This is a genomic window from Promicromonospora kroppenstedtii, assembly GCF_044389675.1.
GTDB classification, from domain to species: domain Bacteria; phylum Actinomycetota; class Actinomycetes; order Actinomycetales; family Cellulomonadaceae; genus Promicromonospora; species Promicromonospora kroppenstedtii.
The window spans coordinates 1-57,267 of the sequence record NZ_JBIRYI010000018.1; the positions used below are offsets into that span (position 1 = coordinate 1).

Here is a 57,267-nt window from a genome sequence, read left to right on the forward strand (position 1 = left end):
CCGGTGTAGGCGGCCGGGGCGTCCAGGGTCGCGGTCAGGTTCAGCTCGACCTCGGCCAGGTACTGCTCCAGCTCCGCGTCCACGATCGGGGACTTACGGTCGTTCACCAGCGCGACCTTCGAAGCGTCCACGTCCACCGCCCACACCTCGTGGTGCTGTGCGAGCAGCACCGCGTTCGACAACCCGACATACCCCGTACCGACAACAGCGATCTTCACGACGATGCTCCTGACAGGAAGACTTGGACGACGCGCCCATGGTAGGCGCGCGGCGGGCTCGCGCTCATCGGCCCCAGGTCCGAGCACCCGCGCTTCGCCCAGTGACGCACGCCACACCCGCGCGCGAGCGCCTGCGAGGTTAGGCTTGCCTCACCATGCCTGAGAACACCGCCGCATCCCCCGCAAGGCCCCGCAAGGGCGTCCGCACCACGGCGACCGTGACCGCGGTCCGGCAGCTCACGCCGCACATGATCCGGGTGTCGATCGGCGGTGAGGCGCTGGCCGGCACCGACCCCACGCCGTTCCCCGACCGCTACGTGAAGCTGGTCATGGCGGAGCCCACCGAACCCGAGGGCCGCCCGGTGCTGCGCACCTACACGATCCGCGCGGTGACCGAGGCCGGCTGGGACATCGACGTCGTCACGCACGGCGACGTGGGCCACGGCGGCCCCTGGGCGCAGCGGGTCCAGCCGGGCGACGAGGTCTCCTTCGTGGGCCCGGGCGGCGACTACACGCCGTCCCCGGACGCCCCGTGGCACCTCCTGGCAGGTGACGAGTCCGCCCTCCCGGCCATCGCGGCCGCGTGCGAGGCCATGCCCGACGGCGCCGTGGCTCACGTCTTCGTCGAGGTCTCCGACGCGTCGGAGGAGCAGCCGATCATCAGCGCCGCGAACCTCCACGTCACCTGGGTCCACCGGTCCGCCGGCGCGAACCTGGTCGACGTCGTGCAGGCGGCCGAGCTGCCCGGCGGCGTCCCGCACACGTTCCTGCACGGTGAGGCCGGCTGCGTGCGCGACCTGCGCCGCTGGGCCCGCGCGGCGCTGGGCGTCCCGCGCGAGCTGCTCTCGGCCTCGGGCTACTGGCGCCGCGGCCGCGACGACGAGCACTGGCGCGCGGAGAAGCCCGAGTGGCGCGCCGCCGTGGAGCAGGACGACCTGGTGCTCAGCGCGCACTGAGCCCGCGGCACCAGAGCGCACCACCGCCTACAGCGCGTCGAGCACCGCGAACCAGCGGTCCGCCGTCGCGCCGTCGTACGGCGCCTCCCCGGCGGTCACCGCGGCGAGCAGGGCGTCGGCGTCCGCCCGTACCTGCGCCACGACCTCCGGTGGGTACCCGTACCGGACGGTGTGCTCGGCGAACTCGTCCTCGTCGTCGATGAAGAAGTCACCCTGTTCGTGCGCCCGCTCGCTGCCGGGCCGCAGCGCCAGCACGTCGAGGTCCATGTCGACGGCGGAGACCTCGAACGCCGGACGGCGGCGCCCCCCGCCAGCGGGCACGGCGCGCCACTCGGGCACCGTGGCGAGGTCGATGTAGAGCAGCACGTCCCGCGGGTTGTCGCGGTAGAGGTCGGCGACCCACCCGCCGTCGCCGAAGAGGACGACCCCGGGGTGGCGCGTGCGGTAGTCCCGCCCTGGCCGGCTGAACCGGGTGCCGGTCGGGTAGCCGAGCCAGGTGCCGTGCTCGTCCCGGCCGAGGTACGCGGCGTCGAACCGCCAGTGCGGGGTGCCGTCCCACTTGCGCATCCGGCAGCCCACGAGGGTCCCCGGCGCGGTCGGCTGCGACGGCGATACGCCCTGGTCAGCAGGTTGTTGCGCAGACATGTCCGGGAGCCTACCCAGTCGTCGTCGGGCCGTAACCGAAGGGCACTACGCTCTGGCCACCGTCGGCGCCCGCACGTGCCGGGACGACGGTTCCACCGCACAACCGTCGACCCCACGAGGAGTCTTCATGTCCCCTGCAAGCCGCCGTCTCGCCGCGTCCGGTGAGACTGCGCACCAGATCCCGGCCGCCGACGAGATGATCACCGAGGCGCTGCTCGCCGCCACGGCCGAGACTCTGCACAACCCGCACCCGGACAGGCCGGACCCGTTACCGGACGCCCGGCCCCTGCCGGCTCCGGACCAGGAGTCCTGGGCCCTGGCCAAGGAGCCCAACCGGCTGCCGCGCGAGGTGTGGTCCGCCCCGGACCGCGCCGCGGACCGCCCGTTCCAGGAGCGCCCCGAGCCGCCGTCGGGCGATGCGGTGGTCACCGCCGCCCTGCGCCGCGGCCTGCCCGTCGACGAGGCCGTCACCACCTCGATCCGCAGGGCCCGCACCCTGGACACCAGCCAGTGGCGCTCGCTCTGCCACTCGCTCATGGCCTATCCCGAGACCCGGCGCGCCGGCGTCGCCGGCGCGGCCCTGATCGCGCAGCGCGTAGGCCTGCGCGAGCTCGCGTGGGACCTCCTGCGCCAGCTCGGGCCCGACGACGCCGCCCGGCTCGCCCCCGCGGAGTACCTGCGGGCCGGCATCGCCATGGCCGACCCCGACGTCGCCCGCACCGCGGCCACCTGGGTGCGCCACGGGTTCGTGTCCGACGCGGCGGCGCTGCTCGACCTCGCCCGCCTGCTGTTCATCGCCGACGAGTTCGCGCTGGCGGCCGAGGCCCTCGACGCCGCCCGTCACGCCACCGGGCTGACCGAGCAGGTCCAGGCGTCCGTGGACCACCTCGCGCCCTGGATCGAGAAGGCACTGCGGCCCGCCACGCCCGCGAAGGTGCCGACGGGGCACGTGTCGTTCGCCGTGCTCGACTACAAGGCGCCCGACGAGAACGTCTCCTCCAGCAACATCGGCGACACGGTGCAGACCATCGCGAGCCTGGGCCACCTGCTGCGCCACGAGGGTGTGCGCCTGCACGGCGACGACGCCGTCACCGAGCCCGTGCGGCGCCTCGCCGCCCGGGTGCGGCCCGAGCACGTGGTGCCCGGGCCGGGCGCCGACGTCGACCTGACCCTGGTGCAGCGCGACATGTCCCGGCTCGACGCCGTGCCGGAGAACACGTGGATGCTCGCGTTCGGCTGGTACATGCACAGCCAGTTCGACCTGCGGTTCGACTTCCCGTTCCACGAGAACCTGCAGCCGCTGTTCGTCTCGTTCCACATCAACAAGCACGCCATCCTGACGCCCACCGCGATCGACTACCTCCGGGCCCACGGGCCGATCGGCTGCCGCGACTGGACCACCGTGCACCTGCTGCTCAACGCGGGGGTCCCGGCGTTCTTCAGCGGCTGCCTCACCACCACCATCGACACCGTCTTCCCCGCGGGCCACACACCCGCGCCCGCCGGCGCCCCGGTCGTGTACGTGGACACGCCTGTACCCGAGCACGACGCCGGCGCCGAGCTGGTCACGCACCTGCACCCCTCGGTGCGTAGCAACCCGTTCGCCCGGAACGTGTACGACGCCGTGGACCTGCTCGACTCCTACCGCGACCGGTACTCGCGCGTGGTCACCTCGCGCCTGCACGCCTTCCTGCCGTCCTGGTCCATCGGCGCGAACGTCGACTTCCGCCCCCGGAACGACGCCGACATCCGGTTCGCCGGCCTGCTCGACGCCGACGAGGCCGCCCGGCTGGCGATGCGGGAGAGGATCCGCGACCTCGTGGCGCCCGCCATGGGCCGGGTGCTCGCCGGCGCGTCCCACGACGAGGTCTACGCGACCTGGGCCGCCACCGTGGCGCCCGAGGTGGAGCGGGCGCTGGTGGTGCACGCCGCGCCGGTCGCCGCGCCGTCGGGCACCTGCGACGTGGCCGGCATCGTGGCCGGCGTGCGCGCCACGCGCACGGTGGTGGAGGCGACGGCGCCGCGGTCCGCGGCGGGTGAGCTCAACGTGGCCGTGGCCCTGGACGGCAACCTGCGCGCCCAGATGGAGGTGGTGGTCGCCGGGGTGGTGCGGCACACCGCCCGGCCCGTGCGGTTCGTCGCGCTCACCCGCGACCACTCCACGACGGACCATGAGCGACTCGCCACCCTGTTCCCCGAGGTCACGTTCGAGTGGTACGCCTGCGACGGGATCGACTACGGGGCCGTGCTCGGCATGCTCAAGCACATCACGGTCGCCACGATGGACCGGCTGCTGCTGCCCGAGCTGCTGCCGCACCTGGACCGCGTGCTCTACCACGACCTGGACGCGCTGACCGTGACGGACCTGGCGGAGCTGTACGACACCGACCTGGGCGGGGCGCCGCTGGCGGCCCGTCCGTCGATCTCGTACAACTACCGGCACGGCGTGGGCAACGTCATCCGGGCCACGCGGCTGCTCAAACACGACCCGGCCGCCGCGCGCGACCTGGTACGCGCCATGATGCAGCGGCATCGGCACGGCTACCAGGGCTTCAACGCCGGGATCCTGCTGCTCGACCTGGCGGTGCTGCGGGCCGACGGCTTCACCGCCGAGTTCGTGCCGTACGCCGAGCGGTACGGCCTCAACGACCAGGACGTGCTCAACGCGTACGCCGGGTCGCGGTACCGCGTCCTGGACGCGCGATGGAACGCGTGGCCCACGCAGGAGCTCGTGTCCGAGCCGGCCCTGATCCACTGGGCGGGCCCGGTGAAGCCGTGGCACGAGGACCGGTACGTCTTGCTCAAGGAGCACTGGCAGGCCGCGGAGGCCTGGCTCTCGACCCGCCGCGGCTGAGGCGCGGCGGGTCGTCGGTCGGGCTTGTCGAGACCTGGTCCCGACAAGCCCGACCAGCGAGGTGCGTCAGTAGGTGTCGGTCGACGCCGGGGCCGGCGCGTCCTGGTCGAAGCCCGCCAGGACCGAGGCCGTGCCCGACAGCCCCAGGCGGGTGGCGCCCGCCTCGATCATCGCGAGTGCCGTCTCCAGGTCCCGGATGCCGCCGGACGCCTTGACCCCGAGGCTGCCCCCGCCCAGCGCGCCGACGGTGCGGGCCATGAGCGAGACCGCGTGCACGGAGGCGCCGCCGGCCGGGTGGAAGCCCGTGGACGTCTTCACGAAGTCGGCGCCGGCGGCCTCGGCGGCCTTGCAGGCGCCGACGATCTGCTCGTCCGTGAGCGCGGCGGACTCGATGATCACCTTGAGCACGCGGCCGGGCTGGACGGCGCCGCGGACGGCGGCGATGTCGGCCTCGACGACGTCGAACCGGCCGGCACGAGCGGTGCCGACGTCGATCACCATGTCGACCTCGTCGGCGTCGTCGGCGACGGCGCGGGCGGCCTCGAACGCCTTGACGTCGCTCATGTGCTTGCCCGACGGGAACCCGCAGACCGTGGCGACGGCGAGCCGTCCGGCGGCGACCTCCACCGCGAGCGAGACGAACGAGGGCGAGACGCACACCGAGTAGACGCCGAGCTCGGCGCCCTCCTCGACGAGGGCCGCGACGTCCGCGGCCGTGGCCTCCGGCTTGAGCAGGGTGTGGTCCACGAACGCGGCGAGAGCCGCCTTGTCACGCGGCACGAGGACGTGCGGCGCGGGGGTCGATGCGGTCATACGAGGGCACCTTCAACTTTCTGGAATCCGGGGAGGATGACCTGGTCCACGAGGTCGCGGCGCTCGTCGTGGTGGATGAACGCGCCCCAGGCGGCGGTGACGGTCACGTCCGCCAGGTCGTCGATGGTCCAGCCGGCCTCGTCGACGAGGAGCTTCATCTCGTGCGTCATCGAGGTGCGGGACATGAGGCGGTTGTCCGTGTTGAGCGTGACGGCGAAGTCGAGCTCCTTGAGCCGCGTGATCGGGTGCGCCGCGATCGAGCCGGCGACGCCCGTCTGGAGGTTGGAGACGGGGCACAGCTCGAGCGGGAGCTGGTGGTCGCGCACCCAGTGCGCCAGCCGTCCCAGCTCCGCGGCCCGGTCGCCGTCGGTGGTGAACGCGATGTCGTCGATGATCCGCGCGCCGTGGCCCAGGCGGTCGGCCTGCCCGAGGTGCACGGCCTGCCCGATGGAGTCGAGGCCGGCGGCCTCGCCGGCGTGGATGGTCACGGGCACGTCGTGCTCGGCGAGGAACCGCCAGATGCCGAGGTGCCGCGACGGCAGGAAGCCGTCCTCCGGACCGGCGATGTCGAACCCGACGACGCCGCGGTCGCGGTAGGTGACGGCGAGGTCGGCGACCTCCTGCCAGCGGTCCGCCTGCCGCATGGCGCCGACGATCTGGCCCACCCGGATGATGTGGCCCTCGGCCGCGGCGGCGGCGATGCCGTCGTCGATCCCGGCCTGGACGGCCTCGACCGCCGCACCGAGCGACAGGCCACCGGCCAGGTGCTGCTCCGGTGCCCAGCGCTGCTCGGCGTAGACGACGCCGTCGGCGGCCAGGTCGAGCACCGCCTCGCGGGCGACGCGGGCCAGGTTGTCGGCCGTCTGCATGACGGCGATCGTGTGCTCGAAGGTCTCGATGTACCGCACGAGCGAGCCGGAGTCGGCCGCGTCGCGGAACCAGGCGGCCAGCGAGTCGGCGTCGCCGGCGGGCAGCTCGTGCCCGGCGGCGTCGGCGAGCTCGAGGACGGTCTGCGGTCGCAGGCCGCCGTCGAGGTGGTCGTGGAGCAGTACCTTGGGCAGGGCGCGGAGGAGCGCCTCGCCGGGGCGGGCCCCGGGGTCTTGCGTGGTCATGCTGACAACCTACCGTCCCGTCAGTGGGCTTCCATCGTCGCCCCGGTGCCGCCGGTCTGCCACCGCCCCATGCGCTCGGGCAGCACCACCCAGGCCACGTGGGGCCAGCCACCGAGCCCGGCGGTCAGCGCCTTGCGCACGCGCGCGGCGGTGCGGTCGTCCGAGGTCTGCTGCACCTCACCGTCCGCGGCCGGGAAGGACGGCGGGTCGAGCAGCGCGGAGACCGGCACGGTGTGCAGGCCCGCGCCGGACGGCTCGTAGAGGACGGCGTTGCCCTCGTCACCCTCGCCGTCGGCCAGGGTGAGCAGCACCACGTGGCGCGGGACGGCCGTCTCCCAGCCGCCCGCGACGTCACCGCCGGTGTACAGGGGCACCGGGATCCCCGCCCGTGCGGCGGCGACCGCCGCCTCCAGCAGGGCCCGGGAACCGCCGACGCGGTGGGTGTAGCGCACCCCGCCGTAGCTCGCGAACCGCGCGGCGCCCCAGGGGGGCGTGCCGTAGGTGCGCGGCCAGCCCGCCACGACCAGGCCGTGCCGGTTCGTGGCTGCCTGGATCGCGTGCTGGAGCCGCACGAACCGGGCCGCGGGGTCGTCGGCCGCGAGCCGCAGGGCCGCCCGGGGGTCCCCGGCCAGCCCGAGCATCGCCAGCACGGCCGACCCGCACGTGGTCTCGTCGACCTGCACCGCCGCGGCGGTGCCGCCGTCGAGCGAGGGCAGGTTCAGCCGCCGCGGGAAGCCGACCGTGCCGGTGCCACGCTCACGCGCCAGCGGGTCCAGCACGGACCGCGCGGCGCGCGACGTCGCCGACTCCAGCCGGCGCGCGACGTCGTCCGGGATCACCGGGCGCTCGAAGCGGCCCGGCGGCGGCACGTCAGGAACGGGCCCGGCGAATGCACGCATCGCACCGAGCAGGGACGAAAGGCGCAATGTCGACTGCACGTTCGTCAGGCTAAGCCGACGTCAGGCGACTCGCCGGTCCGCCACGCTGAAGAACGGTGCCAGCCCGCTTCCGGTGGGTGAAAACTACCTCCCACCTCACACGATGCGGTCCAGCACCACCGATCCCTCGGCCGCCAGAGCGGCTCCGACGAGGGCGCCCGCGCCGAGATCCATGCTCGCGAGCGCACCGGCGGCGCCCGAGAGCGCCCCGCCCAGCACACCGTCGCCCGCGGGGTCCACCGACCAGCCGCCGTCGAGGGCAGCGCGGGCGCGCGCGAACCGTTCGGGGGTGTCGGTGTGCAGCGTCATCAGCGGCTGCCCGGCCGTGACCTGCTCGCCCGGCTTCACGTGGATCTCGATGCCGGCCGCCGCCTGGACCGCGTCCTCCTTGCGGGCCCGGCCGGCACCCAGCCGCCGGACGGCGACGCCCACGGCGTACGCGTCGAGCGAGGTGAGCACACCGGACTCGGTGGCCACGACCGTCTCGGTCTCCTTGGCGACCGGCAGCGGCGCGTCGACGTCGCCGCCCTGCGCGGCGATCATGGCCCGCCACCTGTCCATGGCGCGGCCGTCGGACAGCGCGGCCCGCACGTCGTCCTCCGAGCGTGGCCGGTCCGCCGCCGCGAGCATCTCCACGGCGAGCGCGACGGTCAGGTCGACGACGTCGGCCGGGCCGCCGCCGGCCAGCACCTCCAGCGACTCGCGCACCTCCAGGGCGTTGCCCGCGGTGCGGCCCAGCGGCACGGACATGTCCGTGACGAGGGCGACGGTGCGCACCCCGGCGTCGGTCCCGAGGTCGACCATGGTACGGGCGAGCTCGCGCGCGTCGTCCAGGGTCTTCATGAAAGCGCCCGAGCCGACCTTGACGTCGAGCACCAGCGCGCCCGTGCCCTCGGCGATCTTCTTGGACATGATCGAGCTCGCGATGAGCGGGATCGCCTCGACGGTGCCGGTGACGTCGCGCAGCGCGTACAGCTTGCGGTCGGCGGGGGCCAGCCCGGAGCCCGCCGCGCAGATGACGGCGCCCACGTCCTCGAGCTGCGCCATCATCTCGGCGTTGCTCAGCGCGGCGCGCCAGCCCGGGATGGCCTCCAGCTTGTCGAGGGTGCCGCCCGTGTGGCCCAGGCCGCGGCCCGAGAGCTGCGGCACGGCGACGTCGAACACGGCGACCAGCGGCGCGAGCGGCAGCGTGATCTTGTCGCCCACGCCGCCGGTGGAGTGCTTGTCCGCCGTCGGCCGCGAGAGCGCGGAGAACGACATGCGCTCGCCGGTCCGGATCATCGCGGCGGTCCACCGGGAGATCTCCTGGCGGGTCATCCCGTTGAGCAGGATCGCCATGGTCATCGCGGACATCTGCTCGTCGGCCACGACGCCACGGGTGTAGGCGTCCACCAGCCAGTCGACCTGCTCGTCGGTGAGCGACTCGCTGTCGCGCTTGACCCGGATCAGGTCCACCGCGTCGAAGGGTTCGGTCATCGTGCTGCCTCCCGCACATGGTCCAGGTCGCCCGGCCCGAAGGCCTGGGGCAGTACTTCCGTCATCGGCTGGATGCCCAGCGGGGTGTCGACCAGCAGCTCGGCGCCGCCGTGCTCCCACAGGAGCTGGCGGCACCGGCCGCAGGGCATGATCGTCTCGCCGAGCGAGTTCACGCAGGTGAACGCCGCCAGCCGGCCGCCGCCCGACATGATCAGGGCGCTGACCAGCGAGCACTCGGCGCACAGGGTGACCCCGTACGCCGCGTTCTCGATGTTGGCGCCCGTGAGCAGGCGGCCGTCGGCGGCGAAGGCCGCCGCGCCCACCTTGAAGTCGGAGTACGGCGCGTAGGCGTGCTCGACGGCCTCACGGGCCGCGGCCCGCAGGCCGTCCCAGTCCACGGCGGTCTCGGGGCGTGCGGGATCAACGGAGTTCACGTCCACCATCCTCACCCCTTGATGTACGGCTCGCCGGACGCGGCCGGCGGGCGCGAGCGCCCCACCAGGCCGGCCACCGCGAGCAGGGTGACCACGTACGGGACCATGAGCATGAACTGGCTCGGCACCGGGGAACCGACCACGGAGAGCACGTTCTGCAGGTTCGACGCGAAGCCGAACAGCAGGCCCGCGAACGCGGCGCGCACGGGGTCCCACTTGCCGAAGATGACGGCCGCGAGGGCGATGTAGCCCGCGCCGCCGGTCATGTTCTCACCGAACTGGCTGAGCTGGACGGTGGTGTAGAACGCGCCGCCCAGGCCCGCGACGGCACCGGCGACGAGCACCGCGTTGTACCGGGTGCGGACGACGTCGATACCGACGGTGTCCGCGGCCTTCGGGTGCTCGCCCACGGCCCGCAGGCGCAGGCCCCAGCGGGTGCGGTTCAGGGTGTACCAGACGGTCGGCACGGCGATGAACATCAGGTAGATGAGCAGCGGCTGGTCGAACAGGACCGGGCCGAGCACCGGGATGTCCGACAGCACCGGGATCGGGATCGACTGGAACCGCGTGGTCGAGTTCAGCGTCTCGGCGCCGGGCACGAGCACCTGCGAGTACAGGAAGCTGGTCAGCCCGACGACGAGCACGTTGAGCACCACACCGACGATCACCTGGTTCACGTGGTACGTGATCGCGAACACCCCGAGCACGAGCGCCACCAGGGCACCGGCGGCCACGGCCGCGACCAGGCCGGCCACCGCGCTGTTGGTGATCGACGAGACGATCGCCGCCGTGAACGCGGCGCCGAGCAGCTGCGCCTCGATCGCGATGTTCACCACGCCCGCGCGCTCACCGATCACGCCGCCCAGGGCGCCGTAGACGAACGGCACGGACCACAGCACGGCGCCGCCGAGCAGGCCCACGATCGACAGGTCGCGAGGACTGCCCGCGCCGGCCCAGGCCAGGAAGCCGAGCAGGCCGGCCAGGGAGAAGAGCACGACGAGCCAGAGCAACGTACGGCGCCCGCGCGCGGTGAGCACGAAGGCCGCGGCCGTCACGGCGAGCATGACCGCGCCGCACACCCAGGCGAACGCCGTCGCGGGCAGCACGATGACGGGGATCTGGAAGAAGTCGGCACGCTGCGACAGCAGGAACCGGGTGTCACCCGCGTGCGGAACCGCGACGAGCAGCAACGCGTACAGCAGGGTCACGGCGAGCAGCACGCCGGCCGTCTTCCAGGACACGACCGTGACGGTCCGTGTCGTCTCCGACAGCGGCGCGTCGAGCTGGGTGGTGGGGTCGGCGCTCACGCGGCTGCCTCCTTCTGGTTCCGGGCCGCCTTGGGCTTCTTCGGTGCCCGACGCCGGTTGGGGTCCGGCAGCCGGAAGATCGCCCGCACCAGCGGCGGCGCGGCGATGAACAGCACGATGAGCGACTGCACCACGAGCACGATGTCGCTCGGGACGCCCTCCGCTGCCTGCATGGTGGTGCCGCCCGCCTTGAACGCGCCGAACAGGATGCCGGCCGCGAGCACGCCCCACGGGTTGGACCCGCCGAGCAGCGCGACGGTGATGGCGTCGAACCCGATGCCGGCGTCGATGTCGGAGCTGAAGCCCGTGGTGACGGCGCCCAGCACCTGCGAGGCGCCGGCCAGGCCGACGAGGCCACCGGCCACCAGCATCACGTTCACGGTGGCACGCCCGGTGTCGATGCCCGCCACGCGCGCGGCGCGAGGGTTCTCCCCCACGGCGCGGAACGCGAAGCCGGTCGACGAGCGGTTGAGCAGCCACCACACGCCGACCACGGCCAGCACCGCCAGGACGAAGCCCCAGGTCAGGTTGAACCGGTCACCGAGGAGGTTCGGCAGCTGGGCGGACTCGGCCGTCGGCGGCGTCTTGGGGTTGGACGAGCCGGGCGCCTGCAGCAGCCCCGGCGTCGCCAGGAAGTAGGAGATCAGGTAGTACGCGACGTAGTTGAGCATGATCGTGACGATCACCTCGTGCGCCCCGGTGCGGGCCTTGAGCACGCCCGCGATCCCGGCCCACACCGCGCCCGCCGCGATACCGGCGACGACGGCCAGCAGCAGGTGCAGCGGGAACGGCACCCCGCTGACGCCGAAGCCCACCCAGCCGGCCGCGGCGGCGGCCACGAGCATCTGCCCCTGGCCACCGATGTTGAACAGGCCGGCCCGGAACGCCAGCGCCACGCCGAGGCCCGCCGCGATGAGCGGGGTCGCATAGCTGAGGGTCTCCGTGAGCGGCCGGATCGCGGTGACGAAGTCCGGTGCCTGCACGTTGACCACGGAGCCGCGGAACAGCGCGGAGTACGCGCCGCCGATCGCCTGGCCGAGCGCGACGAAGGTGTCGCCGGGCCGTGCGAAGAAGTACCCCGAGGCCGCCTTCACCTCCTCGTCGGTGAAGGCGATCATGACGGAGCCCGCCAGGACGGCGAGCAGGACGGCGCCGACGGACACGGTCCACGGGCTCGTCATCGTCTGCTGCAGCGCCTTGGCCAGCCGGCTCTCCGTGTCCGGCATGTCCTCGCCGGCCGGGCTGCCCAGCACGCGGGCCCGCTCCTGCTCCAGCTCCTCGGCGGTGCCGGGGTCGAGGCCCGGCTCCTGCTCGGGGTTCGACCCCGGGCTCGACTCGGGCGCGCTCACGCGACCTCTCCCTTCGCGTCCTGCGGCGAGATCCCCGCCATCATCAGGCCCAGCACGTCACGCGGGGTGTCCGCGGGCACGATGCCCACGACCTTTCCGCGGTACATCACCATGATGCGGTCGGCCAGGGCCACCGCCTCGTCCAGCTCGGTGGAGACCACCACGACCGGGATGCCGGCGTCCCGGGTCTCGACGATCCGCTTGTGGATGAACTCGATGGAGCCCACGTCCACGCCACGCGTCGGCTGCGCCGCGACGAACAGGCGCAGGTCGCGCGACAGCTCGCGGGCGAGCACCACCTTCTGCTGGTTGCCGCCCGACAGGCGACCCACCGGCGTGGTGATGGACTGCGTGCGGACGTCGAACTCCGCGACCTTCTCGTCGGCGAACCGGTCACGGTGCGCCAGCTGCAGCGCGCCCGCCTTCACGAACGGCGGGCCGTCGGTGCGGTCGAGCATGAGGTTCTCGGCGATGGTGAACTCGCCGATCAGCCCGTCGAGCGTACGGTCCTCGGGCACGAAGCCCACGCCCTGGTCGAGGATCCGGCGCACCGAGCGGCCCACCAGCTCCTTGCCGTCCAGCGCGATGCTTCCCGAGACGTCGCCCTGCAGGCCGATCAGGGCCTCGGTGAGCTCGGTCTGGCCGTTGCCCTGGACACCGGCGACCACGAGCACCTCGCCGCCGCGCACCTCGAAGCTGACGTCGTCGACCACGACGGTGCCGGACTCGCTGGTGACCACCAGGTCGGTCACCTTCAGCCCGTTGTCCCGCAGCGTGGGCGCGTCCTTCTGCACGGTCAGCTCGACGGCACGGCCCACCATGAGGGAGGCGAGCTCGGCGTCGGACGCCGTGGGGTCGGCCTCGCCGACGACCTTGCCGTGCCGGATCACGGTGATCCGGTCGGCGACGGCGCGGACCTCGCGCAGCTTGTGGGTGATGAACACGATCGCGGAGCCCTCGTCGCGCAGCTGGCGCATGATCGCCATCAGCTCGTCGGTCTCCTGCGGGGTGAGCACCGCCGTCGGCTCGTCGAAGACCAGCACGTCGGCGTTCCGCGAGAGCGCCTTGATGATCTCGACGCGCTGCTGGACGCCGACGGGCAGGTCCTCGACCAGCGCGTCGGGGTCCACGTGGAAGCCGAACCGCGCGGAGATCTCCTTCACCTGGGCGCGGGCCGCCTCCAGGTCGAGGCGCCCGCCGCCGCGGGTCTGCTCGTGGCCGAGCATGACGTTCTCCGCCACGGTGAAGACGGGCACCAGCATGAAGTGCTGGTGCACCATGCCGATGCCTGCGGCCATGGCGTCGCCCGGTCCGGCGAAGTTCTGGACCACGTCGTCCAGGAGGATCTCGCCCTCGTCCGCCTCGTACAGGCCGTACAGCACGTTCATCAGGGTGGACTTGCCAGCCCCGTTCTCGCCCAGGAGCGAGTGGATCTCGCCTGGCTGGACGACCAGGTCGATGTGGTCGTTCGCGACGAGCGCGCCGAAGCGCTTGGTGATGCCGCGCAGCTCGAGCCGCATAGGAATCCTTCCCGAAAGGGGTCCTGCTCATGACAGGTCCCGGGGCGCACGGCGCGTGCCGTGCCCCCCGGGACCATCTTGCGTCAAGTCCTGGCCGTCGACCGGTCAGCCGTGGGCCGACCGGTCGAGCCGACGTCACTTGGCGAGGTAGGACTCCACCGTGACGTCGCCCGCGATGACCGACTCCTTGAGGGCCTGGACCTCTTCCCACAGGGCCGGGTCCACCTTGTCCTCGAAGTTGTGCAGCGGGGCGAGGTCAACGCCCCCGTTCTCGAGGGTACCCACGTACGGGGTCGGGTCGAACTCGCCGTTGCCCGAGGCGACGACGGCCTCCTGCGTGGAGACGTCCATCCCCTTGAGGATGGAGGTGAGGACCAGGTCCTGGGTGGTCGGGTCCGACTCGTAGAAGTCGGCGTCCACACCGATCAGGGCCACGTCCTCGCCGGAGTCGGCGATGGCGTCCATGGCGGACTGGTAGATCGGGCCACCGACGGGCAGGATCACGTCGACGCCCTGGTCCAGGACGTTCTGCGCGGTCTGCTTGGCGGCCGGGTCGGCGGCGAAGCCGCCCGTGAACGAGCCCTTCTTGCCGTCCCAGCCGACGAGCTCGACGTTCTCGCCCTTGGTCTCGTTGTAGTAGTCGACGCCCTGCTTGAAGCCGTCCATGAAGATCGTCACGGTCGGGAAGTCCATACCACCGAAGGTGCCGACCTTGCCGGCCTCCGAGTAGCCGGCGGCGAGGTAGCCGGCGAGGAACGCGGCCTGGGCCGTGTCGTACAGCAGCGGCTTGATGTTCTCCGCGTCGGCCTTGCCGTCGAAGTCGGCGTCCGCCGCGTCGTCGACCAGGATGTAGTCGATGTCGGGGTTGGCCGTGGCCGACTCGACGGTCGTCGCGGACAGCGCGAACCCGACGGTCACGATGGCGTTGCAGCCCTCGGCCACGAGGGACTCGACGTTGCCCTTGTAGTCGCTCTCGGACGTCGACTGGACGTCGACGAGCTCGGTGCCGAGCTCCTCGGCCGCAGCCGTGGCGCCCTCGAAGCTGAGCTGGTTGAAGCTCTTGTCGTCGAACCCGCCGGCGTCCGACACGATGCAGGGCTTGAAGTCACTGGCGGCGTTGCTCTCGCCACCAGTGGACTCCTCCGGGGCAGCGCCGCACGCCGAGAGCGCGAGCGCCGTTGCTCCCGCAATGGCGGTGAGCCAGACAGCCTTCTTCACTGGTGCTCCTTCGATGATCCAGAGGGCGATGTCCCAGACGGATCCGGGGCCCTATACCGCACCGAGGGTAGCCAGCGCATCTGGCATTTCGCGTTTCGAGACGGTAACCGGAGTAAGTCGTTACCGAAGCGTCATCGACAGCAACAGTTCTCGATCAGCGGGCCGCGAACTGGGCGAGTGTCCTGACGCCCACGCCGATCGCCCGCTCGTCCACGACCAGGTCGCCCTGGTGCAGGTCATAGGTGCGGCCGCCGGGCGTGCGCACGCCGAGCCGCGCCATGGTGCCCGGAACCTTGCGCAGGTACCACGCGAAGTCCTCGCCACCCATGGACTGCTCGGTGAGCTGCACGGCGTCGGGGCCGACCGCGTCGCGGATCGCTGCCTCCAGGTCCCCGGTCGCCTCGGTCTCGTTCTCGACGGGCGGCACGCCGTGCGTCACGGTCACCGAGATGTCCACCTGGTACGGAGCGACGACCTGCTCGACCGCCTCGCGCACCAGCTCGCCGGCCTTCTCCCACGCGCGCACGTCGAGGCAGCGCAGCGTGCCCTTGAGGATGCCGCTGGACGGGATGGCGTTCGGGGTGGAACCGGCCTGCACCGCGCCCCAGGTGAGGTTCACGCCCGAGCGGGGGTCCAGGCGGCGCCCCAGGACGGCGGGCGTCTGCGTGATGACCTGGCCGAGCGCGAACACGACGTCGCCGGTGAGGTGCGGGCGCGAGGTGTGCCCGCCGGGCGACGAGATGGTCACCATGACCGAGTCGCTCGCGGAGGTGATGGGGCCGATGCGGGTGCCCACGTGGCCGACGTCGAACTTCGGGTCGCAGTGCAGCGCGGCCATGCGGTCCACGCCGTCGAGCTCGGACGTCTTGTTGATGATGTCCTCCGCGCCGCCCGGGAAGACCTCCTCGGCGGGCTGGAAGAAGAGCCGGACGCCGCGGCGCAGCCGCCCCTCCTCCTGCAGTCGCGCCAGCACCAGTCCGGCGCCGAGCACCACGGTGGTGTGCACGTCGTGGCCGCAGGCGTGCGCGACGCCGGGGCGGGTCGAGGAGAACTCCACCCCGCTCGTCTCGTGCAGCGGCAGGGCGTCGAGGTCGGCGCGCAGGCCCACGCGGCCCTCGCCGTCGGGCCCGTGGTCGGGGCCGATGTCGCAGACCAGGCCGGTCCCCGTCGGCAGCGGCCGCGGGTCCAGCCCGGCGGCGCGCAGGCGGTCGACCAGCAGCGCGGTGGTGCGGATCTCCTGGCGGGAGAGCTCCGGGTGCCGGTGCACGTCCCGGCGGAACGCGACCAGCTCGGCGTCGAACCCGTCCGCGAGCTCGCTCACGCGGGCCGCCAGCGCCGCGACGACATCCGTCGCGTTCCCCCCGGGCACGTCCCCGACCGGCATCTGATCGTGCGAAACGATCTGATCGAAATCGGCGAGACTGACGGGCTGCTGGGTCGGGTTCACGCCTCTCACGGTAGCGCTGTCCGCCTCGCGAGACACGACAGCGCGGCATCCGTCCCACGATACGGACAACTCTGAGACATCGGGGAAAGATCTCGGGTATCAGAGGAGATCTTCCCTGCCCCGTTCGCGTACCGCGGCCACCACCTCCTTGACCTGCTGCGCGCGGGCGCGCGTCGTCACGAGGAGCGCGTCGGGAGTGTCCACGACGACGACGTCGTCCAGCCCCAGCACCGTCACGAGCCGGCCGGACGCCGGCACCACCACGGAGCCGGCGCTCTCGATACGCAGCACGTCGCCCGGGTCGCCGAGCACCTTGGCGCCGCGGTCGTCGTCGGACGGCAGGAGCACGGCGAGCGAGTTGTAGTCGCCGACGTCGTCCCACCCGAAGGTGCCGGGTACGACGGCGACGCCGCCGGCCTCGGCGACCGGCTCGGCCACCGCGTGGTCGATCGCGATCTTCTCCAGGCCCGGCCAGACCTCCGCGAGCACCGCGGCACGGCGCGGGGTGTCCCACGCGTCGGCCACGGTGCGCAGGCCGTCGTGCAGCGCGGGCCGCTGCTCGGCGAGGTGCCCGAGCAGCACGGACGTCCGCGAGACGAACATGCCCGCATTCCAGCGGTACTCGCCCGAGGCGAGGTAGGCGCGCGCGGTCGCGGCCTCCGGCTTCTCCGTGAACCCGCGCACGTGCAGCGTGTGCGGCGCGTCGTCGACCCCGAGCGGCTCGCCCGACCGCACGTACCCGAAGGCGGTCGACGGGCGCGAGGCGGCGATGCCCACGGTCGTCACGTAGCCGGCGCGCGCGGCGGCCACGGCCTCGCGGACCGCGGCCTCGAACGCCCGCGTCCCGTGGATCACGTGGTCCGCCGCGAACGACCCGACCACCACGTCGCCGTGCCGCTTCTCCAGGACGGCGGCCGCCAGCCCGATCGCCGCCATGGACTCGCGCGGCGACGGCTCGGCGAGCACGGCGTCGTCGGACAGGCCCGGGAGCTGGGCGCGGCAGGCGGCCACGTGCTGCTCGCCGGTGACCAGGACGACACCGTCCGGACCCGCGAGCGGGCGCAGCCGGCGCTCGGTGGCCTGGAGCAGGGACTGGCCGGATCCGACGAGGTCGTGCAGGAACTTGGGCTCCCCGCCCCGCGAGAGCGGCCACAGCCGCGTGCCGGACCCGCCGGCTGGTACCACTGCGAAGAAGTCGTCGATCGGGGACGATAGGGCGGCGGCCGAAGTCATGTCCCGCAGGATGTCAGCCGGACCGTGTTCCCGCAGCCAAAACTCGCCATAATCCGGGCGAACCCTGGCTGAACTCAGGGGCCGGTCCGGGCGGCAACGCACGAGCAACCTGACGGGTGCCCGAAGCCACGACATCTCCCCTGTGGGATCAGTCACAAATGCCGTGTCTTGATGCCCACGAGGGCTGCCGGGCGGCGATCGAGGCGACCAGTTGTCATTACAGTGGGGACCAGCCACCCCCCAGCCGGACAGCCATAGGAGGCTACCGAAGTGCCCACCGCACCAGCAGGCACGTTGTACCGCGGCCGTGAAGGCATGTGGTCGTGGGTCGCGCACCGCGTGACCGGCGTGCTGATCTTCTTCTTCTTGCTCGTGCACGTGCTCGACACAGCCCTGGTGCGCGTGTCCCCCGAGGCGTACAACGCAGCGATCGGCACGTACCAGACCCCGATCATGGGGCTCGGCGAGGCCGGGCTCGTGGCAGCGATCGTCTTCCACGCCTTCAACGGCATCCGCATCCTGCTGGTGGACTTCTGGGCCAAGGGCCCGAAGTACCAGAAGGTGATGCTGTGGGTCGTCGTCGGTCTGTTCGTCGTGACGATGGCGGGCTTCCTGCCGCGGCACCTCATCAACGTCTTCACCGGGGGTCACTGATGGCACACGGAACCGCCGCGGTGGCGAAGGTCGACTCCCCGCGCTCGCCGTACGCACGCCGCAAGACGACGCGCGGCAACTACGAGCTGTACTCCTGGGTCTTCATGCGGGCCTCGGGCGTGGTGCTCCTGGTCCTCATCTTCGGCCACCTCTTCGTGAACCTGATGATCGGCGAGGGCGTGCACGCCATCGACTTCGCCTTCGTGGGCGGCAAGTGGTCCAACCCGATGTGGCAGGTCTGGGACCTGCTGATGCTGTGGCTCGCCATGATCCACGGCACCAACGGGGTGCGCACCATCATCAACGACTACGCCACCAAGGACCTCACCCGCGGCATCCTGAAGGGCCTGCTCTTCCTGGCGTTCACCGTCGTGGTCGTGCTGGGCACCCTGGTCATCTTCACGTTCGACGCGTGCCCGCCGGACGCTCCCGCGGAGCTGCTCGCCTCCTTCTGCACGGCCTGAGCAGCACGCGCCGCAGCACCGGCACCACCCCCAGCCCCACACTCCGAACCTCATAGCAGGAGGCATCGAGCCCGATGCAGACCCATCAGTACGACGTCGTGATCGTCGGCGCCGGCGGCGCAGGTATGCGAGCCGCCCTGGAGTCGTCGAAGGAGGCCCGCACCGCGGTGATCTCCAAGCTGTACCCCACCCGCTCCCACACCGGTGCCGCCCAGGGCGGCATGGCCGCGGCCCTCGCCAACGTCGAGGACGACAACTGGGAATGGCACACCTTCGACACCGTCAAGGGCGGCGACTACCTCGTCGACCAGGACGCGGCCGAGATCCTCGCGAAGGAAGCCATCGAGTCGGTCCTCGACCTGGAGCGGATGGGCCTCCCGTTCAACCGCACCCCCGAGGGCAAGATCGACCAGCGCCGGTTCGGCGGGCACACCCGGGACCACGGCCAGTCCGCCGTGCGCCGCGCGTGCTACGCCGCCGACCGCACCGGTCACATGATCCTCCAGACGCTCTACCAGAACTGCGTGAAGCAGGACGTCGAGTTCTTCAACGAGTTCTACGTGCTGGACCTCATCACCGACCACGACCTCACCACCGAGGAGATCGCGGACGGCGAGGAGGTCAACGCCACCGGCGTCGTCGCCTACGACCTGGCCACCGGCGAGATCCACGTGTTCCAGGCCAAGGCGATCATCTTCGCCACCGGCGGCGCGGGGAAGATCTTCAAGACCACCTCGAACGCCCACACCCTCACGGGTGACGGCATGGCGCTGGCGTACCGCCGCGGCCTGCCGCTGGAGGACATGGAGTTCTTCCAGTTCCACCCGACAGGCCTGGCCGGCCTGGGCATCCTCCTGTCGGAGGCGGCCCGCGGTGAGGGCGGCATCCTGCGCAACTCCGAGGGCGAGCGCTTCATGGAGCGCTACGCCCCCACCATCAAGGACCTCGCGCCGCGTGACATCGTGGCCCGGTCGATGGCGAACGAGGTCCGCGAGGGCCGGGGCGCCGGTCCGAACAAGGACTACGTGCTGCTCGACCTGACGCACCTGGAGCCGGCGCACATCGACGCCAAGCTCCCGGACATCACCGAGTTCGCGCGCACCTACCTCGGCATCGAGCCCTACACCGAGCCGGTCCCCGTGTACCCCACCGCGCACTACGCCATGGGCGGCGTGCCGACCAACATCAAGGGCGAGGTGCTCCGCGACGGCGTCAACGTCGTTAAGGGCCTCTACGCCGCCGGTGAGGTCGCCTGCGTGTCGGTGCACGGCTCCAACCGCCTGGGTACCAACTCGCTGCTGGACATCAACGTGTTCGGCAAGCGGTCCGGCCGCGCCGCCGCGGAGTACGCCAAGACGGCGTCGTTCCACGAGCTGCCCGAGGACCCGACCGTCCGCGTGGTCGAGCAGCTCGACGAGATGCGCAACCGGCCCGACGGCGAGCGCATCGCGGACATCCGCAAGGCGCTGCAGGACACCATGGACCTCAACGCCCAGGTGTTCCGCACGGGCGACTCGCTGAACGCGGCCCTGGCCGACATCCGCGAGCTGCAGAAGCGCTACCGCAACGCGTCCGTCCAGGACAAGGGGAAGCTCTTCAACACGGACCTCCTGGAGGCCATCGAGCTGGGCTTCCTGCTCGACATCGCCGAGGTCACCGTGGTCGCCGCGATCAACCGCAAGGAGTCGCGCGGCGGTCACTACCGCGAGGACTTCCCCAACCGCGACGACGCCAACTACATGCTGCACACCATGGCCTACCGGCGCCCCACCGCGGCGTCCGACCAGGCCGAGGGTCACGTGGAGGGCTACTTCGACCACGTCGAGGAGTTCGACGGCTACAAGGTCGTCCTGGGCTCCAAGCCCGTTGTCCAGACCCGGTACGAGCCGATGGAGCGTAAGTACTGATGACTGCCACACTCGAAGCCGCCGCACCGTCCCCCGCGGGCGAGATCCCGTCGTTCACGGTCACGCTGCGGATCCGGCGGTTCAACCCCGAGGTGTCCGAGGAGGCCACCTGGGAGGACTTCACCGTCGAGGCGCACGGCACCGACCGCATCCTCGACGCCCTGCACAAGATCAAGTGGGACGAGGACGGCTCGCTCACGTTCCGTCGGTCCTGCGCGCACGGCGTGTGCGGCTCGGACGCGATGCGGATCAACGGCCGCAACCGCCTGGCCTGCAAGACGCTCCTGAAGGACGTCAACCCCGACAAGCCGATCACGGTCGAGCCCATCAAGGGCCTGCCCGTCGTGAAGGACCTCGTGGTCGACATGGAGCCGTTCTTCGCCTCCTACCGCGAGATCATGCCGTTCCTCATCACGTCGGGGAACGAGCCCTCCAAGGAGCGCTACCAGTCCCCCGAGGACCGCGCGAAGTTCGACGACACCACCAAGTGCATCCTGTGCGCCGCGTGCACGTCGTCCTGCCCGGTGTTCTGGACGGACGGCCAGTACTTCGGCCCGGCCGCGATCGTGAACGCACACCGCTTCATCTTCGACAGCCGGGACGAGGGTGGCTCGCAGCGCCTCGAGATCCTCAACGACAAGGAGGGCGTGTGGCGCTGCCGCACGACCTTCAACTGCACCGAGGCCTGCCCCCGCGGCATCGAGGTCACGAAGGCCATCCAGGAGGTCAAGCGCGCCATGATCACGCGCGCGTTCTGATCCTCTCGGGAAGGACGGGGCGGCATGGGACCTGCGGGTCCTATGCCGCCCCGTCCTCGTTCTCAGGGTCCTGCGCGGCTTGCGGGGCCGGCGGGTCGGCCATCCAGGCGCAGGCCATGAGCAGCACCCGGGCCAGCAGGTTGACCAGCACCAGGATGGTCACCACCACCGCGAACGACGCCAGCAGGGCGTTACGGGTGGCGGCGTTCGAGATCACCTCGGTACCGAGGTAGCGCAGCCCGCCGGCGACGACGCCCACCGCGAGCGAGCCGTACATGAGCTCCCGCCAGTCGGTCCGCACACCGCCCACGTACCGCACGACGGCGGCCACGACGACCGCGTCCAGCGCCAGGGTCACCAGGGCGCCGCCCGCGCGCACCGCGAAGGACACCGCGCCGCCGTCCAGCCCGAGACTCTCCAGGGTCCAGGGCACGGCCGCCGAGACCGCCACGCTGGCGGCCGCGGTGACCAGCACGCCGACGCCGAGCAGCACGAAGCCCAGGAGCTGCCGCAGGCGGTCGGTGACGGGGTTGCCGTGGCCGTTCGTCTCCCCGAACATGGCCCGCACCGACGTGCGCAGGGCGCCCATGAAGTTCGTGGCGGACCACAGCAGCACCAGCGTCGCGACGGCCGAGGTCCAGCTCAGGCCGGTGGAGATCACGAGGTCGGCCGGCGACAGCACACCGCCGTGGCCGGTGTCGACCAGTCCCGGCAGCCACGTGTCGATCTGGTCCAGCACCGCGACGCGCAGGTCGGCGTCGCCGCCGAGCACCCGCACGAACACGGTGTAGCCGATCGCGAGGGCCGCGAACAGCGAGAACAGCGCGGCGTAGGCCATGCCGCCGCTGAGCACGGCGCCGTTCGCCGTGTTGAACCTGGACAGTGCCCGGCCGGGCCGGGTCGCCTCCCAGCGCGCCCAGAGCGCCTGTCCCCGCTCGATCAACCGCTTCACCCGGGAAGAGTAGACGGCGACCGGCGGGCCGGTCCCGTGCGGCGCGCGGGTGGGCCGTGCGGGGCCGTGGGGTGCGGGCAGGCCGGGTGGCGCGTCCGGGTCAGACCCGGCCGAGCTGGAAGGCCGCCTGAGGCCGCCAGATCCCGTCGTCTCCGTGCTCGTACTGGTAGAACCGGTCGACGTCGAACTCCGCGAAGTAGTCCGACATGGCCTCGAAGGCCTTGTCGAGGTCGGCGTCCGGGACCTCGTGCGCGATGGTGACGTGCGGGTGGTAGTTGAACCGCAGGTCGCCGTCGAGGATCCCGGAGCGCACGCTCGCCTCGAGCTGCTCGCACTCCGCGATCCCCTGCGCCAGGGCCACGAACACCACGGGCGAGACCGGGCGGAACGTGGCCGTGCCCCGCAGCCGCACCGTGAAGGGCGACGCGGCGGCGGCCACGGTCGCCAGGTGCTCACGTGCCTCGGCGAGCTGCCCGAGGTCGATCAGCGTCGGCCCCAGCAGCGTGATGTGCGGGGGGATGAAGTTCGCGAGCGGGTCGTCGGCAGCCACCCGCGCCGCGCTGAGCTGCGCGGCGTAGGGCTCCGGGATCTCGATCGCGATCCCGATGCGGACCTGGCCGGGTCCGCGCTCGGGCAGGTTCACCGTTCGCCTCGCGCGGGCAGGAGCCCGAACCGTTCGTACAGCCGGTCCAGGACGGGTCGGGCGATGGCGCGGGCCCGGTCGGCGCCGTCGGCCAGCACGCGGTCGAGCTCGGCCGGGTCGGCCAGGTAGGTGTTGGCGCGTGCCTGGAACGGCTCGAGGAAGGCGACGACGGCGTCCGCCAGGTCCACCTTGAGGTAGCCGTAGCCGCGGCCGTCGTACTCCTTGGCGATCTCGTCGATGTCGCGGCCGGTCACGGCCGAGAAGATCGTCAGCAGGTTCGAGATGCCCGGCTTCTCGGCCGGGTCGAACCGCACGCCGTAGGACTCGTCGGCGTCGGTCACGGCCGACTTGATGGCCTTGACCGCCTTCTTGGGGTCCTCCAGCAGCCAGACGACGCCCTTGCCGCCCGTGCTGGACTTGCTCATCTTGGCGCTCGGGTCCTGCAGGTCCTGGATCTTGGCGACCGCCTTGACGATGTGCGCGTCCGGCACGACGGCGGTGCCCTCGCCGAAGCGGGTGTTCAGGCGCGCCGCGAGGTCCCGGGTGAGCTCCAGGTGCTGGCGCTGGTCCTCGCCCACGGGGACCAGGCCGGCGTCGTACAGCAGGATGTCGGCCGCCATGAGCACGGGGTACGTGAAGAGCCCGACCGTGGTGCCCTCGCTGCCCTGCTTGGCGGACTTGTCCTTGAACTGCGTCATCCGGCCGGCCTCGCCGAAGCCCGTCTGGCAGCTCAGCAGCCACGCCAGCTCGGCGTGCGCCGCCACGTGCGACTGCACGAAGAGGATGGACCGCTCGGGGTCGATGCCGCCCGCCAGGTACTGCGCGGCCGTGCGCCGGGTGCGCTCGCGCAGCAGCGCCGGGTCCGGGTTGACCGTCAGCGCGTGCAGGTCCACGACGCAGTAGAGCGCGTCGTAGGAGTCCTGCAGCGCGATCCACTGGGACAACGCACCGATGTAGTTGCCCAGGTGGAGGGAACCGTCTGTGGGCTGCATCCCGGAGAAGATGCGCTTCCGGGTGGGGACGTCGGCCACAGCAGCTGGTTCCGGCGCGGTCGAGGTGAAGGACGACATGGCCCACATTCTGGCAGGTCCGTCCACGCTCACCGAATCCTCAGGTCGCTTCGTCGTCGTACGGTGCCTTCCCGGGTTCCGCGGCCGGGCCGGCCGACGTCGCTGACATGCCGTTCCGTGCCGCCGCGCCGTCCGCGGCCTGGGCGGCGGCGGACCGGGTGTACGCCGACGGGCTGTCGTCCATCAGGGCGTCCCGCACGATCTTGCGCGGGTCGTACTGGCGCGGGTCGAGCTTGGACCAGTCCACGTCGCTGAACTCCGGCCCGAGCTCGTCGTCGACCCGCGCCTTCGCGTTCTGGAGCAGGTCGCGGCCGCGGCGCACCATCGCGCCGAGCTGTTCCGCATAGGTGGGCAGCCGCTCAGGGCCGATGACGAGCATCGCGATCACGACGATGATCACGAACTCCCAGCCGTTGATACCGAACACGGGTCAGAGCCTACTCGCGTCGCGGGACAGCCCGGAGAACGCCGGATGAATCCCGTTCACTGGCCGCTCGACCGCTCTTCGAGCACCACGCGGACCTCCCGCTCGTTCTTGCCGGACCGCACCTGGAGCGTCACCGGGTCGCCCGGCGCCTTGGCGCGGATCGCGACGATCAGCTCGTCCGCGACCGACACGGGCCGGCCGTCCACGGAGAGGATCACGTCGCCCGGCTTGATGCCGGCCTGGTCGGCGGGGCCGTTCGGCGTCACCGCGGGCGTGCCCTGCTGCGCCTCCTGGGACACCTGCACCCCCTCGCCCTGGTAGGCGGGGTCGAGCAGGACGCCGATGATCGGGAACGTCGCCGAGCCCGTCTCGATGAGCTGCTCGGCCGTGTGCCGTGCCTGGTTGGACGGGATGGCGAAGCCGAGGCCGATGTTGCCGGTGGCCGTGGTGGTGCCGGGCCCCTGCGCGATGGCCGAGTTGATGCCGATCACCTCGCCCGCCGAGTTCACGAGCGGCCCGCCGGAGTTGCCGGGGTTGATCGCGGCGTCCGTCTGGATCGCGTCGATGAACGCCGCCTCCGCTGACTCGCCCGCCTTCACAGGGCGGTGCAGCGCGCTGACGATGCCCGTGGTGACGGTGGCCTCCAGGCCGAGCGGCGAGCCGACGGCGAGCACGGCGTCGCCCACGACGACGTCGTCGGAGTCGCCCAGCACGAGCGGCTCCAGGCCGGTCTCCTCGACGCGGATGACGGCCAGGTCGTAGTCCGGCGTGGCCCCCACGAGCTCGGCGGGCTGCTCGTGCCCGTCGGAGAACGTCACGGTCACGTCGGCCCCGGAGGCCGCCTCGGCGACCACGTGGTTGTTCGTGAGGATGTAGCCCTCGGACTTGAGGATCATGCCCGAGCCGGTGGCCACGCCCTGCGGGGCGCGCACCTCGATCGAGACCACGCTCGGCAGCGCGGCCGCGGCGATCGCGGCGACCGAGCCCTCGGGACGCTCCACCTGGGTGGTCCCCGCGGCGTGCTGCGGCAGCGCGGCGTCCGCCGGGCGCGCAGCGCTGCGGGAGTCCAGCAGCGCGTAGGCACCCACCCCGCCGGCCGCGCCGGCGAGCAGGCCGAGCAGCACGACGGCGGACACCGTGCCCGTGCCGAGCCGGCCGCGGCGCGACCGGGGCGGCTGGGCGGTGCCGTAGTGCGCGGTGCCCGGGTGCCCGGCCGGGGAGTCGTGTCCCGGGGCGTGCGAGCCGGACCCGTGGGGCCCGGGCTCGTGGGCACCGGCGGCCGACGGCGCCGGCAGCGTGGTCAGGTAGCCCGTCGTCGGGAGCTGCGCGGTGGGCCGGTCGGCGGGCTGCGCCGGAAGCTGCTGGGTCTGGTGCGACCGCGCCGACGTCGTCTCCGCCGGCCGCTCGGCCGGCGCTGCCTCGGGCGCGGGTTCAGGCGCGCTCCCCGGGGCCGGGACCGCCGGCTCGTTCGCGGGGGGCACTGCTGCGCGCGGCGTGGGAGGCGCGAACGGGTTCTCGTCGGTCATGGGCTTTCGATGGCTCCTGTCACGGTGTGCCACCCGCGGGCGATGCGGGGCAGGACCCCGGCATCGTAGCCATGCTCACCGAAGGACGCCACGAGCTCGGTGAGTACCTCCTCGGGCGCGTCGGCGACCACGTCGACCACCATGTCGTCGGACTGCCACGCCACGTGTGCGGGCTCCGTGGCGAGCACCTGCACGCCGCCCACCGTGGTGCCGCTCCGGGCGAGCTGGCCGGCCCGCTCGCGGACCACCGCGTGCCCGGAGGGACCGGTCAGGTCGATCTCCAGGGTCTGGCCCTCCTCGCCCACCAGCCGCATGGCCGAGACCGTGTAGCCGTCAGGCAGGTCGGCGGGTGCCACCCAGCCGTTGTCCGCGACCCAGTCGAGCGCGGCGGGCGTCACCTGGTCGGTGTCGACGTCGAGGCCGGCCAGCACGTCCTGACCCGCCGCAGCGGCGTCCGGCCCGGTGCGGCCGAGCATCGTCATGCTGGTCTGCGCCGAGAGCTGCGGGGAGACCACGGGCACGTCGCCGAGCGTGAACAGGGCCAGGCCGAGCACTCCGGCTCCGCCCACGCCGAGGGCCGTGATCCGGGCGGCCCGGCGGCGGCGCGCCGGACGGTCGATCCGGCCGTCGAAGCCGTCGAACGCCGAGGCCGACCAGACCGGGGCGGCCAGCGGGTCCGGGCCCAGGAACGGGCGGCGCAGCGGGTCCTCGTCGGTGGGCGGGATGCTCGCCTGGAGCGCCATCAGCCGGGCCGTGAGAGCCGGGTCGGGCATCACGTCGGCGGCGGACGAGAGCGCGCGGCGGGCCGCGCGGGCGGTGTCGAGCTCGCGGGCGCACAGCCGGCACATGGTCACGTGGGCCAGGGCGCGCTCCGTCTCGGCGGGCGAGAGCTGCCCGTCAGCCAGCGCGCTGACGAGGTCGCCCAGGTGGCTCATCGCGCGCCGCCGCGCGTCGGGGCCAGGTGCTCCAGCGCGTCGCGGAGCTGGGCACGGGCGCGGTGGATGCGGGAGCGGACGGTGCCGAGCTTGACGCCCAGGGTCACGGCGATCTCCTCGTAGCTCAGGCCCTCGATGTCGCACAGCACCACCGCGGCGCGGTACTCGGGGCGGAGGGCGTCGAGCGCCTTCTGCACGTCCTGGTCCAGGTTCGCGTGCTCGTAGCCACGCTCCGGGCGGCCGAAGTCACCGGTGTCGGCGACATGGCCGTCGTCGTCACCCATCGCCTCCATGCGGATGCGCTTCTTGCGGCGCGCCTGGTCCAGGAACAGGTTGGTCGTGATGCGGTGGAGCCAGCCCTCGAAGGTGCCCGGGGTGTAGCTCGACAGCGAGCGGAACACCCGGATGAACGTCTCCTGGGTCAGGTCCTCGGCGTCCTGCTTGTTACCGGTCAGCCGGTAGGCGAGCCGGTAGACGCGCGCGGAGTGCTCCCGCACGATCTCTTCCCATGTCGGCGGCTGCCAGGGCAGGTCGGCGGCGCCGGCCCCGGAGGGTACCGACGCGGGTGCGTCTGCTGCTGGTCGAGTGCTCACGGAAGTCATCGTCCTCTCAACGTACGTCAAAGCCCAGGCGTTCCCACGGGCTGTACCCTGACGCCGCACGTGATGTACACAACTGCCCGGTTCAGCGGAGGAAGCCATCAGCACAGCGGAGCCGTCAGGCCACGGGAAGGTCGCGGCCTGGGTCTACAGCGAGGCCTTCGTCCCCGAGGACGAGGTGCTGCTGCGCGCCCGCGAACGCGCCTCGGAGCTGGGCTGCCCGGCCGTCCTGCCGGGAGTGGGCGCGGTGCTGCGGGTGCTCGCCGCCGCCTCGAACGCGCACGCCGTCGTCGAGGTGGGCACCGGAGCCGGCGTGGCCGCGCTGTGGCTGCTGCGGGGCATGCCGGCCGACGGCCAGCTCACCACGATCGACCGCGAGGTCGAGCACCAGCGGGCCGCGCGGACGGCGTTCGCCGAGGACGGTGTGGCCCCGCAGCGCACCCGGATCATTCCCGGCCGGCCCGCGGACGTGCTGCCCCGGCTGGCCGACGGCGCCTACGACCTGGTGCTGGTGGCCAGCGACCCGCTGGCCTACCCCGAGTACGTCGACGAGGCCCTGCGCCTGCTGCGCCCGGGCGGTGTGCTCGCCGTCGACGGCGCGCTGCTGCGGGACCGCGTGGCGGACCCCGCGCGCCGCGACGAGCTCACCACCGTGGTCCGCGAGGTGGGCCGGACGCTGCGCAATGACGAGCGGGTGCTCCCCGCCATGCTGCCGAGCGGGGACGGTCTGCTGCTGGCCGTCCGCCGCTGACCCTCGAGGAGCCTGGTTCCCGCGGCGGACGACCGTCGAAAGAGTTCCGGCCCTGTCTGCTCAGCCGACGACGGTCTGGAGTGCGTCCCCGAGCTCGCTCGCCTCGGTCGCGTTGAGCTCGACGACGAGCCGACCGCCGCCCTCGAGCGGCACACGCATGACGATGCCGCGCCCCTCCTTGGTGACCTCGAGCGGTCCGTCACCCGTTCGCGGCTTCATCGCAGCCATGTGTGGCTCTCCCATTCCGTTGTCCGGTGTGTAGCAGCATTCATGTGTCCGGCGAACGCCGAGGGCACAGAGCCATTCTAGTTCAAATGGCGCCCCTTACTTTCCACTCGCCCATTCGTGGCGCTTCATCCGACCGGGCACCGGGACGCCGGTCGAATCGTGCGTGGGCTCAGGCGAGACCCCTCAGGGCGGCGGCGGGCGGCGCCTCGTCGCGCACCGCCGCCACGAGGTCGAGCACCCGGCGGGTCGCGGCCACGTCGTGCGCCCGGAAGACCCGCGCGCCGAGCCACGCGGCGACCGCCGTCGCGGCGAGCGTGCCCTCCAGGCGCTCCTCGGGCGGCAGGTCGAGCGTCTCCCCCACGAAGTCCTTGCGGGACAGCGCCATCAGGAGCGGGAAACCGAGCCCCGCCAGGGCGTCGGTACGGCGCAGCAGGTGCAGCGAGTGCCAGGTGTTCTTGCCGAAGTCGTGCGTCGGGTCCACGAGCACGGACGCGCGGGGCACGCCGCACGCCACGGCCCGCTCGGCGGCGGCCCGCAGGGTGGCCACGACGTCGGCCAGCAGCCCGTCGGGGCCCGGGTACTCCACGCGGTACGGGTCCGTGCGCGGCACGGCCCCGCCCGTGTGCGAGCAGACGACGCCGACACCAGCCGCGCCCGCCACCTCCACCAGGCCGGGATCGTGCCCCGCCCAGGTGTCGTTGATCAGGTCCGCCCCGGCGTCGATCGCCGCGCGGGCGACCCCGGCGCGCCAGGTGTCGACCGAGACGAGCAGGCCGGGCACGGCGCGGCGCACCGCGGCCACGAACGGCACGACGCGGCGGATCTCCTCGGCCTCGTCGACCGGCGTGCCGTTGCCGGCCCGCACGCCGCCGACGTCGAGGATCTCGGCGCCGTCGGCGTACGCACGCTCCGCGACGGCCAGGGCCGCGGCGTCGTCGGGCACGCGCGCGGGCGCGTAGAACGAGTCGGTGGTGCGGTTCAGCACCGCCATCACCACCGGGCGGACCGCGGTCCCGTCCCGTCCGACCTCACGCCCGCGCAGCACCAGCGGGGCGGACGGCAGCGGGACGGTATCGGCGGGCGTCTGAGGACGATCCACCTAGGAGTTGCCCACGACGGCGTCGCGCCGGTCCGCGGCCGACGCCTGCTCGGTGGCGCGCTCTGCCGCCACCGCGGCCTGCAGCGCCGCCTGCTCGGCCGCGATCTGGTGGGCCCGGTCGACCACGTGCCGCACGGCGTCGGCCGGGTCGTCGGTCAGGTGGATGATGTCGAGATCCGCCGCGCTGATGACACCATGCTCCAGCGCCGTCGTCCGGACCCACTCCAGGAGCCCACCCCAGTACTTCTTTCCCACCAGGACGATCGGGAACTGCGTCACCTTGTGGGTCTGCACCAGGGTGATGGCCTCGAAGAGCTCGTCGAAGGTGCCGAATCCCCCGGGCATCACGATGAATCCCTGCGCGTACTTCAGGAACATCGTCTTTCGCGCGAAGAAGTACCGGAAGTTGATACCCAGATTGACGTACTCGTTGACGCCCTGTTCGAAGGGCAGCTCGATACCGAGCCCGACCGACGTACCGCCCGCCTCCGCCGCACCCTTGTTCGCGGCCTCCATGATGCCGGGCCCGCCGCCCGTGATGACGGCGTAGCCCGCCTCGACCAGCAGCCGGCCCACGGTCTCGCCCGCGGCGTAGTCCGGGTGACCGGGCTTGGTGCGCGCGGAGCCGAACACCGAGACGGCCTCGCCCAGTTCGGCGAGCGCGCCGAAGCCCTCCACGAACTCGCTCTGGATGCGCAGCACCCGCCAGGGGTCCGAGTGCAGCCAGTCGGTGTCCTGGTCCGGGGCCAGGAGTCGCTGGTCCGTGGTGGTCCGCGGGATCTGGTTCCCGCGCAGCAGCACCGGACCACGGCGATAGCCGCGGCCGGACTGTGGAATGCCGTCGTCGCTCATGCGACCAAACTAGTCGTCCAGGAGCCAGGCTCGCAGCGCGTCGCGGCACTGCGCGAGCTGCGCGACCGGCAGGCGCTCGTCGTCCTTGTGCGCGAGCAGCGGGTCACCCGGACCGAAGTTGACCGCGGGCACCCCCAGCTCGGCGAACCGGGCGACGTCGGTCCACCCGTACTTGGGAGCGGGGGCGCCGCCCGTCGTGGCCAGCACCGACTGCACGAACTGGGCCGCCAGCGGGTCGTCGAGGCCGGGGCGTGCGCCGCCCGCGGCGTCCGTCACGAGCACCTCGAAGCCCTCGAAGACCTCCCGCAGGTGGGCCTCCGCCTCGGCCACCGAGCGGGAGGGGGCGAAACGATAGTTCACCTCCACCGTGCAGGCGTCAGGGATGACGTTGCCCGCGATGCCGCCGTCGATCCGCACGGCGTTGAGGCCCTCGCGGTAGACCAGGCCGTCCACCTCGACCTCGCGTGGCGCGTAGGCCGCGAGCCGGGTCAGCACGGGCGCGACGGCGTGGATCGCGTTCTCGCCCGTCCACGCGCGCGCCGAGTGCGCGGCGACGCCGTGGGTGCGCACCTCGATCCGCATCGTGCCGTTGCAGCCGCCCTCGATGCCGGCGTTCGACGGCTCGCCCAGGATCGCGAAGTCGCCCCGCAGCAGCTCCGGGTGGTTGCGCGCGAGGCGGCCCAGACCGTTCAGCGCGGAGTCGACCTCCTCGTGGTCGTAGAAGATCCACGTCAGGTCGTGGGCGGGCGCCGTGCCGGGCGCGCCGAGCTCGACCGCCAGGGCGAGCGCGACGGCGACCCCGCCGAGCATGTCCACGGTGCCGCGGCCCCAGAGCTCGCCGGCGCCGTCCTGCTCGACCAGGCGGGTCGGCAGGTTGTCCGCGATCGGCACGGTGTCGATGTGGCCGGCCACCACCACCCGCCGGTCCCGGCCGAGGTGCGTCCGCGCCACCAGGGCGTCGCCGTCGCGCAGCACGTCCAGGTGCGGGCAGGCCCGCAGGACCGCCTCGATCGTGTCGGCGAGGGCCTTCTCGTCGCCGCTGACGGACGGGATGTCGCACAGGATCCGGGTGAGGGCGACGAGGTCGGCCCCCTCCCCGGACGGGTCGAGCAGGGCAGGGTCGATCGCGTTGTCCACAGGGCAAGCCTAGGTGCTCGTCCCGGCCGTTAGGCTGGACGCATGACGACCGCATGGGGCTTCGGCCTTGCAACGATCGCCGACGACGGCACCACCCTCGACACCTGGTACCCGGAGCCCGCCCTCGGCGACGCGCCCGCCGGCGCCACCCCGCCCGAGGCTCTCGCGGCGGCCGCCGGCGCGGACGCCGTCCGCGGCGTCCGGCTGGAGGTCGTGACCACGCAGATCGACCTCGCCGACCCGCCGAAGAGCGTCCCGGACGCCTACCTGCGCCTGCACCTGCTCTCGGCCCGCCTGGTCAAGCCGCACGGCCTCAACATGGACGGCATCTTCGGCGCCCTGACGAACGTGGTCTGGACCAGCGCCGGCCCGTGCGCCGTCGAGGGCTTCGAGGAGACCCGGCTGCGCCTGCGCGCCCGCGGCCACGTCACCGTGTTCGGCGTCGACAAGTTCCCGCGGATGGTCGACTACCTCGTCCCGTCTGGTGTCCGGATCGCCGACGCCGACCGGGTCCGCCTGGGCGCGTACCTCGCCCCTGGCACCACGGTGATGCACGAGGGCTTCGTCAACTTCAACGCCGGCACGCTCGGCGTGTCCATGGTCGAGGGCCGCATCTCGGCCGGGGTCACCGTGGGCGACGGGTCCGACGTCGGCGGTGGCGCTTCGATCATGGGCACCCTGTCCGGGGGCGGCAAGCAGGTTGTGTCGCTCGGCGAGCGCTGCCTGCTGGGCGCCAACGCGGGCCTCGGCATCCCCCTCGGCGACGACTGCGTGGTCGAGGCGGGCCTGTACCTGACCGCCGGCACCAAGGTCACCGTGCTCGGCGCGGCCGCCGACCCGTACGGCGACGGCACCGCCCCCGTCAAGGCGCGTGACCTCGCGGGCCGCAGCAACCTGCTCTTCCGCCGGAACTCCACCACGGGCGCCGTCGAGGTGCTCGACCGGACCGGCGTCGGCATCGAGCTGAACGAGGTGCTGCACGCCAACTGAGGCGCCCTCGTACCCGTTTTGCACCATCCCTGACCAGGCGGATTACACTTCGTGACCCTCCTGGTACCGCCCCGGACGACAGGGAGCACGTATGGCCATCCTGGCCGAGACCGGCCCGCCGGTCCCGCCGCCCGTCGACGGTCCCCCGCCGCGACGGCAGCTGGGGCGCGCCCTGAAGTACATCGTGACGGTCTGTGCCGTGTGCGCGGTCGCCACGGTGGGCGTCGTCGTCGGGCTGAACCGGCTGACGGGGTCCGGGCCCGTCACCGAACGCTGCACCGCCGCGCTCGACGGCTCGAACTGGTACCTCTCGCCCGACCAGGCGGACAACGCGGCGCTCGTGGCCGGCACCGCGGTCGCCCGCGGCCTACCGGCCCGGGCGGCCACGATCGGCCTGGCCACGGCGCTGCAGGAGTCCAAGCTCATCAACATCGACTACGGCGACCGTGACTCGGTGGGGCTGTTCCAGCAGCGGCCGTCCCAGGGCTGGGGCGACCCCCAGCAGATCCTGGACCCGGTGTACTCGACCAACGCCTTCTACGACGTGCTGGTCGAGGTCGAGGGGTACGAGGACATGGAGGTGACGGACGCCGCGCAGACCGTGCAGCGCTCCGCCTATCCCGACGCCTACGCGCAGCACGAGACGCGGTCGCGCGCCTGGGCCTCCGCCCTGACCGGCAACTCCCCCGCGGCCCTGTCGTGCGAGCTCGCGCCGGTGGCCGACGCGGACCAGGTCGCCCCCGACGCCGCCCGGGACGCGGTGGCCGGCCGGCTGGGCCGGGACCTCGGGCTCGCGCCCGCGACCGGCACGGCGGACCCGAACCGGCAGGACCCGGCGTCGGTCACGGTGACGGTCGACGCCACGCCCCTGACGCCGGACGACCCCCAGCGCGGCGGCTGGGCGACCGGCCAGTGGGCCGTCGCGACGGCGCAGTCCACGCAGGCCGTCGAGGTGCACGTGGACGACCGGGTCTGGCTGCGCGACGAGGCCGCCTGGGTCGACGCCGAGACGCGGCTGCCTCCGGGCGAGGTCAGCATCACGGTGGACGCCACCGAGTAGCGGGGTCTCGGCAGGCTCGACCAGCGGTGGTGAACCGCTGCTCGATGCCTGCCGAGACCGACCTCAGTTGCCGCCGTCGACCATGAAGCCACCGAGGCCGGACGAGTTGCCGCCCTCGTCCTGCCGCGGCGCGGGGCGCTCGTAATCCTCGTCGACGTGCAGTTCCGCGACATCCTCGCCGAGCTTGTTCAGCAGCGCGTGCCGCGCCTCGCGCCGGCGTCGCTGCTCCAGCGGCTCCGGCACCGGGGCGGCCGCGATGAGCCGCTGCGTGTACTCCTCGCGGGGGTGGTGCAGCACCTCCTCGCGCGGACCCTGCTCCACGATCCGGCCGTTCTGCAGCACCACCACGCGGTGGGCCAGCAGGTCGATCACGGCGAGGTCGTGGCTCACGAACAGGCAGGCGAACTTGTACCGCTCCTGCAGCGCCGTGAACATCTTCAGCACGTTGGCCTGCACGGACACGTCCAGGGCCGACGTCGGCTCGTCCGCGACCAGCAGCTCGGGGTCGAGCGTGAGCGCGCGGGCGATGCTCACGCGCTGGCGCTGGCCACCGGAGAGCTCGTGCGGGTAGCGGTTGTAGACGCTGCGGGGCAGCTCGACGGCGTCGAGCAGCTCCAGCACGCGACGGCGCCGCGACCGCTCGTCGCCCTCCTTGTGCACCACCAGCGGTTCGGCGATCACGTCGCCGATCGGCAGGCGCGGGTTGAGGGACGACGCCGGGTCCTGGAACACGACGCCGATGCGCTTGCGCAGGGCCTTGAGCTCCTTGCCGCGCAGCTTGCCGAAGTCGGTCCCGAGGATGGACGCCGAGCCGGAGGCCGCGGGGATGAGGCCCAGGGCGCACTTGGCGATCGTGGACTTGCCGGAGCCGGACTCGCCCACGAGGCCCACGATCTCGCCCTGCGCCACCGACAGCGACACGTCGTCGACGGCCCGGAAGGTGGGCTTGCCCAGGCGGTGGTACTCGATGACGAGGTTGTTCAGGTCGAGCGCGGGCAGGTCCTCGGGGGCCGCCTCCACGGGCGCGACGTCGCCGAACTGGCCCGGCCCGGACCCCAGGTGGGGCACGGCGGCCAGCAGGCGCTTGGTGTACTCGTGCCGCGGGTGGTTGAGCACCTGGTCGGCGGTCCCCGTCTCCACGAGGTCACCCTTGAGCATGACGGCGACACGGTCGGCCATGTCGGCCACGACGCCCATGTTGTGGGTGATCAGCAGGATGCCGGTGTTCAACTTGTCCTTGAGCGAGCGCAGCAGGTCGAGGATGTCGGCCTGCACGGTCACGTCGAGGGCCGTGGTGGGCTCGTCGGCGATGATCACCTTGGGGTCGCACGCGATCGCCATGGCGATGACCACGCGCTGGCGCTGACCACCGGACAGCTCGTGCGGGTACTGCTTGAGGCGGCGCTCGGGCTCGGGGATGCCGACCATGCCCAGCAGCTCGGCGGCCCGGGCCATGGCCTGCTTGCCGAACGCGATGCCGTGCAGCTGCAGGCCCTCGGTGAGCTGGTCGCCGATGGTGAGCACCGGGTTCAGCGCGGTCATGGGCTCCTGGAAGACCATGGCCACGTCGTTGCCGCGCATGTTGCGCAGGCCCCGGCCGTCGAGGCCGCCCACGACCTTGTCGCCCACGCGGATGGTGCCGCCGACGCGTGCGTTGCGGGGCAGCAGGCCGAGCGCCGTCATCGAGGTGACGGACTTGCCCGAGCCGGACTCGCCCACGAGCGCGACGACCTCGCCGGGCCGGACCTCCAGGTCGATGCCCTTGACGGCGTGCACGTCGCCGAACTCGGTCTTGAACGTGACGGTGAGGTCCTCGAACGCGAGGACGGCGTCGCCGGTCGCCGTGGCGGGGCCGGAGGCGCTGATGTCGAGAGTCGTCATTCTCAGTCCTTGGTCCGGTTCTGGCGGGGGTCGAACGCGTCGCGCAGGCCGTCGCCGATGAAGTTCACGCACAGGGCGATGGCCAGGATCATCAGGCCAGGCCACCAGAACAGCCACGGCCGCGTCGCGAAGGCGGCCTGGTAGTCGTTGATGAGGGTACCCAGCGAGGTGTCCGGCGCCTGCACGCCGAACCCGAGGAAGCTCAGCGAGGTCTCCAGGAGGATCGCGCTGGAGATCGAGAGCGTCGCGGACACGATGATCACGCCGACCGCGTTGGGCAGGACGTGCTTGCTGATGATGCGCCAGGGGCTGGTGCCGACTGCCTGCGCGGCCAGCACGAAGTCGCGTTCGCGCAGCGAGAGCACCTCGCCGCGCACCAGGCGGGCCAGGCTCGTCCACGTGACCAGGCCGAGCACGAGGGCCAGACCCCAGATGCCCCAGCCGGACGCCGTCTTGCCGAGCACGGCCGCGACGACCAGCAGCGGGATCACGATGAAGACATCGGTCACCCGCATCAGGACCGACTCGACCCAGCCGCGGTAGAAGCCGGCCAGGGCCCCGATCAGTGTGCCCACGACCGTCGAGATGATGCCCACGGCGAACGCGATGATCAGCGAGAACTGGGTGCCGCGCATGACCAGGGCGAAGTAGTCCTTGCCGCCGGTGTCCTGGCCGAAGGGGTACTGCCAGGTGGGCGCGCCGTCGCCGATCTTGTCGTACTGCAGCGTGTAGTTGTTGGGCCACCACCCGGGGATCGGACCGATGCCGATCGAGGTGAACGCCACGACGATGATGATGCCGAGCACGATCATCGAGCTGAGCGCCGCCCGGTGCCGGAAGAACCGGCGGGCGACGAGCTGGCCCTGGCTGTAGGACTTGTCCTCGCCGGGCAGCGGGGCCGCCGAGCCGCCGGCCGCGAGGCCGACGGCGTCCGTGCTGGCCACGGAGATCTGGGGCTCGTAGTCCTCGCCGCCAGGGGTGCTGTTCCTGATGTCACTCATGTCTGTGTCTCCTGCCGTGGCCCGCGCTCAGCGCCGGATCCGGGGGTCGAGGGCCGCGTACGCGATGTCTGCCAGCAGGTTCATCAGCACGGCGGCAACACCCGTGACGAGGAAGAACGCCATGACCGGCGCGGGGTCCACGGCGTTCAGGCCGTCCTGGAACAGGGCGCCCATGCCCTTCCAGCCGAACACCTGCTCGGTGATGACCGCGCCGCCGATGAGGGCCGCGAAGTCGAAGGCGACGATCGTGGTGATCGGGATGAGGGCGTTGCGGAAGGCGTGCTTGACGATGACCTCGCGCTCCGACAGGCCCTTCGACCGGGCCGTGCGCACGTAGTCCTGGTTCAGGGTCTCGAGCATCGACGACCGCGTGTACCGCGAGTGCGTCGCCACGGAGACCAGGGTGAGCAGGATGGTGGGCAGCAGGATCTGCGTGGCCATGTCGAGCACCTGCTCCCAGAAGCCCCCGGTGAAGTTCGGGGTCTGGGAGCCGATGGTCGAGATGGGGCGCGACTTGACGCCCAGGAAGCTGGCCCAGTGCGCGATCAGGAGGTCGGCGAAGACCATCAGGCTGGTGATGACACCGGTGATGCCGGTGACCAGCATGGACTGCTTGCGGGCGTACCCACCCCAGGCAGCGCCGATCCCGACCGAGACCAGCACCGCGAGCACGAACAGCCCGGCGAGCAGACCCCAGCTCGGGCTGTTGACCAGGAGCGGCGCGAAGGCGAGGTAGGCGACGACGCCGACCACGACGGTGGTGAGGGCCGCGTAGAGCGCGCGCCGGTTCCGCAGGCCCGCGACCAGGGCGGTGACGAGCACACCCGCGGCGGCCGACACCACGAGCACGCCGCCGATGCCGAACATCGGGTTGCGCCACCAGTCGAGGGCGTTGAAGACGAAGAGGATGACCGTGACGAACGCGAACACGGCGGCCGCCGTCAGCATCCGGCGCTTCCTGGTACCGCCGAGTACCGCCTGGAGCAGGAAGCCCGCCACCACCGCGACTATCACGATGGTCCATGGCGCGTAGTGGCCGTCGGCGATCCAGTTGTTGTACTGGATGGCCGCGAACTCCTTGAGCAGGGTGGCGGCCCAGAAGACCGGCAGCGAGAAGAAGAGGAACGCGCTGAACGTGATGGAGTAGTCGAAGCCCGAGTACTGCCGGATCGCGGTGAGGATGCCGAGCGCGATACCGACGATGATCGCGAGCACCGTGGCCACGGTGATCAGGCGGAGCGTCGAGACCGCCGCCTGCTGGGTCAGACCCAGCACGTCGACGCCGTTGATGGTGACGCCGAGGTCGCAGTTCCCGGTGAAACAGCCTCCGACGCCACTGAGCCAGTCCCAGTACCGCTCCCAGGGCGAGTCGTCGAGCCGGAGCAGTTCGCTCCGCTGCGCCATGAGCTGCTCGCGGTTCGGGTCGTTCGACTCGCGCAGGTCCTTGAGCGGATCGCCCGAGTTGATGGTCAGGAAGAACATGAGCAAGGAGGCGCCCAGCAGGACGAGCGCCGAGGCGCCGATGCGCCGGAGGATGAACTTGAGCACGGGTTGGCCCTTCGAGGCGGACGCAGCACGGCGTCTGCTGGGGAATGCGATCAGTGGGTCACTCTAGGACACCGGATGAAAATTGCCGCCATTGACCCAGATCAGGACTGGAAATAATCCTGACCGGAAGCGAACAGCCCTGCGGGGAAGGGACCAGAGGCGCCCTTCCCCGCAGGTCTTGCGTCAGGCTCGCGTCAGGAGGCGCGGGCCCACTGCTCGGAGTTCCACAGCACACCGCTCTGAGCGGCGGTGTTCCGCACGTTCTCGAGGCTCGAGCTGCTGGCGATGACGCCCGGGTGGGCGAACAGCGGGATACCGAACAGGGTGTCCCACAGCTGCTTCTCGATGATCACGGTCTGCTCGGCGTGCACCGCCTCGTCCGTGGTGCTGGCCAGCGTCTTCCAGGCCTCGTCCACGGTCTTGTCGGAGTAGCCACCGTAGTTCTGCTGACCGGTGGTCGAGTAGATGTTCTCGCCCGAGGCGATCTGGCCGGAGCCGGCCCAGGCGAACAGCGCGACCTCGTAGTCACCGTTCGGCAGGTCCTTGTCGAAGAAGTCCGGCGCGGCCGAGTCGACGATCTCGAAGCCGACCTGGTCGCACGAGGACTTGATGGCCTCGACCTCGGCGGCACGACGCGGGTTCGGCGCGGCGTAGCCGATGCGAACCTTCTCGCCCTCCTTGAGGCCCGCGGCAGCGAACTTCTCCTTGGCCGCCTCGAGGTCGACCTCGTCGTACCGGCCGTCGTAGGACTCGGAGACCGTGGCCTCGTAGTTGTCCTGGAACGGGAAGACCTCGCGGGCGTTCATCATGACGGCCTCGGGGGCGATCGGCTTGATCAGGTCGTCCACGATCTTCTGGCGCGGCACGCAGAGCGCGAACGCCTCACGGGCCTCCAGGCTGTCGGAGAAGATGCCCGAGTTGAAGTTGAAGTCGAGGTGCTCCCAGGTCAGGTTCTGGTTGGTGTCCACCGTGACGGCGTCACCGAGCTGCTCGAGCTGCGTCACCGTGTCGACCGTGGGGCCGTTCGGCTGGATGACGTCGAGGTCACCGTTGGCCAGCGCCTGGATCTGCGCGTCGGCGGCCACGAAGCGGAAGGTCAGCTCCTTGGTCGCGGCGGGCGTGCCCCAGTACTTGTCGTTCGCCTCGAGGGTGATGTACTGGCCGGCCTCCCAGCCGTCGGCCTTGAAGTCGTACGGGCCGCTCACGGGGGCGATCGCCGGGTCCGGGACCTCGCCCGGCTGCGACAGCCAGCCCTCGTTCCAGAACTTGGCGGCCTTCTTCAGGACGTCCATGTCGAGGTCCTGGATGGCGGTGACGAGCTCCTCGGTGGAGACGCCCGCCTTCTCGGCGACCACGTGGGCCGGGAACGCGGAACCGATCTGGATCTTCCAGTCGGCGTACACGCGCTCGTAGTCGTAGGTGAACGACTTGGCGTCCGGGGAGTCCGCCTGCGGACCCTCGGGCACGTAGTCGCCCAGCGTCAGGCCGGAGATGTGGTTGAACAGCGGGGTCTCCGAACCGTCGTCGGTGACCTTGCCGTCCTCGGTGATCGCCTGGGCCGCCCAGTCGAGCAGGTAGTCGGCGTAGGTGATCGGGGTGCCGTCCGACCAGGCAGCCTCGTCGTTGAGGGTGTACTGGACCTGCAGCGGGTCCTCCGAGATGGCCTCGTACGTGCCGTAGTCCTCGTCGGCGCAGATCGAGCCGTCGGCACCGAAGTAGTAGAAGCCGCCGAAGATGCGGTCCGTGACCGCGCTGTTGTACGTGGAGTAGGTCTCGGGGGTGTTCGTGTTGTAGCCGAGGAACTCGTCCTCGACCGACACCTTGACCTCACCGTCGGCGGTGGTGATGTCCCCGAGGTCAGCCTTGCACGGACCGTCGGCCGCGGCCGACGTCGCTGTGGACTCACCTTCGGCCGGGTCGTCGTTACCCGCCGGGCTGGTGCACGCCGAGAACAGCAGCGCGCCACTGGCAGCCACTGCGACGGCGGCGCTCAGTCGCCTGATCTTCAATGTTCCTCCTCAGGGGAATGCCGGCGCCGTAGTCACCCCCGCTACGCCGCAGCGCACGGGGGTGAGATGTCCGTCACCGTCATGGTTTCCGCTCACGCTACTCACGCGATGGGAGGGTTTGCCCTACTTCGCCGTTTGGCGGATCTGATCGTTACCGACCTGATATCGCTCCGTAGCGGCGCCGTCGCCGCACAACAAGGACGGAAACAGAGCGGTAACACCTCGGGTGAAATCTCACACCCATCCGTGGGAACGCGCCACCGCGACGAAAGCACCCCTGGTCGCGAGCACCTGCTCGGCGGTCAGGGTGGGCACGCCGGCGAGCAGCACCTCGGTCACCTCGACCGCGAGCTCGCGCTCGGACGGGCCGTCGCCGTCGGGCCGCGAGCCGGCGTCGGGCAGGGGCGGGAGGAAGGTGGGGACGGGCGCCGTGGTCGCACCCGCGCCGACGGCGGTCGCCGTCATCGCGGGGGCCAGGGCGGGGGCAGGCGCCACCAGGGTGACCGTGGAGGCCTTCAGGCCCCGGTCGCCGTCCTCCACCGCGAAGTCCACGACCGCGCCCACGGCGAGGTTGCGCTTGTCGAACTCGAGGTCGTTGACGTGGATGAACACGTCGTCCCCACCGGTGTCCGGCGCAACGAACCCGTAGCCGCGAACCTCGTCGAACCTGATGACCTTGCCTTGAACCACGACACACCCCGCCTCGTAAGAATCCCTGCGTGACCGAGTCTAGGACGCTTGTCCAACTCCGCCTGGGCAACGCGCGCGAGACCTCCTGCGTTCCATCCGGTCGTCCCTCGCGCCGAGCCGGCGGACGGCGCTAGCGTGCCGACATGACGATCCGGGCGCTGGAGACCTCCGAGGTGCTGCGACGCGCGGACGAGATCGCCGGCGTCTTCCAGCGCGCCTTCGGCTACTCGGACGAGCGCCGCGACCACTTCCGCGACACCCGCCTCGCCTACCTGCCCCTCTACGACGGCGCACTGACCTTCGGCGCGTTCGAGGACGACGCGCTGGTGGGCTTCGTGTACGGGTTCGACTACCAGCCCGGCCACTGGTGGCCGCAGCAGGTGGGACCCGCGCTGGAGCAGGCCGGGCACGGCGAGTGGACTATGGACACGTTCGAGCTCAACGAGCTGGAGGTCCTGCCCGGGTACCAGGGGCGGGGCCTCGGGACGGCGTTGCTGCGCACGCTCCTCGGGCGGACCCCGCACCGCCACACCCTGCTGTCCACCACCGCCGACCCGGCCGACCGGGCCAAGGTGCTCTACCGGCGCCTCGGGTTCGTGGACCTGGTGCCCGGCTTCCGGTACGCGGGCGTCAGCGAGCCGGCCAACATCATGGGCCGGCGGCGCGCGGACTGACGCCCGCTGCCGGGCAGTCCGGGGCGGCGCCGGCTCTGGCGGTCAGCGCTCCCAGACGTAGGGCGTCGTGGTGGACACCCTGGCGAAGCCGTAGCGCTCCAGGATGGGGCGCGAGTACTCGGTGGAGTCGCTGTTGATCAGTGTCTTGCCCTGCGCGAGCGCCGAGCGCGCGCGAGCCGCCGTCAGCGCCCGGTAGATGCCCCGGCCGCGCCACTCGGCACGGGTGCTGCCGCCCCAGATCCCGGCGAAGTCGGTGCCCGGCACGGGCTCCAGCCGGCCCGCGGTCACGATCTGGCCGTCGGCCTCCGCGACCCACAGCTCCATGCTCGGGTCGATCGCCTGCCGGCGCAGGATCGCGTTCGCCGTGCTGTCCGAGACCGGGCTGCCGAACACCTCGTCCTGCATGGCGCACATGGCGCGCACGTCCGGCTCCTCGGTCACACGGCGCAGGGTGACGCCGTCGGGCAGCGGGACGTCGACCGCGAGGGCCTGCGCCTCGCCGATCATGATCGACTCCGGTTCCTCGGGCTCGAACCCGTGCGCCAGCAGGGCCTCGTGCAGCCCGGGTGCGTGGTCGTGGCCACGGGTCTTCCACTCGACCTTCGTGATGCCGCCGTCGGCCCGGAAGCGGGCCACGGCGTCGTCGACCAGCTCGCGCACGCGCGCCTCGTCGGCGCCGCCGAGGTCGCGGTAGGTGACGAAGCCCCGCCCGCCCAGGAAGGTCACGAGCCGCAGTGGCCCCAGCGGCGTGACGGAGACGGCGCTGGGCGTCTCGGCGTCGGTGCGGAGCTGTTCGTCGTATGCCTTCAGCAGGCGCGAGAGATCGGTCATGGGGACACCGTCCTTCGCCGGAGGCGCCCGGAGCAACGGATTTTGCCCGTGTCAGACGTACAGGTCCCTGCAGGGACCTGTACGTCTGACACGTGGGGCGTCAGTCCTTGGCGATGACGCCGCCGTCGGCGACCACCGGGACGCCGTTCTCCGGGGTGGCCGGGGTGTCGTCGGCGTCCTCCGTGGCGGACGACGCCGAGGTGGAGAGCTCGAACGGCTCGCCGTCGTGCTTCTCGACGCCGGTGTCGACCGTCTCGGCCAGCACCTGCACCGCCAGCTCCCGTTTGAGGACCAGCGGATCGCTCGAGAGGTCCTTCCACAGCGCCACGCAGAGCACGAGCATCACCACGACGAACGGCAGCGCGGAGACGATGGTGATGTTCTTCAGGCCGGTCAGGGCTGCGGCTGGATCGTCGCCGCCGGCCAGCAGCATCGCGGCGGCCACGGCACCGGTGCTCACGCCCCAGAAGATCACTGACTTCCTGGTGGGCTCCTCGGCACCGTTCTCGGAGAGCCCGCCCATGATGATCGAGGCGGAGTCGGCGCCGGTGACGAAGAAGATGGCCACCAGCACGACCGCGAGGACCATCAGCGCGACCCCCACCCAGCTGGGCACCGGCAGGGCGCCGAGCGTCTGGAAGAAGATGAGGTCGAAGTTGATGTCGGCCCCGCCCTCCCCGATGGCGGCGAGGGCCTTGCCCGCGTCCTGCGCCTGCTCGGCGCGCTCCTGGAGGCCGATGGCGCCGCCGCCGAAGATCGCGAACCAGATGGTCGACACGATCGAGGGCACCAGCAGCACGCCGGTGACGAACTGGCGCACCGTGCGGCCGCGCGAGATACGGGCGATGAACGGGCCGACGAACGGCGTCCAGGACACCCACCAGGCCCAGTAGAAGATGGTCCAGGAGCCCATCCAGTCCGCGAGCGACTGGTCGCCGGACGCGGCGGTCCGCGAGGCCATCTCGGGCAGGTCCCCGACGAACGCGCCGAGCGACGCGGGCAGCACGTTGAGGATGAACAGCGTGGGTCCGCCGATGAAGACGATGATCGCGAGCAGCAGCGCGAGCCACATGTTGGCGTTGGACAGCCACTGGATGCCGCGCTCGATGCCGGACACGGCCGAGACGACGAACAGGCAGGTCAGGATCGCGATGATCATGACGAGCGTGGCCGTGCCGACGGACTCCATGATGCCCGAGTGCTGGATGCCGCCGCCGATCTGCAGGGCGCCGAGGCCCAGGGAGCAGGCGGAGCCGAACAGGGTGGCGAGGATCGCGAGGATGTTGATGACCCGGCCGCCCGCGCCGTTGACCGCCTTGCGGCCGAACAGCGAGGTGAACATCGAGCTGAACAGCTGCGCGCGGCCCAGGCGGTAGGTGCCGTAGGCCATGCCGAGACCCACGATGGCGTACATGGCCCAGGGGTAGAGCGTCCAGTGGAAGAGGGTCTGCCCCATCGCCGTGGCCGCGGCGGCGGGCGTGGAGCCGTCGACGGTGCCGGGCGGGGGCGCCATGTAGAAGTAGAGGGGCTCGCCGACGCCGTAGAACATGAGGCCGATGCCCATGCCGGTCGCGAACATCATCGCGATCCACGACGGGGTCGAGAACTGCGGCTTCTCACCGTCCTGACCCAGCGGGATCTTGCCGAACCTGCCCATCGCGACCACGATGACGAAGACGGTGAAGATCGTGGCGGCCGTGACGAACAGCCAGCCGAAGTTCTTCAGGACGCCGTTGAGCGCGCTGTCCGCCACCGTGCCGAGGCTGTCGGGGCTGGCGAAGCCCCAGACGATGAACGCGAGCGCGATAAGACCTGCGACGCCGAAGACGATCCGGTCGGTGCCGACGCGCTGGTCCTGCGGGCCGAGCGCGGCCCGCTCGACTCGCCGGGCGGCACGCTGGACGCGTCCCAGCAGGGTCTTGGTGGATTCTGAGGTACTCATCACAACGGCCCTCCGCTCCGCCCGGGTCTGCCGGGTGGTCACACAGGGAAGGCCAGGACTCCTTACATGTGAAGCGATCGATACAGAGCGCTTCACGTTAGCACCACACCTGCTTTTCACCCCGGCGAGCGGACGGCGGCACGCCGGTCGGCGTGCCGCCGTCGGTCAGCCCTTGAGACCGCTGTGCGCGAGGCCCTGGACGAACTGCTTCTGCGCCAGGAGGAAGACGGCCAGGACGGGCAGCACGGTGAGCGTCGTCGCTGCTAGCTGGACGTTCCACATGGGACCGCCGTACGCGTCGACGTACTGCGTCAGGGCCTGCGGGAGCGTGAAGTTCTCCTTGCTGGAGAGGTACACGATGGGCTCGAGGTAGAGGTTCCAGGACTTGAGGAACGTGAAGATCGCCACGGCGCCCAGCGCGGACCGGGACAGCGGGAGCGCGATGCGCCAGAAGACGCCCCAGCGGCCCAGCCCGTCGATCCGGCCCGCCTCCTCCAGCTCGGTGGGCAGCCCCAGGAAGAACTGGCGCATGATGAACACGGCCAGCACGGCGGGCGCCCCGAGCACGGGGATGACGATGAGCGGCCAGTGGGTGTTGATGAGCCCGAGGCTGTTGACGATGCGGAACAGCGGGACGATCGTCACCTCCGACGGGACCAGCAGGCCCACGAGCACCAGCACGAACAGGGCGTTGGCGCCGGGGAAGCGGATCCGCGCGAACGCGTAGCCCGCCATCGCCGCCACCAGCATGGTGCCGACGGTGACCAGCACCGCGATGTACAGGGAGTTCCAGTACTGCTGCGCGAACGGCTGGAGCGTGAACACCCGGCCGTAGGCCTCTAGGGACGGGTCCTGCGGCCAGATGGTCGGCACCCGGCGCAGGATCTCGCTCATCGGCTTGAGGCTGGACGTCGCCATCCACCAGGTGGGGAAGACGAACGGCACGCTCAGCACGGCCAGCAGCAGCACGAGCAGCCACCGGGTCAGGCCGCGGCGGGCTCTGACACCCAGGGGCGGGCGTCGTGCCGGGCCGGGCGCCGCGTCCCGGGTGTCGCCCGGCGGCACGGCCGGGGCGCTGGGCCCGGGCCGCCCGGGGGCGGGCGCGGGCATGACGTCAGACTTCATGGAAGACCCACCTCTTGCGCGACTGCCACTGCAGCAGCGTCAGTACGAGAACGATGAGGAACAGGAGCACCGCCAGGGCGCTGGCGTAGCCGAACTCGTTGAACCGGAACGCCTGCTGGTACAGGTAGTAGACGAGCACCGTGGTCGAGTTGCCCGGGCCGCCCCCGGTGAGGACGTCGATCTGCGCGAACACCTCGAGCGAGCCGACGATCGTGATGATCGAGACCAGCAGGATGGTGGGACTGATCAGCGGCAGGGTGATCGACCGGAACCGGCGCCACGCGCCGGCGCCGTCGAGCCGGGCCGCCTCCTGCAGCTCCTCGGGCACGCCCTGCAGCGCCGCGAGGAACAGGATCATGTTGAGGCCGACGTTCTTGAAGACCTGCACGATGATGACGGCGATCATGGCCGTGGTGGGGTGCCGCAGCCAGTTCGGGCCCTCGGCACCGAGCACCGACAGGAACCCGTTGATGCCGCCGTCGGCCTGGAGCAGGAAGCTCCAGACGATGGTCCAGGCGACCAGCGAGACGACGACGGGCGAGAAGAAGAACGTCCGGAACGTGGTGGTCCCGGGCAGCTTCTGGTTGAGCAGGACGGCGAGCAACAGCGCCAGCGCGATGTTCACCACGACGAGCCCGATCGAGAACCACACGGTCGCCAGGAGCGCGTCACCCAGGCCCGGGTCGGACGCCATCCGCTGGTAGTTCTCCGCCCCGACGAACGTGAAGGTGTTCGCCAGGACGTTCCACTCGTGCAGGGAGTACCAGACCACCATGCCGAGCGGCAGGACGACGAAGGCGAGGGACCCCAGGACCACCGGGGCGACCATGGTGTACCCGACGAGCCAGTCGCGGCGCACCGCCGCTGACGCTGTCGCCACGATCAGTCCTCCAGCAGCGGCGTGATCGCCGCGCAGGTGTCGGTCAGCACGGCCTCGACGTCGGCGTCCTCGACCCACAGCGCGTCGAGCTCGGCGCGCACGGTCTCGGACAGCTTGGCGAAGTTCTTGTGCGCCGGCTTGGTGACGGCGTCCTCGACGCCCTGGACCACCACTGCCTCGAGCTGGTCGGCCGTCAGCTTGGGGTTGGCGGCCGCGAGGCTGTCACCGTTGAGCAGCGACTGGCGCGGCGGCGGGAAGTAGGCCGCGAGCTGCTCGGCGTTCTCCGCGTTCGTGAAGTACGCCAGGAAGTCGGCGGCGACGTCCGGGTGCTCGCCCGCGGCGAAGACCCCGACCCCGGCCTGGCCCACGACGTTCTGCTTGCCGGCCGGCCCCTCGGGCAGCGGCACGATGTCCCAGTGGAAGGAGTCGTCGAGGGCCGAGGCCCGGCTGATCTGCGTGATCGTCATGGCGGCGTCACCGGCGAAGAAGTCGGCGGTGGTGCCCGGCGCGGGCATCGCGGCGTCGGTGAACACGGCGTCGTGGAACCAGGTCATGGCGTCGACCATCGCCGGGTCGGTGAACGTGCACTGCGTGCCGTCCGCGCTCCAGGGAGCGGCCTTCCACCCGGACCAGACCGTGGCCAGGTTCTCCCACGACTGGTAGTCGAAGTCGCGCACCACCAGACCCTGCTTGCCGGACTTCTCGGCAGTGGCGGCGGCGATGTCGCGCGCCGCGTCGAAGGTCCACCCGCCGTCGGCCACCAGGTCGACCGGGTCGGGCTGGCCCGCGGCCTCGATCTGGTCGGTGTTGACGAACATCGCGAACGGGCTGTTGGAGAAGGGGTAGGCGTACAGGCCGTCGCCGTCCTCCCAGAGCGTCAGGGCGCTCGGCACGAGGTCGTCGAACGCGTAGCCCTCGGTGCCCTCCAGCACCGGGCGCAGGTCCACGAGCGCGCCGCTGGAGACGAACTCCGGGGCGTTGCTCTCGAAGATCCAGGCCAGGTCCGGGGCGTTGCCGCCGGCGAGCTGGGTGGTCAGCGCGGTGGTGTAGTCCTCGAACGGGATGGTCTCGAACTTCACGCTCGAGACCAGCTCCGGGTTCTCGGCCACGTAGGCGTCCGCGATGGACTGGAAGAGGTCGAGCTGCGTCTCGTCCGCCGTCCAGACGGTCATGCGCAGGTCGACCGGTTCGGACGGGGTCTCGGGCTCCCCGACCGGCGCGTCGGTACCGCCCGCGCACGCGGACAGGGCCAGCGCCGTCCCGAGGACGGCGGCGGTTCCCGCCGTCCTGCGGTTCCGGATGTGGTGTACAGACATCAGTTCTCCTTTGGACTGATCCGGCGACGGGACGTCGCCGGCGTGTGCCGGTGCGGGCGGACGCCGCCCGCGTCAGTAGGGGTGGGCCTCGTCCGGCCAGCGCAGCTCGACGCCGGCGGCGACGAGCTCGGCCTGGTAGTCGGCGAGCTGGTCCGGCCGGGACTGGACGGAGTGCGGGGTGCGGCCGGTCGCGAGGCAGTGCGCGGCCAGGTGGCCGGCGGCCTCGCCCACGTTCCACTCCACCGGGTGCAGCCGGTAGCACCCGTTGGTGATGTGCGTGGTGCCGATGTTCTTGTTGCCCGCCAGCAGGTTGGTGGTGCGGCGCGGCAGCAGGGCGCCCAGCGGGATCTCGAACGGGGTGGACGGCACGTCGATGTACGTGTCGCCGCCCGTCGAGGGGTGCAGGTCGATGCGGTACATGCCCACGCCCACCGAGTCCGCGTACCGGGTGGCACCCTGGTCGCCGCGCACGGCGTAGGACACGTCGTTCTCGGTGATCGTCGTGACCGCCCGGATGCGGCGGGACTCGCGGTGGTAGGCCGCCTGGGCCAGGCCGTCCGCGTTGCCCATGACGTCGGGCCGCAGCCGCAGACCGGGGAACCCGGTGCCGCCGTCGGGCCGCGGCGCCTCCGTCTGCATCCAGTAGAGCATCGAGAGGCTGAGCTGCCGGGCGTCGGCGATCCGGGCCTCCTCCTCCTCGCGGGAGACGTCGAGCACGTGCCCCAGGAAGTAGTCGATGCTCGGCCAGTTCACCAGGCACAGGTCGCTCTCGTAGAACCCGGGCTCGTGCAGGTCGCGCGCGGCGATACGGCGGAACAGCCAGAGATTGCCGTCACCGGCGTTCTTGGACTGGTCGGCGTCGACGGCCAGCGGGTCGTCGCCCGGGTTGGGGGTGAACGACCGCTTCTCCAGCGCGAGCGTGCGGGGGTTGGGCGCCGTCCACGACAGGAGCTGCTCGCCGCCCCAGGCGGCGGGCGCGTAGGCGCGCCAGAAGTCGTAGCGCTCGGGCTTGTCGATCGTGTGGTCGCCGTCGGTGTGCTCGACGACGAAGCAGACGCTCAGGGCCTGCACGTTGTCCGGCTGGGCCGCGTCCGGGGCGCTGGGCTCCCCCGTCTCGTGCCGCGACTCGAACCCGGTGACGTACTCCGTGCCGGTCAGCGGCAGCAGCTCGCCGGTCTCGGTCGCGTCGACCGTGTAGGCCGCTGCGACCGTCACGTCCGCACCGCCGACCACGGAGCGCAGAGTCACCGAGGTGACCCGGTCGCCGTCCGCCGTGGCAGACACGGGACGCACGCGCTCCAGCAGCCGGATGCGGCCCGCCGAGCGGTACGGGGCCAGCATCTCCTCCAGCACGCCGACCGCGACCCGCGGCTCGTGGCACAGCTTGGACACCCACCCGGCGCCCGGGTTGAGCTCGGCCCAGTCCCGCGCTCCGCCGGTCAGCGGGTAGCGGCGGCGGTAGACGTCGCGGATACCGTCGCGCAGCGCGCGGTAGCGGGCCGTCACGCCGAACCGCTCGACCCAGGGGTGCTCGTCCGGCGGCACGCCCTGCGAGGTCAGCTGCCCGCCGATCCACGGGTGCTCCTCGGTGAGGACGACGCTCGCGCCCCGGTCGGCGGCGGCCAGCGCGGCGGCGATGCCGCCGAGGCCGGCGCCCACCACGAGCACGTCGGTCTGCAGGTCTTGAGGGGTCACGCGTGGTCCGTCCTTAGGTGGGTGTCGGTTCGGGGTCTGGTCGAGGGCAGTCGGGTCACGGGGCGTCCGCCCCGGGCGGCGCGCCGGCCGGCGGCGGGGCCACGGTGGCGCCCTCGACGTCGGGGCACACGAGGATCTGGTGCAGCTCGGCCTCGGTCACGGCGGCCGGACGCCGCGCGTCGCGCTCGCGCTCGCGGCGTGGTCCGTCGTCGGACACCAGGCGGGAGAGGAGGTACAGCGCGCGGGCGCCCATCTCCTCCCGTGGCACGGAGAAGCCGGACCACTGCCGGCCGTCGCGGCGCGGGTGATGGGGCTGCCCGAGGAGCAGCACCGACACGTCGTCGGGCACGCGCCGGCCGCGGCGCTCGAGCTCGTCGGCGAGCTCCTCCGGGTGGTTCTCCGGGGCCACGACGACGGCGGTGAAGCGCTGGTCGACGATCTCGGCGGCGGTGGCGGCGACGTCCTCCAGCTCGACGAACCGCGTGGTCAGGCCGTGCGACTTCATCGCGTCGCGGTACCCCTCGACGCGATCGAGCGTGGGCTGGTCCGTGCCGCGCATGCCCACGTAGCCGATGCGCTGGTGGCCGTGGGCCACCAGGCGGTCGATCTGCCGCACGGTGCCGCCCACGTAGTCGGCGCCGACGTAGGGCAGCCGGCCGCCGTCGCTGCCGCGCTTGCCGATGAAGACGAACGGGTAGTTGGTGTCGAGCAGGTGCTGCAGCTCGCCGCGGTGCTCGTGCTGCCCGAGGAGCAGGCAGCCGTCGGCGACACCGAGCCGCTGCCAGCCGTCCCGGGTGAGCCGGCGGCGGCCGTCCGCCACCGGCGCGCTGGTGAACAGCAGGATGTCGACGCCGAGCCGCTCGGCGGCGTGCTCGATCCCGGTGAGGAACGGTCCGTAGAAGTCGCGGCTGGCACGCGGGAACGTGGCCTCGTACGTGAAGACGCCGAGGATCTGGGCGAGCCCGCCCGCCAGACGCTGGGCCGCGGGGTTGGCGGTGTAGCCCGTGATGCGGATCGCGTCGAGCACGCGCTGGCGCGTCTCCTCGCTGATCCGTACGCCGGCCGGCGTGCTCCCGTTGAGCACGAACGAGACGGTGGCCTGGCTGACGCCGGCCATCGCGGCGACGTCGGTCTGGGTGATGCGGCGACGTGGCACGGCTCCTCCTCGAAACGCCCGGTCGGGTCATCGTTGACATCCGGAGTCTCACGGGGCGTCGAGCACGCGGTCAATCTGATGATGCGCATTATTAGCAACCACCCCACGGGCCCCCCGGTGGGCCGAGCCGCTTGCCCCGGGCACCCTCCGGGCGCCGATGTGGCGCATTATCAGCGGGTTCGTTGATAGATCTGATGACCTGCCTTGACCGCCGCTCCGCTCCGCACGAAGGCTGGCCGCGTCACGACAACCGCGACGTCATGCACCGCGACGAAGGAGTACGCACCATGGCTGTCCTCACCGCGCGCCGGGCTCTGGCCGGCGCAACCCTCGCTCTCCTGGTCACGCTGATACCCGGCGTGACGCAGGCGGCGACACCCGAGGCCTCCGGGGGGTCCGGGGCGCACGGCGCACCCGGCCCCGGGCTGCCGGTCTTCACCTCGACCGGGGCGATCGTCGACCCGCTCGACGACACGCTGCCGCACAACCCCAACCAGGAGTTCATCTTCCCGTCGGTGTTCCACGCCGGGGCGCACCTGAGCGACCCGCTGGGCGAGTGGTACGTCTACTACGCGCCGCACGACGACCCAGGCGGCATCAACCTGATGTACGCCGACTCGCTCGACGGACCGTGGACCCAGTACGAGGGCAGCCCGGTGGTCGCCAACCAGTGGGAGGGCATCTACGACGTGCCGCACGTCTCCTCCCCCGACGCCGTGTGGAACGCCGCCGAGCGCAAGATGTACCTGTACTTCCACGGGGACAACACCGTGACGCGGTACGCGACGTCGACCGACGGCGTCACCTTCGACTACGGCGACGAGGCCGTCACCACCGAGATGGTCGACGCCGCCCAGCCGGGCCGGCACGCCACCGAGACGTCGTACGCGCGGGTCTTCCCCAACCCGGACCGGTCGTCCGCCGACCGCTGGGCGATGCTGTTCATGACCAACTACGACACCAACGTGCGGCACATCAACCTGGCCTACTCCCGCGACGGCAAGGACTGGCGGGTCGAGCCCGAGCCGATCATCACGCCGGGCCCCGCCGAGGGCACCAACGTGTCGGCGGCCGACCTGTGGCGCTGGAAGGGCAAGGACTACATCGTCTACGGCTCGACCGTGGGCACGATCTTCGCGCGGCAGGTCGACAGGACCCTGACCGAGGTGGGCGAGCCCGAGCCGCTGTTCATCCCGCGGCCCGCCCCGCCGGAGGCCGGGCGGGCGTCGTCCCCGCAGATCGTCACCGAGCGCGGCCGGACGCACCTGATCTACGAGTACGGCGAGCGCTCGCACACGACGATCGGGCACGCGGTGCTCGACCCGGACGGCGTGCGGGACCCGCTCAACACCCGCCCCGAGGACCCGATGTACGCGCAGTGCACCGGTGCGGGCTCCGACGAGCTCGACGGCGTCGCGCTCGACCGCACGCTGTGGTCGACGTCGGTGCGCGGCCCGCTGGACCGCTCGGTCGTGGCCGACGGCGCGTGGCGCATCCCCACGTACACCGGCAACTCGACGTCGGCGCCGCTGGTGCTGCAGCCCGTGCCGGAAACACCCTGGGAGGTGACCACGCAGGTCACGCTCGACCCGCAGGTCAACTTCCAGCAGGCAGGGCTGATCGTGCGGCGCGACGACGCCAACTCGGTGCGCGTCGACATCTCGCACGTGGACGCCGGCAAGCGGTTCGACTTCGTGTGGCGCAACAACGGTGTGGACCGGAACAACTCCTGGACGGCGGAGGACTCCGCGCTGGCCCCGCCGGAGACGGGCGACACCGTGTGGCTGCGGATCACGAACCATGGCGAGTGGCTGACGGCGTCGTACAGCGTGGACGGCGCGACCTTCGTCAACCTGGGCCGCGCCACGCCGGCCGGCCAGCTCGCCGCGACCGACGTCGGGCCGTTCGCCTACCGGGGCCCGGCGGCGACGCCGGAGCTCACGGCGGCGTTCGACTGGATCCGGTTCACGCCGGACACCGAGGAGCTCGCGGGCTGCGGGTGACGGCGAGCGGCGCTGCCGGGGCTGGATAGTCGGCAGAACGTCGGGTGGTCGGTAGAAGGTCAGGTGGTCGGCAGCTCGTGCTACCGACCACCTGACCTTCTGCCGACCACCCTTGGATGGCCGGGTTCAAGCCCGGCTGACCTGCGACGACGATGTACCACGCCACCCCCTCACTCCTCTCTACAGAACGCCGGCCTCGCCGGCGTGAGAGCTGGAACAGTCCGAGGGGGACCTGTGCTTCGCATTCACTTCTCCGCCGTCGACCTGATGCGCACCCGCGTGGGCGACCGGCTCGACCCCATGTGGGAGCTCGTGCTGAGCATCCATCAGATGGTCCGGCCAGAGTCGTACTTCGCCTCGTGGAGCCGGCGCTCCCGGCGCCGGCTCCACAAGACCGGACTCCTGCGCGACGCGGAGCTGCTGGCCGCGCTCGCCCCTGCCAGCGGCTACTTTCCCGACTTCCTGACGCCCATGAGTGTGCCGACGAACTTCGGGGAGGGCGTCGAGACCGTCCTGTCCACGGACAAGAAGCGCCTCTGTGCCGAGGTCGGGCGGCTCGACGCCCCACGGGGCAGCGGCTCCTGGCTCGCCGACGTCGCCGCAGGACGGCCCACCGCGCTGCACCGGCTGGGCGTCGCGATGCGGCGCTACCACCGGACCGTCGTCGCGCCGCACCGCGACCAGGCGGCACAGATCTCCGGCCGCGCGGTGACCCGGCTCGCGCACCGGACCCTGGCGCAGGGTGTCGAGGCCGCGCTCGGCGGGCTGGGCCCGGCCACCCGCTGGCGGTCCCCGGTCCTGGAGGTCGCCTACCCGGTGACCCGGGACCTGCACCTGGAGGGACGCGGGCTGTCGCTCGTCCCCACCTTCTTCGGCATCAACCATCCGATCGCACTGGCCGACCCGGCGCTGCGGCCCGTGCTCGTCTACCCGGTCCCCCGCGAGGCCTTCTGGCAGCCTGACGACGAAGCCGACCCGCCCGGGACCGACGCCCTGCGCGAGCTGCTGGGCGAGACGCGGGCCACCGTGCTCCGGCTGCTGGACGCGGAGCTGACGACCACGGCGCTCGCCTCGCGCACCGCCACGTCGCCCTCCAGCGTCAGCCGCCACACCGCGGTGCTGCGTCGGGCGGGCCTGATCACCACCACGCGCAACGGCACGTCGGTGCTGCACGTGCGCACCACGATGGGCGACGCCCTCGTCCACAGGGGATGAAATCCGGCAAGGCTTTGCGCCTGGCTGCGATTCGTTGCCCGTGCTGATCCGGCGTTCCTACGTTGCCTCTGCCCGTTTCCGCCGTCCGACCCACGGAGATGCAGAGCCACCATGACACGACCGCCCGTTCCGCCCGAGACCCGAGATCCTGAGCGCCCGAGACGGTGGCGCAGGGACCGCCCCGGGCGTCCGCTGTTGCGGGTCGCCGCTCTCGGGGTCGCCGCCGTCGTCGGCGGAGCGGCACTCGTTCCGGTGCTCGACCCGCCCCAGGCCCTCGCGCACTCTCACACCCAGCTCTGCTCGGAGCTCGTGGGACAGGCCGAGGACTACATCTACGCCGACTTCCCCGAACCGGGAGCGGCGCCCGTCGAGACCGACCAGGCGAACTACACCTACTCGGCCGAGCTCGACAAGATCCTGGGCACGCTCAAGGAACCGACCCTCGCGTACATGGACCGGATCCCCGACGAATGGGCCACCGAACCGCTGGACAGTCAGAAGCGGCTCGAGTGGAGCTACAAGCAGTACCTCGCGGCAACCGACGACCCGGCATCCTGGGAGGGCTTCAAGCGGGTCTACGGACGGGAGAACCGCGCCTTCAGCAGCAACCTCGGGTTCGAGCGCGCCTCGCTGTCGGCACTTTTCCCGATGGATACCGCGGACTGGATGTGCCGGGACACCAACCTGCAGAACGGCCAGACGACGAGCGCCGTCAATCAGCGGCGGCAGCAGCTGGTCAACGTCACGCCTGGCAACAGCGTCTCGCAGGCGCAGCTCAACTCGTACCGAGATCTGACCAGGTCCGGCTTCAGGGCACATCACGTGTTCGGCAGCACGCCGAGCACGACCACGGCGCAGCAGGTGCGCGCTTCCGGCGCGAGCTATTCGGTGCAGAACACGAACGGCGTGCAGACCAACCCGATCAGGCCGAGCAGCGGATCGGCGTTCAACCCGCGCGGCAGCACCTGGCAGCCCAGCGGCGGCGCCGTGCAGAGCCGGGCGAGCGTCTCGGGCTCGAACCCGCTCGACAACCAGAAGCTCCAGTCCGCCAAGTCGTGGGTGACGACCAACAACCCGCGCTCCTTCGGCCCGCTTCGCCTCGGTGGGATCGACTGGACGAGCCTCGAGCTGCGATACGTCTCCGACGATCCGGACGCGGGCGAGTTCGACTACGCGTTCTCGGCCGACGAGCTCCCCGGGGAGGCGGACTCGTTCGGTGGCGAGGCGACGCTCGACCTGTCGTCCGACGCGCTGTTCACCTGGCTCGCCCTCGAACCCGGCCAGTTCTGGGTGAACCTCAATCCCGACCAGCCGGACAAGATCATCGACGAGCAGTTCGCACGGACCGAGGCGGGCCGGGTGCTGCTCGAGGCGGACTTCGAGCTGAAGAGCACCCTCTACGCGAACATGCATCCGGACACCGAGTCCGGCGCGGAGTTCTTCGAGGCGCTGGAGCCAGGCCCGAACGGCGAGCTCTGCTGGGGCTCGTGGCGCATGTGGATCGATCCGCTGCCCGCGTCCGCCCGCGAGGACGGCGACCAGCTCTACATCCTGGACTCGCCGCTGCGGGTGCAGATGGAGCCGTTCGAGGTCGACGCCGCGCCGCCCGGGCCGTCCTGCGAGGATCTCGTGCCCGAGTCGGTCCTGGACGCGAACACCCAGGTGCTGATCGAGCACATGACCCCGCTGATCGAGGAGGCCGTGAACACCGCTCCCGAGTACGCCGACCTGCGGCGCGTCTACACGGCACGGATCGCGGCGGAGTGGCTGCGCCAGCGGGACGCCGTGCGGCCCGGTGCGTTCCACGACATCATCGGCAGCCGCGACGTGTCGCAGTGGCCGGTACGCGAGGGCTGGGAGCCGCAGGACGTGTACGACGCGTTCCTCGAGGCGCGCGAGACCGTGCAGTTCCGGTACGAGTACGAGCACGGCGGCCTGGACTACTACATGGACGTCACCGGCGGGATCGAGTTCCCCGAGGCCCCGCGCGACCCGATGCCCGAGGCGCAGTTCGAGCAGGAGCACCCGACCCTGCCCAAGAGCGTGCGCTCCGCGAAGTACGAGGCCGTCCCCGACCGCGACGTCGAGCCGGAGGCCGGCGCGGGGACCGCCTGGCTCGGTGGCGGGACGCTGGACAAGGAGCCGAGCTCCCCCGAGCCGACGCCGACGCCCACACCGGACCCCGGCGAGGGCGACGGACCGGGCGACGACCCGGACGATGAGCCGGGTGACGGGCCGGGCGCCGGTGCCGGCACCGACGAGCCAGGGCCGTCGGCCGACGGCCCGCCGGCGGACGACGAGCTGGCGGCCACCGGGTTCTCCGGCCTCTGGCAGATCCTGACGGCGCTCACGCTGCTGCTGGCGGGCGCCGCGCTGATCGTGGCCCGCGCCCGGCTGCGACAGGCCGGTGGACCTGGACAGCACGTGCGGCGTCCGTGACGCGCTCGGCTGGCGGGTTGCGCGTGAGGGTGGTCGGCAGAACGTCAAGCGGTCGGTAGAAGGTCAGGTGGTCGGTAGCTCGAGCTGCCGACCACCTGACCTTCTCCCGACCACTCATTCGGGCGGGGAACCGGACTCGGCCTCGGCCGCGGCTGCCGGACCGCGCCGGGTCAGAGCTCCTCGTACGTCGCCGGGTCCTGGCCCGCGGTGCGGCCGTCCGGGCGGCCCAGGGCAGTGATGCGGGCGATCTCGTCGTCGGTGAGCGCGACGTCGAAGATCGCCAGGTTCTCCCGCCGCCGGACGCGGCCCGCGGCCTTGGGCAGCGGGATCGCGCCGCAGGCCACGTGCCACGCGAGCACGGTCTGCGCCGGGCTGACCTCGTGCGCCTGCGCGATCTGCGTGATCACCGGGTTGTCCAGCAGATCGTTGCCGCGCCCGATCGGGCTCCACGACTCGGTGAGGATCCCGTGCTCCCGGTGGAACGCCAGCGCCTCGGTCTGCGGGAAGTACGGGTGCAGCTCGATCTGGTTGACCGCGGGCAGCTCGCCCGTCTCCTGCGCGAGCCGGTCGAGGTGCTCGGGCAGGAAGTTGCAGACGCCGATCTGCCGAACCAGGCCGCGCTCGCGGGCCTCGATCAGGGCGCGCCAGGCCTCGACGTACTTGCCGACGGACGGGTTGGGCCAGTGGATGAGGTACAGGTCGACGGCGTCCAGGCCGGTGCGCAGCACGCTCTCCTCGACGGTCTGGATCGCGTCGTCGAACGCCTGGTACTTCCCGGGCAGCTTGGAGGTCACCACGATCTCCTCGCGCGGCACGTCGCTGCGCCGCACCGCCGCGCCCACGGCGCCCTCGTTCTGGTAGCTCGCGGCCGAGTCGAGCAGCCGGTAGCCGGCGTCCAGTGCGTCGGCGACGGCGCTCGCTCCGGCCTCGCCGCGCAGACGGTAGGTGCCGAACCCGACGGCGGGCAGGGTGTATCCGGACGGCGTGGCGACCGTGGGGATCGACATTCGAGGGCTCCTCAGCATCGACTTCAGGTGCCTCGACCGTAACCGTTCCCGCTCACCGGAGACGGACACCGAGCATCGCCGCGCCCGCCCAGGCGGCCGCCACCACCAGCACGAGGACGACGTCGGAGCGGCCGATCGGGACCGGGCGCCAGACCGTGCGGGAGCCCTCGCCGAGGCCGCGGGACTCCAGCGCGAGCGCGATCCGCTCGGCCGACCGGATCGAGGTGACGAGCAGCGCGAAGGCGGCCCGTCCGGCGTCGGCCGGTCCGAAGCGGGGGCGACC

The 57,267-nt window shown here is 71.7% G+C and carries 50 protein-coding genes and 1 pseudogene (1 of these 51 only partly in view); 13 read left to right on the forward strand and 38 right to left on the reverse strand.

Translation table 11 applies throughout. The annotated features are described in order from the left end of the window. A pseudogene (locus ACH47X_RS23360) lies at positions 1-218 on the reverse strand (UDP-glucose 6-dehydrogenase); the annotation flags it as partial. A gap of 155 nt (positions 219-373) precedes the next feature. Between ACH47X_RS23360 and ACH47X_RS23365 the strand changes: the two are divergent. Continuing rightward, complete coding sequence (locus tag ACH47X_RS23365) at positions 374-1,174, forward strand: siderophore-interacting protein (protein WP_397407379.1); 801 nt, start codon at positions 374-376, stop codon at positions 1,172-1,174. Between the two features lie 27 nt (positions 1,175-1,201). Here ACH47X_RS23365 and ACH47X_RS23370 read toward each other — a convergent pair whose 3' ends face one another. Beyond that, positions 1,202-1,819 (reverse strand): DUF402 domain-containing protein, encoded by a 618-nt coding sequence (locus ACH47X_RS23370; protein ID WP_397407381.1) that lies wholly within the window; start codon positions 1,817-1,819, stop codon positions 1,202-1,204. 127 nt (positions 1,820-1,946) lie between these two features. Here ACH47X_RS23370 and ACH47X_RS23375 point away from each other — a divergent pair, with 127 nt between their 5' ends. Then, a complete protein-coding gene (locus ACH47X_RS23375) occupies positions 1,947-4,673 on the forward strand; it encodes a glycosyltransferase (RefSeq protein WP_397407383.1) in 2,727 nt (908 codons plus the stop codon). Between the two features lie 66 nt (positions 4,674-4,739). On the opposite strand, the gene deoC is transcribed toward ACH47X_RS23375, so the two are convergent. From deoC to ACH47X_RS23430, 11 genes are all read right to left on the reverse strand, one after another. Then, entirely contained in the window at positions 4,740-5,486 is a 747-nt protein-coding gene (gene deoC / locus ACH47X_RS23380) for a deoxyribose-phosphate aldolase (RefSeq protein ID WP_036970228.1), read from the reverse strand. Then, a complete protein-coding gene (locus tag ACH47X_RS23385; protein WP_397407386.1) occupies positions 5,483-6,598 on the reverse strand; it encodes an adenosine deaminase in 1,116 nt (371 codons plus the stop codon). Before ACH47X_RS23385 ends, deoC begins: the two co-directional genes overlap by 4 nt. Before the next feature lie 20 nt (positions 6,599-6,618). Continuing rightward, positions 6,619-7,536: a hypothetical protein gene (locus ACH47X_RS23390; RefSeq protein ID WP_397407388.1), complete on the reverse strand. Its 918-nt coding sequence runs from the start codon at positions 7,534-7,536 to the stop codon at positions 6,619-6,621. A gap of 96 nt (positions 7,537-7,632) precedes the next feature. After that, the gene (locus ACH47X_RS23395) at positions 7,633-9,012 is read right to left on the reverse strand and encodes a thymidine phosphorylase (protein ID WP_142033281.1); all 1,380 of its coding nucleotides are present in this window, start codon (positions 9,010-9,012) and stop codon (positions 7,633-7,635) included. After that, on the reverse strand, positions 9,009-9,455 hold the full coding sequence (locus ACH47X_RS23400) for a cytidine deaminase (RefSeq protein WP_397407390.1): 447 nt from the start codon (positions 9,453-9,455) through the stop codon (positions 9,009-9,011). The genes ACH47X_RS23395 and ACH47X_RS23400 overlap by 4 nt, the downstream gene beginning before the upstream one ends. A gap of 2 nt (positions 9,456-9,457) precedes the next feature. Continuing rightward, on the reverse strand, positions 9,458-10,753 hold the full coding sequence (locus ACH47X_RS23405) for an ABC transporter permease (RefSeq protein WP_397407392.1): 1,296 nt from the start codon (positions 10,751-10,753) through the stop codon (positions 9,458-9,460). Further along, entirely contained in the window at positions 10,750-12,102 is a 1,353-nt protein-coding gene (locus ACH47X_RS23410) for an ABC transporter permease (RefSeq protein WP_397407394.1), read from the reverse strand. The genes ACH47X_RS23405 and ACH47X_RS23410 overlap by 4 nt, the downstream gene beginning before the upstream one ends. Further along, the gene (locus ACH47X_RS23415; RefSeq protein WP_397407396.1) at positions 12,099-13,622 is read right to left on the reverse strand and encodes an ABC transporter ATP-binding protein; all 1,524 of its coding nucleotides are present in this window, start codon (positions 13,620-13,622) and stop codon (positions 12,099-12,101) included. Before ACH47X_RS23415 ends, ACH47X_RS23410 begins: the two co-directional genes overlap by 4 nt. A 135-nt stretch (positions 13,623-13,757) precedes the next feature. Next, on the reverse strand, positions 13,758-14,840 hold the full coding sequence (locus ACH47X_RS23420) for a BMP family protein (protein WP_397407398.1): 1,083 nt from the start codon (positions 14,838-14,840) through the stop codon (positions 13,758-13,760). A 154-nt stretch (positions 14,841-14,994) separates the two neighbouring features. After that, the gene (locus ACH47X_RS23425) at positions 14,995-16,224 is read right to left on the reverse strand and encodes an amidohydrolase (protein WP_142033277.1); all 1,230 of its coding nucleotides are present in this window, start codon (positions 16,222-16,224) and stop codon (positions 14,995-14,997) included. Between the two features lie 162 nt (positions 16,225-16,386). Next, complete coding sequence (locus ACH47X_RS23430; RefSeq protein ID WP_397407400.1) at positions 16,387-17,520, reverse strand: mannose-1-phosphate guanylyltransferase; 1,134 nt, start codon at positions 17,518-17,520, stop codon at positions 16,387-16,389. A gap of 270 nt (positions 17,521-17,790) precedes the next feature. Here ACH47X_RS23430 and sdhC point away from each other — a divergent pair, with 270 nt between their 5' ends. From sdhC to ACH47X_RS23450, 4 genes are all read left to right on the forward strand, one after another. After that, positions 17,791-18,174 (forward strand): succinate dehydrogenase, cytochrome b556 subunit, encoded by a 384-nt coding sequence (gene sdhC, locus ACH47X_RS23435; protein WP_084467637.1) that lies wholly within the window; start codon positions 17,791-17,793, stop codon positions 18,172-18,174. Further along, positions 18,174-18,638, forward strand: a complete 465-nt coding sequence (locus ACH47X_RS23440) for a succinate dehydrogenase hydrophobic membrane anchor subunit (protein ID WP_397407402.1) — start codon at positions 18,174-18,176, stop codon at positions 18,636-18,638. The genes sdhC and ACH47X_RS23440 overlap by 1 nt, the downstream gene beginning before the upstream one ends. Before the next feature lie 74 nt (positions 18,639-18,712). Further along, positions 18,713-20,545 carry a succinate dehydrogenase flavoprotein subunit gene (gene sdhA / locus ACH47X_RS23445; protein ID WP_020013396.1) on the forward strand — a complete coding sequence of 611 codons (1,833 nt, stop codon included), beginning with the start codon at positions 18,713-18,715 and terminating at the stop codon, positions 20,543-20,545. Further along, the gene (locus ACH47X_RS23450) at positions 20,545-21,303 is read left to right on the forward strand and encodes a succinate dehydrogenase iron-sulfur subunit (RefSeq protein ID WP_020013395.1); all 759 of its coding nucleotides are present in this window, start codon (positions 20,545-20,547) and stop codon (positions 21,301-21,303) included. Before sdhA ends, ACH47X_RS23450 begins: the two co-directional genes overlap by 1 nt. Before the next feature lie 40 nt (positions 21,304-21,343). Here ACH47X_RS23450 and ACH47X_RS23455 read toward each other — a convergent pair whose 3' ends face one another. The 7 genes from ACH47X_RS23455 to sigE form a co-directional block, all read right to left on the reverse strand. Next, complete coding sequence (locus ACH47X_RS23455) at positions 21,344-22,255, reverse strand: YihY/virulence factor BrkB family protein (RefSeq protein WP_397407405.1); 912 nt, start codon at positions 22,253-22,255, stop codon at positions 21,344-21,346. Between the two features lie 100 nt (positions 22,256-22,355). Then, positions 22,356-22,898, reverse strand: a complete 543-nt coding sequence (locus ACH47X_RS23460; protein WP_142033274.1) for a 2'-5' RNA ligase family protein — start codon at positions 22,896-22,898, stop codon at positions 22,356-22,358. Next, entirely contained in the window at positions 22,895-23,968 is a 1,074-nt protein-coding gene (trpS, locus tag ACH47X_RS23465; protein WP_051433461.1) for a tryptophan--tRNA ligase, read from the reverse strand. The genes ACH47X_RS23460 and trpS overlap by 4 nt, the downstream gene beginning before the upstream one ends. Positions 23,969-24,008: 40 nt before the next feature. After that, positions 24,009-24,395 (reverse strand): twin-arginine translocase TatA/TatE family subunit, encoded by a 387-nt coding sequence (locus ACH47X_RS23470; RefSeq protein WP_397407408.1) that lies wholly within the window; start codon positions 24,393-24,395, stop codon positions 24,009-24,011. A 56-nt stretch (positions 24,396-24,451) separates the two neighbouring features. Further along, on the reverse strand, positions 24,452-25,921 hold the full coding sequence (locus ACH47X_RS23475) for a S1C family serine protease (RefSeq protein ID WP_397407410.1): 1,470 nt from the start codon (positions 25,919-25,921) through the stop codon (positions 24,452-24,454). Then, a complete protein-coding gene (locus ACH47X_RS23480) occupies positions 25,918-26,856 on the reverse strand; it encodes a zf-HC2 domain-containing protein (RefSeq protein WP_142033270.1) in 939 nt (312 codons plus the stop codon). The genes ACH47X_RS23475 and ACH47X_RS23480 overlap by 4 nt, the downstream gene beginning before the upstream one ends. Beyond that, positions 26,853-27,458, reverse strand: coding sequence for an RNA polymerase sigma factor SigE (sigE, locus tag ACH47X_RS23485; RefSeq protein ID WP_084800716.1), 606 nt, complete (start codon positions 27,456-27,458; stop codon positions 26,853-26,855). The genes ACH47X_RS23480 and sigE overlap by 4 nt, the downstream gene beginning before the upstream one ends. 175 nt (positions 27,459-27,633) lie before the next feature. On the opposite strand from sigE, the gene ACH47X_RS23490 reads away from it, so the two are divergent. After that, positions 27,634-28,206 (forward strand): O-methyltransferase, encoded by a 573-nt coding sequence (locus ACH47X_RS23490; protein WP_020013387.1) that lies wholly within the window; start codon positions 27,634-27,636, stop codon positions 28,204-28,206. A gap of 60 nt (positions 28,207-28,266) precedes the next feature. Here the strand turns inward: ACH47X_RS23490 and ACH47X_RS23495 are convergent, their stop codons facing one another. The 4 genes from ACH47X_RS23495 to dapE all read right to left on the reverse strand — a co-directional run bounded on the left by ACH47X_RS23495 (position 28,267) and on the right by dapE (position 31,522). Beyond that, positions 28,267-28,434, reverse strand: a complete 168-nt coding sequence (locus ACH47X_RS23495) for a DUF3117 domain-containing protein (RefSeq protein ID WP_084467633.1) — start codon at positions 28,432-28,434, stop codon at positions 28,267-28,269. A gap of 169 nt (positions 28,435-28,603) precedes the next feature. Beyond that, entirely contained in the window at positions 28,604-29,533 is a 930-nt protein-coding gene (folP, locus tag ACH47X_RS23500) for a dihydropteroate synthase (RefSeq protein ID WP_397407413.1), read from the reverse strand. Next, positions 29,534-30,385: a TIGR00730 family Rossman fold protein gene (locus tag ACH47X_RS23505; protein WP_397407415.1), complete on the reverse strand. Its 852-nt coding sequence runs from the start codon at positions 30,383-30,385 to the stop codon at positions 29,534-29,536. It abuts the gene before it with no gap. A 9-nt stretch (positions 30,386-30,394) separates the two neighbouring features. Continuing rightward, a complete protein-coding gene (gene dapE / locus ACH47X_RS23510) occupies positions 30,395-31,522 on the reverse strand; it encodes a succinyl-diaminopimelate desuccinylase (RefSeq protein ID WP_397407417.1) in 1,128 nt (375 codons plus the stop codon). A gap of 42 nt (positions 31,523-31,564) precedes the next feature. Here dapE and dapD point away from each other — a divergent pair, with 42 nt between their 5' ends. Both dapD and ACH47X_RS23520 read left to right on the forward strand, forming a co-directional pair. Then, positions 31,565-32,512 carry a 2,3,4,5-tetrahydropyridine-2,6-dicarboxylate N-succinyltransferase gene (dapD, locus tag ACH47X_RS23515; RefSeq protein ID WP_397407419.1) on the forward strand — a complete coding sequence of 316 codons (948 nt, stop codon included), beginning with the start codon at positions 31,565-31,567 and terminating at the stop codon, positions 32,510-32,512. 91 nt (positions 32,513-32,603) lie between these two features. Then, positions 32,604-33,572, forward strand: a complete 969-nt coding sequence (locus tag ACH47X_RS23520; RefSeq protein WP_397407421.1) for a hypothetical protein — start codon at positions 32,604-32,606, stop codon at positions 33,570-33,572. A gap of 63 nt (positions 33,573-33,635) precedes the next feature. Here the strand turns inward: ACH47X_RS23520 and ACH47X_RS23525 are convergent, their stop codons facing one another. The 5 genes from ACH47X_RS23525 to ACH47X_RS23545 form a co-directional block, all read right to left on the reverse strand. Next, positions 33,636-35,453: an ABC transporter ATP-binding protein gene (locus ACH47X_RS23525; protein WP_397407423.1), complete on the reverse strand. Its 1,818-nt coding sequence runs from the start codon at positions 35,451-35,453 to the stop codon at positions 33,636-33,638. Positions 35,454-35,455: 2 nt separating this feature from the next. Beyond that, positions 35,456-36,454 carry an ABC transporter permease gene (locus ACH47X_RS23530; RefSeq protein WP_397407425.1) on the reverse strand — a complete coding sequence of 333 codons (999 nt, stop codon included), beginning with the start codon at positions 36,452-36,454 and terminating at the stop codon, positions 35,456-35,458. A gap of 27 nt (positions 36,455-36,481) precedes the next feature. Further along, positions 36,482-38,002, reverse strand: a complete 1,521-nt coding sequence (locus tag ACH47X_RS23535) for an ABC transporter permease (RefSeq protein ID WP_036970277.1) — start codon at positions 38,000-38,002, stop codon at positions 36,482-36,484. 194 nt (positions 38,003-38,196) lie between these two features. After that, complete coding sequence (locus ACH47X_RS23540) at positions 38,197-40,011, reverse strand: ABC transporter substrate-binding protein (protein WP_397407427.1); 1,815 nt, start codon at positions 40,009-40,011, stop codon at positions 38,197-38,199. 234 nt (positions 40,012-40,245) lie between these two features. Further along, positions 40,246-40,701, reverse strand: a complete 456-nt coding sequence (locus ACH47X_RS23545; protein WP_397407429.1) for a cold-shock protein — start codon at positions 40,699-40,701, stop codon at positions 40,246-40,248. Positions 40,702-40,844: 143 nt separating this feature from the next. On the opposite strand from ACH47X_RS23545, the gene ACH47X_RS23550 reads away from it, so the two are divergent. Next, positions 40,845-41,375, forward strand: a complete 531-nt coding sequence (locus ACH47X_RS23550; RefSeq protein WP_397407431.1) for a GNAT family N-acetyltransferase — start codon at positions 40,845-40,847, stop codon at positions 41,373-41,375. Between the two features lie 42 nt (positions 41,376-41,417). Here ACH47X_RS23550 and ACH47X_RS23555 read toward each other — a convergent pair whose 3' ends face one another. The 7 genes from ACH47X_RS23555 to ACH47X_RS23585 form a co-directional block, all read right to left on the reverse strand. Continuing rightward, entirely contained in the window at positions 41,418-42,206 is a 789-nt protein-coding gene (locus ACH47X_RS23555) for a GNAT family N-acetyltransferase (protein ID WP_397407433.1), read from the reverse strand. 100 nt (positions 42,207-42,306) lie between these two features. Further along, positions 42,307-44,148, reverse strand: coding sequence for a BCCT family transporter (locus tag ACH47X_RS23560; protein ID WP_397407435.1), 1,842 nt, complete (start codon positions 44,146-44,148; stop codon positions 42,307-42,309). 165 nt (positions 44,149-44,313) lie between these two features. Further along, complete coding sequence (locus ACH47X_RS23565) at positions 44,314-45,273, reverse strand: carbohydrate ABC transporter permease (RefSeq protein ID WP_397407437.1); 960 nt, start codon at positions 45,271-45,273, stop codon at positions 44,314-44,316. Continuing rightward, positions 45,263-46,153: a carbohydrate ABC transporter permease gene (locus tag ACH47X_RS23570; protein ID WP_245605736.1), complete on the reverse strand. Its 891-nt coding sequence runs from the start codon at positions 46,151-46,153 to the stop codon at positions 45,263-45,265. Before ACH47X_RS23570 ends, ACH47X_RS23565 begins: the two co-directional genes overlap by 11 nt. 2 nt (positions 46,154-46,155) lie before the next feature. Further along, positions 46,156-47,469: an ABC transporter substrate-binding protein gene (locus ACH47X_RS23575; RefSeq protein WP_397407439.1), complete on the reverse strand. Its 1,314-nt coding sequence runs from the start codon at positions 47,467-47,469 to the stop codon at positions 46,156-46,158. Between the two features lie 72 nt (positions 47,470-47,541). After that, entirely contained in the window at positions 47,542-49,164 is a 1,623-nt protein-coding gene (locus ACH47X_RS23580) for an FAD-dependent oxidoreductase (protein ID WP_397407441.1), read from the reverse strand. Between the two features lie 55 nt (positions 49,165-49,219). After that, positions 49,220-50,320 (reverse strand): LacI family DNA-binding transcriptional regulator, encoded by a 1,101-nt coding sequence (locus tag ACH47X_RS23585; RefSeq protein ID WP_397407443.1) that lies wholly within the window; start codon positions 50,318-50,320, stop codon positions 49,220-49,222. 287 nt (positions 50,321-50,607) lie between these two features. Between ACH47X_RS23585 and ACH47X_RS23590 the strand changes: the two genes are divergently transcribed. From ACH47X_RS23590 to ACH47X_RS23600, 3 genes are all read left to right on the forward strand, one after another. After that, the gene (locus tag ACH47X_RS23590; protein WP_397407445.1) at positions 50,608-52,323 is read left to right on the forward strand and encodes a DUF1349 domain-containing protein; all 1,716 of its coding nucleotides are present in this window, start codon (positions 50,608-50,610) and stop codon (positions 52,321-52,323) included. A gap of 234 nt (positions 52,324-52,557) precedes the next feature. Then, positions 52,558-53,538: an ArsR/SmtB family transcription factor gene (locus ACH47X_RS23595; protein WP_397407447.1), complete on the forward strand. Its 981-nt coding sequence runs from the start codon at positions 52,558-52,560 to the stop codon at positions 53,536-53,538. 195 nt (positions 53,539-53,733) lie between these two features. Beyond that, positions 53,734-55,977, forward strand: coding sequence for a hypothetical protein (locus ACH47X_RS23600; protein ID WP_397407449.1), 2,244 nt, complete (start codon positions 53,734-53,736; stop codon positions 55,975-55,977). A gap of 170 nt (positions 55,978-56,147) precedes the next feature. Here the strand turns inward: ACH47X_RS23600 and ACH47X_RS23605 are convergent, their stop codons facing one another. Both ACH47X_RS23605 and ACH47X_RS23610 read right to left on the reverse strand, forming a co-directional pair. After that, positions 56,148-56,984 carry an aldo/keto reductase gene (locus ACH47X_RS23605; protein ID WP_397407450.1) on the reverse strand — a complete coding sequence of 279 codons (837 nt, stop codon included), beginning with the start codon at positions 56,982-56,984 and terminating at the stop codon, positions 56,148-56,150. Positions 56,985-57,036: 52 nt separating this feature from the next. Continuing rightward, positions 57,037-57,267, reverse strand: partial view of an energy-coupling factor transporter transmembrane component T family protein gene (locus ACH47X_RS23610; RefSeq protein ID WP_397407451.1) — the 3' end only. 546 nt of this gene lie beyond the right edge of the window; 231 of the gene's 777 nt are visible here — the last part of the coding sequence; its start codon lies off the right edge, out of view; it ends in the stop codon at positions 57,037-57,039.

What these genes read in the sequence shown, in the direction of transcription:
- ACH47X_RS23365 (WP_397407379.1), top strand. Translation starts at nt 374, where the DNA reads ATGCCTGAGAACACCGCCGCATCCCCCGCAAGGCCCCGCAAGGGCGTC.
- ACH47X_RS23370 (WP_397407381.1), bottom strand. Translation starts at nt 1,819, where the DNA reads ATGTCTGCGCAACAACCTGCTGACCAGGGCGTATCGCCGTCGCAGCCG.
- ACH47X_RS23375 (WP_397407383.1), top strand. Translation starts at nt 1,947, where the DNA reads ATGTCCCCTGCAAGCCGCCGTCTCGCCGCGTCCGGTGAGACTGCGCAC.
- deoC (WP_036970228.1), bottom strand. Translation starts at nt 5,486, where the DNA reads ATGACCGCATCGACCCCCGCGCCGCACGTCCTCGTGCCGCGTGACAAG.
- ACH47X_RS23385 (WP_397407386.1), bottom strand. Translation starts at nt 6,598, where the DNA reads ATGACCACGCAAGACCCCGGGGCCCGCCCCGGCGAGGCGCTCCTCCGC.
- ACH47X_RS23395 (WP_142033281.1), bottom strand. Translation starts at nt 9,012, where the DNA reads ATGACCGAACCCTTCGACGCGGTGGACCTGATCCGGGTCAAGCGCGAC.
- ACH47X_RS23400 (WP_397407390.1), bottom strand. Translation starts at nt 9,455, where the DNA reads ATGGTGGACGTGAACTCCGTTGATCCCGCACGCCCCGAGACCGCCGTG.
- ACH47X_RS23415 (WP_397407396.1), bottom strand. Translation starts at nt 13,622, where the DNA reads ATGCGGCTCGAGCTGCGCGGCATCACCAAGCGCTTCGGCGCGCTCGTC.
- ACH47X_RS23425 (WP_142033277.1), bottom strand. Translation starts at nt 16,224, where the DNA reads ATGCCGGTCGGGGACGTGCCCGGGGGGAACGCGACGGATGTCGTCGCG.
- ACH47X_RS23430 (WP_397407400.1), bottom strand. Translation starts at nt 17,520, where the DNA reads ATGACTTCGGCCGCCGCCCTATCGTCCCCGATCGACGACTTCTTCGCA.
- ACH47X_RS23440 (WP_397407402.1), top strand. Translation starts at nt 18,174, where the DNA reads ATGGCACACGGAACCGCCGCGGTGGCGAAGGTCGACTCCCCGCGCTCG.
- sdhA (WP_020013396.1), top strand. Translation starts at nt 18,713, where the DNA reads ATGCAGACCCATCAGTACGACGTCGTGATCGTCGGCGCCGGCGGCGCA.
- ACH47X_RS23450 (WP_020013395.1), top strand. Translation starts at nt 20,545, where the DNA reads ATGACTGCCACACTCGAAGCCGCCGCACCGTCCCCCGCGGGCGAGATC.
- trpS (WP_051433461.1), bottom strand. Translation starts at nt 23,968, where the DNA reads ATGTCGTCCTTCACCTCGACCGCGCCGGAACCAGCTGCTGTGGCCGAC.
- ACH47X_RS23475 (WP_397407410.1), bottom strand. Translation starts at nt 25,921, where the DNA reads ATGACCGACGAGAACCCGTTCGCGCCTCCCACGCCGCGCGCAGCAGTG.
- ACH47X_RS23480 (WP_142033270.1), bottom strand. Translation starts at nt 26,856, where the DNA reads ATGAGCCACCTGGGCGACCTCGTCAGCGCGCTGGCTGACGGGCAGCTC.
- sigE (WP_084800716.1), bottom strand. Translation starts at nt 27,458, where the DNA reads ATGACTTCCGTGAGCACTCGACCAGCAGCAGACGCACCCGCGTCGGTA.
- ACH47X_RS23495 (WP_084467633.1), bottom strand. Translation starts at nt 28,434, where the DNA reads ATGGCTGCGATGAAGCCGCGAACGGGTGACGGACCGCTCGAGGTCACC.
- ACH47X_RS23505 (WP_397407415.1), bottom strand. Translation starts at nt 30,385, where the DNA reads ATGAGCGACGACGGCATTCCACAGTCCGGCCGCGGCTATCGCCGTGGT.
- dapD (WP_397407419.1), top strand. Translation starts at nt 31,565, where the DNA reads ATGACGACCGCATGGGGCTTCGGCCTTGCAACGATCGCCGACGACGGC.
- ACH47X_RS23520 (WP_397407421.1), top strand. Translation starts at nt 32,604, where the DNA reads ATGGCCATCCTGGCCGAGACCGGCCCGCCGGTCCCGCCGCCCGTCGAC.
- ACH47X_RS23525 (WP_397407423.1), bottom strand. Translation starts at nt 35,453, where the DNA reads ATGACGACTCTCGACATCAGCGCCTCCGGCCCCGCCACGGCGACCGGC.
- ACH47X_RS23530 (WP_397407425.1), bottom strand. Translation starts at nt 36,454, where the DNA reads ATGAGTGACATCAGGAACAGCACCCCTGGCGGCGAGGACTACGAGCCC.
- ACH47X_RS23550 (WP_397407431.1), top strand. Translation starts at nt 40,845, where the DNA reads ATGACGATCCGGGCGCTGGAGACCTCCGAGGTGCTGCGACGCGCGGAC.
- ACH47X_RS23555 (WP_397407433.1), bottom strand. Translation starts at nt 42,206, where the DNA reads ATGACCGATCTCTCGCGCCTGCTGAAGGCATACGACGAACAGCTCCGC.
- ACH47X_RS23560 (WP_397407435.1), bottom strand. Translation starts at nt 44,148, where the DNA reads ATGAGTACCTCAGAATCCACCAAGACCCTGCTGGGACGCGTCCAGCGT.
- ACH47X_RS23565 (WP_397407437.1), bottom strand. Translation starts at nt 45,273, where the DNA reads ATGAAGTCTGACGTCATGCCCGCGCCCGCCCCCGGGCGGCCCGGGCCC.
- ACH47X_RS23575 (WP_397407439.1), bottom strand. Translation starts at nt 47,469, where the DNA reads ATGTCTGTACACCACATCCGGAACCGCAGGACGGCGGGAACCGCCGCC.
- ACH47X_RS23590 (WP_397407445.1), top strand. Translation starts at nt 50,608, where the DNA reads ATGGCTGTCCTCACCGCGCGCCGGGCTCTGGCCGGCGCAACCCTCGCT.
- ACH47X_RS23605 (WP_397407450.1), bottom strand. Translation starts at nt 56,984, where the DNA reads ATGTCGATCCCCACGGTCGCCACGCCGTCCGGATACACCCTGCCCGCC.